General features: G+C 72.0%; 52 protein-coding genes and 1 pseudogene (2 of these 53 only partly in view). 33 read left to right on the forward strand and 20 right to left on the reverse strand.

Annotated features, from left to right (window positions below; translation table 11 throughout):
- A protein-coding gene (dcd, locus tag IE308_RS25145) for a dCTP deaminase (RefSeq protein WP_110629378.1) crosses the window boundary here: on the forward strand, nt 1-58 show its 3' end. It extends 518 nt beyond the left edge of the window; the window shows 58 of its 576 coding nt (coding positions 519-576); the start codon falls outside the window, past its left edge; it ends in the stop codon at nt 56-58.
- 8 nt (nt 59-66) lie between these two features.
- The gene (locus IE308_RS25150; protein ID WP_110636804.1) at nt 67-564 is read left to right on the forward strand and encodes a phosphoribosyltransferase; all 498 of its coding nucleotides are present in this window, start codon (nt 67-69) and stop codon (nt 562-564) included.
- A gap of 73 nt (nt 565-637) precedes the next feature.
- On the opposite strand, the gene IE308_RS25155 is transcribed toward IE308_RS25150, so the two are convergent.
- Nucleotides 638-1,648, reverse strand: a complete 1,011-nt coding sequence (locus tag IE308_RS25155) for a Yip1 family protein (protein ID WP_110629379.1) — start codon at nt 1,646-1,648, stop codon at nt 638-640.
- An 86-nt stretch (nt 1,649-1,734) separates the two neighbouring features.
- Nucleotides 1,735-2,169: an Lrp/AsnC family transcriptional regulator gene (locus IE308_RS25160; protein ID WP_190219655.1), complete on the reverse strand. Its 435-nt coding sequence runs from the start codon at nt 2,167-2,169 to the stop codon at nt 1,735-1,737.
- Between the two features lie 98 nt (nt 2,170-2,267).
- Between IE308_RS25160 and IE308_RS25165 the strand changes: the two genes are divergently transcribed.
- Together IE308_RS25165 and nadE are read left to right on the forward strand one after the other, a co-directional pair.
- A complete protein-coding gene (locus IE308_RS25165; RefSeq protein ID WP_190219847.1) occupies nt 2,268-3,209 on the forward strand; it encodes an SMP-30/gluconolactonase/LRE family protein in 942 nt (313 codons plus the stop codon).
- 153 nt (nt 3,210-3,362) lie between these two features.
- Complete coding sequence (nadE, locus tag IE308_RS25170) at nt 3,363-4,157, forward strand: NAD(+) synthase (RefSeq protein WP_229909134.1); 795 nt, start codon at nt 3,363-3,365, stop codon at nt 4,155-4,157.
- Between the two features lie 34 nt (nt 4,158-4,191).
- On the opposite strand, the gene IE308_RS25175 is transcribed toward nadE, so the two are convergent.
- Nucleotides 4,192-5,457 carry an FG-GAP repeat domain-containing protein gene (locus IE308_RS25175; RefSeq protein ID WP_190219848.1) on the reverse strand — a complete coding sequence of 422 codons (1,266 nt, stop codon included), beginning with the start codon at nt 5,455-5,457 and terminating at the stop codon, nt 4,192-4,194.
- A 149-nt stretch (nt 5,458-5,606) separates the two neighbouring features.
- Here IE308_RS25175 and IE308_RS25180 point away from each other — a divergent pair, with 149 nt between their 5' ends.
- Nucleotides 5,607-5,936, forward strand: coding sequence for an antibiotic biosynthesis monooxygenase family protein (locus tag IE308_RS25180; protein ID WP_110636809.1), 330 nt, complete (start codon nt 5,607-5,609; stop codon nt 5,934-5,936).
- A 70-nt stretch (nt 5,937-6,006) separates the two neighbouring features.
- On the opposite strand, the gene IE308_RS25185 is transcribed toward IE308_RS25180, so the two are convergent.
- Nucleotides 6,007-8,289: a (Fe-S)-binding protein gene (locus IE308_RS25185; RefSeq protein WP_110629383.1), complete on the reverse strand. Its 2,283-nt coding sequence runs from the start codon at nt 8,287-8,289 to the stop codon at nt 6,007-6,009.
- Between the two features lie 212 nt (nt 8,290-8,501).
- Here IE308_RS25185 and IE308_RS25190 point away from each other — a divergent pair, with 212 nt between their 5' ends.
- From IE308_RS25190 to IE308_RS25210, 5 genes are all read left to right on the forward strand, one after another.
- Nucleotides 8,502-9,545 (forward strand): MraY family glycosyltransferase, encoded by a 1,044-nt coding sequence (locus IE308_RS25190; RefSeq protein WP_190219657.1) that lies wholly within the window; start codon nt 8,502-8,504, stop codon nt 9,543-9,545.
- A gap of 94 nt (nt 9,546-9,639) precedes the next feature.
- The gene (gene dnaK, locus IE308_RS25195) at nt 9,640-11,487 is read left to right on the forward strand and encodes a molecular chaperone DnaK (RefSeq protein ID WP_110629385.1); all 1,848 of its coding nucleotides are present in this window, start codon (nt 9,640-9,642) and stop codon (nt 11,485-11,487) included.
- The gene (gene grpE / locus IE308_RS25200) at nt 11,484-12,146 is read left to right on the forward strand and encodes a nucleotide exchange factor GrpE (RefSeq protein ID WP_110629386.1); all 663 of its coding nucleotides are present in this window, start codon (nt 11,484-11,486) and stop codon (nt 12,144-12,146) included. Before dnaK ends, grpE begins: the two co-directional genes overlap by 4 nt.
- 33 nt (nt 12,147-12,179) lie before the next feature.
- Nucleotides 12,180-13,349, forward strand: a complete 1,170-nt coding sequence (gene dnaJ, locus IE308_RS25205) for a molecular chaperone DnaJ (RefSeq protein WP_110629387.1) — start codon at nt 12,180-12,182, stop codon at nt 13,347-13,349.
- 4 nt (nt 13,350-13,353) lie between these two features.
- Nucleotides 13,354-13,818: a heat shock protein transcriptional repressor HspR gene (locus IE308_RS25210; protein WP_110629388.1), complete on the forward strand. Its 465-nt coding sequence runs from the start codon at nt 13,354-13,356 to the stop codon at nt 13,816-13,818.
- Nucleotides 13,819-13,886: 68 nt separating this feature from the next.
- Here the strand turns inward: IE308_RS25210 and IE308_RS37045 are convergent, their stop codons facing one another.
- From IE308_RS37045 to IE308_RS25225, 3 genes are read right to left on the reverse strand one after another with little or no spacing between them, the layout of a single operon-like run.
- Entirely contained in the window at nt 13,887-16,211 is a 2,325-nt protein-coding gene (locus IE308_RS37045) for a PA14 domain-containing protein (protein ID WP_229909046.1), read from the reverse strand.
- Between the two features lie 54 nt (nt 16,212-16,265).
- The gene (locus IE308_RS25220; RefSeq protein WP_190219658.1) at nt 16,266-18,212 is read right to left on the reverse strand and encodes a PA14 domain-containing protein; all 1,947 of its coding nucleotides are present in this window, start codon (nt 18,210-18,212) and stop codon (nt 16,266-16,268) included.
- A complete protein-coding gene (locus tag IE308_RS25225; RefSeq protein ID WP_190219659.1) occupies nt 18,209-19,900 on the reverse strand; it encodes a fibronectin type III domain-containing protein in 1,692 nt (563 codons plus the stop codon). Before IE308_RS25225 ends, IE308_RS25220 begins: the two co-directional genes overlap by 4 nt.
- A 303-nt stretch (nt 19,901-20,203) precedes the next feature.
- On the opposite strand from IE308_RS25225, the gene IE308_RS25230 reads away from it, so the two are divergent.
- Nucleotides 20,204-21,310: a sugar ABC transporter substrate-binding protein gene (locus IE308_RS25230; RefSeq protein ID WP_190219660.1), complete on the forward strand. Its 1,107-nt coding sequence runs from the start codon at nt 20,204-20,206 to the stop codon at nt 21,308-21,310.
- A 327-nt stretch (nt 21,311-21,637) separates the two neighbouring features.
- On the forward strand, nt 21,638-22,663 hold the full coding sequence (locus IE308_RS25235; RefSeq protein ID WP_110629393.1) for a helix-turn-helix transcriptional regulator: 1,026 nt from the start codon (nt 21,638-21,640) through the stop codon (nt 22,661-22,663).
- Here IE308_RS25235 and IE308_RS25240 read toward each other — a convergent pair.
- The 3 genes from IE308_RS25240 to IE308_RS25250 all read right to left on the reverse strand — a co-directional run bounded on the left by IE308_RS25240 (nt 22,626) and on the right by IE308_RS25250 (nt 25,708).
- Nucleotides 22,626-23,615 (reverse strand): LuxR C-terminal-related transcriptional regulator, encoded by a 990-nt coding sequence (locus IE308_RS25240; RefSeq protein ID WP_190219661.1) that lies wholly within the window; start codon nt 23,613-23,615, stop codon nt 22,626-22,628. The genes IE308_RS25235 and IE308_RS25240 overlap by 38 nt on opposite strands.
- Nucleotides 23,612-24,616, reverse strand: coding sequence for a helix-turn-helix transcriptional regulator (locus tag IE308_RS25245; RefSeq protein ID WP_229909048.1), 1,005 nt, complete (start codon nt 24,614-24,616; stop codon nt 23,612-23,614). The genes IE308_RS25240 and IE308_RS25245 overlap by 4 nt, the downstream gene beginning before the upstream one ends.
- 141 nt (nt 24,617-24,757) lie before the next feature.
- Complete coding sequence (locus IE308_RS25250) at nt 24,758-25,708, reverse strand: helix-turn-helix domain-containing protein (RefSeq protein ID WP_162655563.1); 951 nt, start codon at nt 25,706-25,708, stop codon at nt 24,758-24,760.
- A gap of 377 nt (nt 25,709-26,085) precedes the next feature.
- On the opposite strand from IE308_RS25250, the gene IE308_RS25255 reads away from it, so the two are divergent.
- A complete protein-coding gene (locus IE308_RS25255; RefSeq protein ID WP_110629396.1) occupies nt 26,086-26,421 on the forward strand; it encodes a Rieske (2Fe-2S) protein in 336 nt (111 codons plus the stop codon).
- 179 nt (nt 26,422-26,600) lie between these two features.
- On the opposite strand, the gene IE308_RS25260 is transcribed toward IE308_RS25255, so the two are convergent.
- Nucleotides 26,601-27,014 (reverse strand): pyridoxamine 5'-phosphate oxidase family protein, encoded by a 414-nt coding sequence (locus tag IE308_RS25260; RefSeq protein WP_110629397.1) that lies wholly within the window; start codon nt 27,012-27,014, stop codon nt 26,601-26,603.
- 146 nt (nt 27,015-27,160) lie between these two features.
- Here IE308_RS25260 and clpB point away from each other — a divergent pair, with 146 nt between their 5' ends.
- Nucleotides 27,161-29,761, forward strand: coding sequence for an ATP-dependent chaperone ClpB (gene clpB, locus IE308_RS25265; RefSeq protein ID WP_190219663.1), 2,601 nt, complete (start codon nt 27,161-27,163; stop codon nt 29,759-29,761).
- Between the two features lie 4 nt (nt 29,762-29,765).
- On the opposite strand, the gene IE308_RS25270 is transcribed toward clpB, so the two are convergent.
- Nucleotides 29,766-30,251: a hypothetical protein gene (locus IE308_RS25270; protein WP_190219664.1), complete on the reverse strand. Its 486-nt coding sequence runs from the start codon at nt 30,249-30,251 to the stop codon at nt 29,766-29,768.
- A 150-nt stretch (nt 30,252-30,401) separates the two neighbouring features.
- Between IE308_RS25270 and IE308_RS25275 the strand changes: the two genes are divergently transcribed.
- On the forward strand, nt 30,402-30,932 hold the full coding sequence (locus tag IE308_RS25275; protein WP_110629400.1) for a YbjN domain-containing protein: 531 nt from the start codon (nt 30,402-30,404) through the stop codon (nt 30,930-30,932).
- Nucleotides 30,933-30,968: 36 nt separating this feature from the next.
- Here the strand turns inward: IE308_RS25275 and IE308_RS25280 are convergent, their stop codons facing one another.
- The 3 genes from IE308_RS25280 to IE308_RS25290 form a co-directional block, all read right to left on the reverse strand.
- A complete protein-coding gene (locus tag IE308_RS25280; RefSeq protein WP_373314586.1) occupies nt 30,969-32,177 on the reverse strand; it encodes a putative hexosyltransferase in 1,209 nt (402 codons plus the stop codon).
- Nucleotides 32,178-32,252: 75 nt separating this feature from the next.
- Nucleotides 32,253-32,828, reverse strand: a complete 576-nt coding sequence (locus IE308_RS25285) for a uridine kinase family protein (protein WP_190219665.1) — start codon at nt 32,826-32,828, stop codon at nt 32,253-32,255.
- A complete protein-coding gene (locus IE308_RS25290; protein WP_190219666.1) occupies nt 32,825-34,018 on the reverse strand; it encodes a pyridoxal phosphate-dependent aminotransferase in 1,194 nt (397 codons plus the stop codon). Before IE308_RS25290 ends, IE308_RS25285 begins: the two co-directional genes overlap by 4 nt.
- Nucleotides 34,019-34,761: 743 nt before the next feature.
- Here IE308_RS25290 and IE308_RS25295 point away from each other — a divergent pair.
- From IE308_RS25295 to IE308_RS25320, 6 genes and pseudogenes are all read left to right on the forward strand, one after another.
- Nucleotides 34,762-35,739 carry a M35 family metallo-endopeptidase gene (locus IE308_RS25295; RefSeq protein WP_190219667.1) on the forward strand — a complete coding sequence of 326 codons (978 nt, stop codon included), beginning with the start codon at nt 34,762-34,764 and terminating at the stop codon, nt 35,737-35,739.
- A gap of 7 nt (nt 35,740-35,746) precedes the next feature.
- Nucleotides 35,747-35,956 (forward strand): annotated as a pseudogene (locus IE308_RS25300) (tyrosine-type recombinase/integrase); the annotation flags it as partial.
- A gap of 192 nt (nt 35,957-36,148) precedes the next feature.
- The gene (locus IE308_RS25305) at nt 36,149-36,520 is read left to right on the forward strand and encodes a hypothetical protein (RefSeq protein ID WP_190219668.1); all 372 of its coding nucleotides are present in this window, start codon (nt 36,149-36,151) and stop codon (nt 36,518-36,520) included.
- Nucleotides 36,521-36,896: 376 nt separating this feature from the next.
- Nucleotides 36,897-37,415: a DUF2617 family protein gene (locus IE308_RS25310; RefSeq protein WP_110629404.1), complete on the forward strand. Its 519-nt coding sequence runs from the start codon at nt 36,897-36,899 to the stop codon at nt 37,413-37,415.
- Between the two features lie 121 nt (nt 37,416-37,536).
- Nucleotides 37,537-39,174, forward strand: a complete 1,638-nt coding sequence (locus IE308_RS25315) for a polyamine aminopropyltransferase (RefSeq protein ID WP_190219669.1) — start codon at nt 37,537-37,539, stop codon at nt 39,172-39,174.
- Nucleotides 39,175-39,225: 51 nt separating this feature from the next.
- On the forward strand, nt 39,226-40,164 hold the full coding sequence (locus tag IE308_RS25320) for an SRPBCC domain-containing protein (protein ID WP_190219670.1): 939 nt from the start codon (nt 39,226-39,228) through the stop codon (nt 40,162-40,164).
- A 33-nt stretch (nt 40,165-40,197) separates the two neighbouring features.
- Here the strand turns inward: IE308_RS25320 and IE308_RS25325 are convergent, their stop codons facing one another.
- Nucleotides 40,198-40,716 carry a hypothetical protein gene (locus IE308_RS25325; RefSeq protein ID WP_190219671.1) on the reverse strand — a complete coding sequence of 173 codons (519 nt, stop codon included), beginning with the start codon at nt 40,714-40,716 and terminating at the stop codon, nt 40,198-40,200.
- Nucleotides 40,717-40,797: 81 nt separating this feature from the next.
- Here IE308_RS25325 and IE308_RS25330 point away from each other — a divergent pair, with 81 nt between their 5' ends.
- From IE308_RS25330 to IE308_RS25385, 12 genes are all read left to right on the forward strand, one after another.
- Nucleotides 40,798-41,586, forward strand: a complete 789-nt coding sequence (locus IE308_RS25330; RefSeq protein WP_190219672.1) for an aldose epimerase family protein — start codon at nt 40,798-40,800, stop codon at nt 41,584-41,586.
- 10 nt (nt 41,587-41,596) lie between these two features.
- The gene (pyrE, locus tag IE308_RS25335; RefSeq protein WP_110629409.1) at nt 41,597-42,169 is read left to right on the forward strand and encodes an orotate phosphoribosyltransferase; all 573 of its coding nucleotides are present in this window, start codon (nt 41,597-41,599) and stop codon (nt 42,167-42,169) included.
- Between the two features lie 163 nt (nt 42,170-42,332).
- Nucleotides 42,333-43,355: a class II fructose-bisphosphate aldolase gene (fbaA, locus tag IE308_RS25340; RefSeq protein ID WP_190219673.1), complete on the forward strand. Its 1,023-nt coding sequence runs from the start codon at nt 42,333-42,335 to the stop codon at nt 43,353-43,355.
- Nucleotides 43,356-43,366: 11 nt separating this feature from the next.
- Nucleotides 43,367-44,875 carry an MFS transporter gene (locus tag IE308_RS25345; RefSeq protein ID WP_190219674.1) on the forward strand — a complete coding sequence of 503 codons (1,509 nt, stop codon included), beginning with the start codon at nt 43,367-43,369 and terminating at the stop codon, nt 44,873-44,875.
- 157 nt (nt 44,876-45,032) lie between these two features.
- A complete protein-coding gene (locus IE308_RS25350) occupies nt 45,033-45,446 on the forward strand; it encodes a DUF3151 domain-containing protein (RefSeq protein WP_110629412.1) in 414 nt (137 codons plus the stop codon).
- A gap of 159 nt (nt 45,447-45,605) precedes the next feature.
- Complete coding sequence (locus tag IE308_RS25355; RefSeq protein WP_190219675.1) at nt 45,606-46,445, forward strand: tryptophan 2,3-dioxygenase family protein; 840 nt, start codon at nt 45,606-45,608, stop codon at nt 46,443-46,445.
- Nucleotides 46,438-47,664 carry a kynureninase gene (gene kynU / locus IE308_RS25360; protein WP_190219676.1) on the forward strand — a complete coding sequence of 409 codons (1,227 nt, stop codon included), beginning with the start codon at nt 46,438-46,440 and terminating at the stop codon, nt 47,662-47,664. The genes IE308_RS25355 and kynU overlap by 8 nt, the downstream gene beginning before the upstream one ends.
- A 229-nt stretch (nt 47,665-47,893) precedes the next feature.
- The gene (locus tag IE308_RS25365; protein WP_110629415.1) at nt 47,894-48,763 is read left to right on the forward strand and encodes an alpha/beta hydrolase; all 870 of its coding nucleotides are present in this window, start codon (nt 47,894-47,896) and stop codon (nt 48,761-48,763) included.
- Nucleotides 48,764-49,049: 286 nt separating this feature from the next.
- Nucleotides 49,050-49,991: an alpha/beta hydrolase gene (locus IE308_RS25370; RefSeq protein ID WP_308440126.1), complete on the forward strand. Its 942-nt coding sequence runs from the start codon at nt 49,050-49,052 to the stop codon at nt 49,989-49,991.
- A gap of 13 nt (nt 49,992-50,004) precedes the next feature.
- Complete coding sequence (locus IE308_RS25375) at nt 50,005-51,258, forward strand: acyltransferase family protein (RefSeq protein ID WP_110636821.1); 1,254 nt, start codon at nt 50,005-50,007, stop codon at nt 51,256-51,258.
- Nucleotides 51,259-51,268: 10 nt separating this feature from the next.
- The gene (locus tag IE308_RS25380) at nt 51,269-52,684 is read left to right on the forward strand and encodes a sensor histidine kinase (RefSeq protein WP_190219678.1); all 1,416 of its coding nucleotides are present in this window, start codon (nt 51,269-51,271) and stop codon (nt 52,682-52,684) included.
- On the forward strand, nt 52,681-53,355 hold the full coding sequence (locus IE308_RS25385) for a response regulator (protein WP_110629417.1): 675 nt from the start codon (nt 52,681-52,683) through the stop codon (nt 53,353-53,355). Before IE308_RS25380 ends, IE308_RS25385 begins: the two co-directional genes overlap by 4 nt.
- A gap of 211 nt (nt 53,356-53,566) precedes the next feature.
- On the opposite strand, the gene IE308_RS25390 is transcribed toward IE308_RS25385, so the two are convergent.
- The 4 genes in view from IE308_RS25390 to IE308_RS25405 are tightly spaced (each overlapping or abutting the next) and all read right to left on the reverse strand, a layout consistent with a single transcriptional unit that may run on beyond the window.
- Nucleotides 53,567-53,953, reverse strand: coding sequence for a holo-ACP synthase (locus IE308_RS25390; protein ID WP_190219679.1), 387 nt, complete (start codon nt 53,951-53,953; stop codon nt 53,567-53,569).
- Nucleotides 53,950-54,618, reverse strand: coding sequence for an adenylate kinase (locus tag IE308_RS25395; RefSeq protein ID WP_110629419.1), 669 nt, complete (start codon nt 54,616-54,618; stop codon nt 53,950-53,952). The genes IE308_RS25390 and IE308_RS25395 overlap by 4 nt, the downstream gene beginning before the upstream one ends.
- Nucleotides 54,618-55,970 carry an MFS transporter gene (locus IE308_RS25400; RefSeq protein ID WP_229909050.1) on the reverse strand — a complete coding sequence of 451 codons (1,353 nt, stop codon included), beginning with the start codon at nt 55,968-55,970 and terminating at the stop codon, nt 54,618-54,620. Before IE308_RS25400 ends, IE308_RS25395 begins: the two co-directional genes overlap by 1 nt.
- On the reverse strand, nt 55,967-56,296 hold the 3' end of the coding sequence (locus tag IE308_RS25405; protein ID WP_110629420.1) for an L-threonylcarbamoyladenylate synthase. 348 nt of this gene lie beyond the right edge of the window; 330 of the gene's 678 nt are visible here — the last part of the coding sequence; the start codon falls outside the window, past its right edge; it ends in the stop codon at nt 55,967-55,969. Before IE308_RS25405 ends, IE308_RS25400 begins: the two co-directional genes overlap by 4 nt.

Genomic DNA, 56,296 nt, shown 5'->3' on the forward strand with positions numbered 1-56,296 from the left:
CCAGCGCGGGCCGACCGCCTCCCGTTCCTACCTCAACTTCCATCGAACCCAGGTGTGAGCGCCGACATGTCCGCCGTACGAGAGAACCTGACCTACGAGCAGTTCGGCACCGCCGTCCGCGAGCTCGCCCAGACCATCGCCGACGACGGCTACCAGCCGGACGTCGTGCTCAGCATCGCCCGCGGCGGCGTCTTCGTGGCCGGCGGGCTGGCCTACGCCCTCGACTGCAAGAACATCCACCTGGTGAACGTCGAGTTCTACACCGGCGTGGGCGAGACGCTGGAGATGCCGGTCATGCTGGCGCCCGTCCCCAACGCGATCGACTTCACCGACAAGAAGGTCCTGATCGCCGACGACGTCGCCGACACCGGCAAGACCCTCAAGCTGGTCCACGACTTCTGCCTCGACCACGTCGCCGAGGTCCGCTCCGCGGTCATCTACGAGAAGTCCCAGTCGCTGGTGAAGTGCGAGTACGTCTGGAAGCGCACGGACGACTGGATCAACTTCCCGTGGAGCGTCGAGCCGCCCGTGGTGAAGCGTGAGGGTCAGGTTCTCGACGCCTGATCAAGCGGACGCAGCAAGAAGGGGCTCCTCGCCGTCGGCGGGGAGCCCCTTCCGTGTCCTCGGTCGGCAGCGCTCAGAACGTGCCCAGCTTCACGATCGACAGCAGTGCGATCAGCTGGATCGACGACGCGCCCAGGGCCTTCGGCCACGGGAGGTCGTGGGAGCGGCTCACCATCAGGGTGAGGAGGGCGCCGCCGGCCACCCAGGTGGCCCAGCCGAGCGCCTGGACGAACGTCGCGTCGCCGCCCGCGAACATGGCGAAGATCAGGCGGGGCGCGTCCGAGAGGGACATGATCAGCATGGAGAGGCCGACCGTGGGCTGCCAGGCGCCGTCGCCGCCCAGCTGGCGGGCGAGGGTGTGGGTGACCACGCCGAGCACGAACGCCGACAGCACCATCGCCACCGCCGTCGTCAGGACGATCGGGATCGCGTTGGAGAGCGTGGCGTTGATCGCGTCCTCGCGGGCGCCGTCGAAGCCGAAGACCGCGAGCAGGCCGTAGAGGAAGGTCACGATCAGGGCCGGGGCCCACATCGTGTAGTCGCGCATGCGGAGGAACGTCTGGTTCGGGGAGAGGACGATCCCCTTCAGCAGGTCCTTCCAGGGCAGGCGGGGGCCGATCGGGCCGGACGGGGCCGCCGTCGAGCCCGCCTGGTAGGTGCCGCCCTGGGTGTATCCGGCGTCGTACCCGGCCTGCTCGTCGATCGAGAACGCCTGCGTGTGGCCCGGGTTGTTCGCCGCGTACGGGTCGGGCGCGTGCCCCGGGTCGCCGCCGAAGTACTCCGGTCCCTCCGGGCCGGGACCGTAACCCTGGCCGGGGCCGGGGCCGTAGCCGCCGTACTGCGGCGGGCGCTGCTGCCCCTGCGGGTACGGGTGCGGAGCCTGCGGGTAGCCGTATGCCGGCCCCTGTCCCTGCGGCGCCTGCTGTCCGTACGGGGGGTGTTGCGGTCGCGCTTGCGGGGCGCGGTCGTCCCGGCCGCCGCGTCCGATCCTGAATCCAGCCACGCCTTCGAACGTACCTGGTTCCGCAGAGTGACGTGCCCGCGGCCGGTGTTCGGGCGGGGCTTTGCTGCCGACCTGTGACATCCCCTAAGGGCGCTGGCGCCCGAGCATCCGGGGCGCCTCCGGGCGGTCCCGGGGAACCTCCCCGCCCAGGGCGGGCACCGGGAACCTCAAGGTGCCACCGGCCGTTCGAAGAACGTCTCCAGCACCACCGTCGCCTGCGTCCCGCTCACCCCGTCGATCGCGTACAGGCGCCGCAGCACGTCCTGGAGTTGTTCCGTCGTCGCCGTCCTGACCTTGACCAGGACCGACGCGCTGCCCGCGATCACATGCGCCTCCTGGATCTCGGGGATGGCGGCGAACCGGTCGCCCGAGTCGCCGACCCACCGGCTGGAGTCGACCATGACGAAGGCGAGGACACCCCGGCCGAGCGCCGCCGGGTCGACCTCGACCGTCGTCCGCCGGATCACGCCCCGCTCGCGCAGCTTGCGCACCCGGTCGTGGGTGGCGCCGGCGGAGAGGCCGACGGCCTGGCCCAGGGCGGCGTAGGGCGTCGTCGCGTCCTGCTGGAGCAGCGCGAGCAGGTGCCGGTCGACCTCGTCCATCCAGACCTCATTCGGTGAATTGCTTGATCTGCCGATTTACATTCTGCATAGTGGGCCTCCAGGAGATCAAGATCCGATACGACGGTGAGGTGGGCGGCATGCCCGGCGCGCGACCGGAGTTGTACGAGACCCTCGACGAGCGCTTCCGCACCGGCCGGTGCACCGCGGGCGACTCCCGGCTGGAGGTCCTGTACGAGGGCTGCCGCTGGGCCGAGGGACCCCTCTACGTGCCCGCCGGGCGGTACGTGGTGTGGAGCGACATCCCCAACGACCGTCTGCTGCGCTGGGACGAGACCACCGGCGCGGTCGGCGTCTTCCGCTCGCCCGCCGGTCATCCCAACGGCAACACGCTGGACACCGAGGGCCGGCTCGTCACCTGCGAGCAGGGCAACCGGCGCGTCACCCGCACCGAGCACGACGGCTCGGTCACCGTCCTCGCCGACCGCTACCGGGGCAAGCGGCTCAACAGCCCCAACGACGCCGCCGTGAAGTCCGACGGGGCCGTCTACTTCTCCGACCCCGACTTCGGCATCACCAGCGACTACGAGGGCTACCGCGCCGAGAGCGAGATCGGTGCCTGCAACGTCTACCGGATCGACCCCGGCAGCGGCGAGGTCCGGCTGGTCGCCGACGGGTTCCAGGGCCCCAACGGGCTGGTGTTCTCGCCCGACGAGAGCCGCCTGTACGTCTCCGACAGCCGCGCCAACCACATCCGCGTCTTCGACGTCCGCGACGACGGCACCCTCGGCGACGCGGGCGTCTTCGCCGAGTGCAGGACCGGCAGGTTCGACAACATCCGCTTCGACGACGAGGGCCGGCTGTGGGCCGCCGCCATGGACGGCGGCGTGCACTGCTACGACCCCGACGGCACCCTCCTCGGCCGGCTGCTGGTGCCCGACGTCGTCGCCAACATCCGCTTCGGCGGCGCCAAGCGCAACCGCCTGTTCATCGCCGCCGACACCACGCTGTACTCGCTGGTGACGGGCGTCACCGGGACCGGACCCCTGCCGGGCGTACAGCACGGACCGGGCCGCCCGTAGATTGACGCCGTCCGTAGATTTACGGAGAGCAGCACACACGTCAGCAAGCCCGTCCGAGGAGCCACCGTGACCGACCCGGCGTCCGCGTCCCCTTCCGCCCAGCAGGCCTCGCAGGCTCAGCAGGCCCCGCAGGCCCAGCAGGTCCAGCAGGAGATCGCCCGCGACCTCCAGGTCGCCCCGGCCTTCGACGCCGCCGAGGAGATCGAGCGCCGGGTGGCCTTCCTCGCCGGGCAGCTGACCTCCACCGGCCTGCGCTCCCTCGTCCTCGGCATCAGCGGCGGCGTGGACTCCTCCACCGCCGGGCGGCTGTGCCAGCTCGCGGTGGAGCGGGTGCGGGCGGCCGGCCAAGAGGCCACGTTCTACGCGATGCGGCTGCCGTACGGCGTCCAGGCCGACGAGGCCGACGCCCAGCGGGCGCTGGAGTTCATCCGTCCCGACCGGGTCCTGACCGTCGACGTGAAGCCCGCGAGCGACGCCGCGCTGGAGGCCGTGCTGGCCGGCGGCACCACGTTCCGCGACGCCCACCACCAGGACTTCGTGCACGGCAACATCAAGGCCCGGCAGCGCATGATCGCCCAGTACGCGGTGGCCGGCGCGCACGACGGTCTCGTCGTCGGCACCGACCACGCCGCCGAGGCGGTCTCCGGGTTCTTCACCAAGTTCGGCGACGGCGCCGCCGACGTCGTACCGCTGACCGGGCTGACCAAGCGCCGGGTGCGGGCCCTGGCGGAGGCGCTGGGGGCGCCGGCCGCGCTGGTGTGGAAGACGCCGACCGCCGACCTGGAGACCCTCGACCCGGGCAAGCCGGACGAGGACGCGCTCGGGGTGACGTACGACGACATCGACGACTTCCTGGAGGGCAAGCCGGTGGACGCGGCCGCGTACGAGGCGATCGTGCGCCGTTACCGGCTCACCGAGCACAAGCGGCAGCTGCCCCTCGCGCCCTGAGCGCCGCGCCCCTTCGCGCCCTGACCTGCGGGGCTCACAGCCCCAGGAACTCCGACGACGAGAAGGTGACCGCCGGGCGCGGGCCCAGCAGCCCGGCGGCCGCCCCCGCGTACACGGCCACCGTGTCCCGCGTCTCGCCCCGGTACGTCCGTACGACCAGGTCGTCGCGCCGGTCGCCGTCGAAGTCGCCGACGGCCACCACGCGGGAGGTGCCGGTGGCCGGGGGCGGGACCGTCACCAGGTCCTTGGCGCCCAGGCCCGCCGTGCCGCCCCGGAACACCTTCAGCCGGGAGCCGGACGACACCAGGTCGCTGCGGCCGTCCCCGTCGAAGTCGCCCGCGTCCAGCATGGAGCCGGGGGAGGCGAGGACGGCCCGCTCGGGGGTGGGCAGGTCGTAGCGCAGGGACGTTTCGCCCATGGCGCCGACCGCCGCGTCCAGTGCCCTGCCCCGGCCGAAGTCGCCGAGCGCCACGTCGATGCCGGCCGGCAGGGCCGTGCCCGTACGGGTCGGCCCCTGCGGGCCGCCCAGGACCACCCAGGCGGCGGCGGTGCCCTCGGCGGCGCGGACGAGGAGGTCGTCGTAGCCGTCGCGGTTCACGTCGGCCGAGGGGCCGGTCGGCACATTGGCCGGTGAGGGGATCGGCGGCGCCACGGCACGGGGGTGGCCCTGCCGGGTGAACGGGCCGCGCAGGAAGCTCAGCCGGCCCTCCGAGGCGTGCACCACCAGGTCCCGGGCGCCGTCGCCGTCGAAGTCGCCGCAGACCGGCTGGTCCGGCCAGTCGTTGCCGAAGCGGGCCCGGTCGGGCACGTCGAGGACGACGGCGGTGCCGGTCAGCCCGGCCGGCGAGCCGAACAGCACCTGCAGCGGCACCGGCGGCCGCCCCTGGCCGTCGTACGGCGGGTCCGTCGAGACGATCAGGTCGGTGAAGCCGTCGCGGTCCAGGTCGCAGGACTCCTCGGCGTCGAACACCGCCGGGAGCTGCCCGCCGACCCGGGCGCCCTGCCGCTGCGGCGCGACCAGCTGCCGCGCGCCCGGCGTGAGGCCGTGGGCACCGCCGTAGACCACGCCGATGCCCGCGTCGTCCGTGTGGGCCTGCGCCTTCACCAGGTCGTCGAGGACGAGGTCGCGGTGGCCGTCGCCGTTGAAGTCGTCGGGGACCTTGCTGCCGGTGCCGTGGGGGACGGGGAGGACGGCCGGGGCCTTCATCACGTGCGCCGGCGTCCCCTCGGGGGCCGCGGTGTCCGCGCCAGGGCCGCACGCGGCCAGCAGGCCCGCGCAGACCGTCGCCGCCACGGACATGCCTGCTCTGCGCACGCGCACCGCCCACCTCGTCAGCCCCGTCGACAACACCTGGGCAATCATGCACCTGTTCGAGGGGCGGGGACAGGACGGTGCGTGGACTGGGCCGGGGCGGTCCGCGCGGGGTGCGCGTGGGCCAGGATGGGGTCATGAGCGTAGTGAAGATCAACGTCCTGACCGTTCCCGCCGAGCAGCGGGAGATCCTGGAGAAGCGGTTCGCCTCGCGGGCGCACGCCGTGGAGAACTCCGACGGCTTCGAGTGGTTCGAGCTGCTGCGCCCCGTCGAGGGCACCGACCAGTACCTGGTGTACACGCGCTGGCGGGACGAGGAGTCCTTCCAGGCGTGGATGGAGGGGCCGATGAAGGCGGCGCACCAGGGCGGCGGCGCGGAGGGCGCCGAGCGTCCCAAGCCGGCCGCCTCCGGCTCCACCCTGTGGTCCTTCGAGGTGGTCCAGCAGGCCGCGCCCAAGAACGCCTGAGCCCGGAGATACGACGGCGCCCCCTGCCTGTGCGGGTCAGGGGGCGCCGTCGGGTATCCGGGCGGTGCTGTTACTTCACCGGCTCGGGCTCCGGCGCGCTCTCGCTCTCGGCCTCGCCCGCCGGGTCGACCGGCGTCTTGACGGAGTCCAGGAGCAGCTGGGCGACGTCGACCACCTGGATCGACTCCTTCGCCTTGCCGTCGTTCTTCTTGCCGTTGACCGAGTCGGTCAGCATGACGAGGCAGAACGGGCAGGCGGTGGAGACGATGTCGGGGTTGACCGACAGGGCCTCGTCGACGCGCTCGTTGTTGATGCGCTTGCCGATGCGCTCTTCCATCCACATCCGGGCGCCGCCGGCGCCGCAGCAGAAGCCGCGCTCCTTGTGGCGGTGCATCTCCTCGTTGCGCAGGCCCGGGACCTTGCCGATGATCTCGCGCGGCGGCGTGTAGATCTTGTTGTGGCGGCCCAGGTAGCAGGGGTCGTGGTAGGTGATGATGCCCTCGACCGGGGTGACCGGGATCAGCTTGCCCTCGTCGACCAGGTGCTGGAGCAGCTGGGTGTGGTGGATGACCTCGTAGTCGCCGCCGAGCTGCGGGTACTCGTTGCCGATCGTGTTGAGGCAGTGCGGGCAGGTGGCGACGATCTTCTTCGCCGACTTCGGCTTGCGGGACTCCTCGGTCACCTTGCCGTCGTCGTCCAGCTCCTCGCCGAACGCCATGTTCAGCGCCATCACGTTCTCCATGCCGAGCTGCTGGAACAGCGGCTCGTTGCCCAGGCGGCGGGCGGAGTCACCGGTGCACTTCTCGTCGCCGCCCATGATCGCGAACTTGACGCCCGCGATGTGCAGCAGCTCGGCGAAGGCCTTGGTGGTCTTCTTGGCGCGGTCCTCCAGGGCCCCGGCGCAGCCGACCCAGTACAGGTACTCGACCTCGGACAGGTCCTCGATGTCCTGGCCGACGACCGGCACCTCGAAGTCGACCTCCTTGGTCCACTCCAGGCGCTGCTTCTTGGCCAGGCCCCAGGGGTTGCCCTTCTTCTCCAGGTTCTTGAGCATCGTGCCCGCCTCGGACGGGAACGCGGACTCGATCATGACCTGGTAGCGGCGCATGTCGACGATGTGGTCGACGTGCTCGATGTCCACCGGGCACTGCTCGACGCAGGCGCCGCAGGTGGTGCAGGACCACAGGACGTCCGGGTCGATGACGCCGTTCTCCTCGGCGGTGCCGATCAGCGGGCGCTCGGCCTCGGCCAGGGCGGCCGCGGGGACGTCCTTCAGCTGCTCCTCGGAGGCCTTCTCCTCGCCCTCCATGGTCTTGCCGCCGCCCGCGAGCAGGTACGGCGCCTTGGCGTGCGCGTGGTCGCGCAGCGACATGATCAGCAGCTTGGGGGAGAGCGGCTTGCCGGTGTTCCAGGCGGGGCACTGCGACTGGCAGCGGCCGCACTCGGTGCAGGTGGAGAAGTCGAGCAGGCCCTTCCAGGAGAACTGCTCGACCTGGGAGACGCCGAAGACGTCGTCCTCGCCCGGGTCCTCGAAGTCGATCGGCTTGCCGCCGGAGGTCATCGGCAGCAGGGCGCCGAGGGAGGTCTCACCGGTGGCGTTGCGCTTGAAGTAGATGTTCGGGAAGGCCAGGAAGCGGTGCCAGGCCACGCCCATGTCGGTCTTCAGACCCACGACGATCATCCAGATGAAGGAGGTCGCGATCTTCAGGCCGGCGAAGAAGTACGTGAGGTTCTGCAGGGTGGAGACGTCCAGGCCCGCCAGCGCCTTCACCACCGGGTAGGAGATGAAGAAGGAGGCCTCGTAGCTGTCCACGTGGTGCTGGGCGCCCTCCAGCGCGTGCAGCATGAAGATGCAGACGCCGACGACGAGGATGACGGTCTCGACGAAGTAGGCCTGGCCGAAGTTGGAGCCGGCGAAGCGGGACTTGCGGCCCGGCTTGCGCGGGTGGCTCAGCTGGCGCACGACGATCAGGGTCAGGATGCCGACGACCGTCATGGTGCCGATGAACTCGACGTAGACGTTGTACGGCGCCCACTCGCCGAGGACCGGCAGCAGCCAGTCGGCCTTGAACAGCTGGCCGATCGCGTTGACGATCGTCAGCAGCAGGGTGAAGAAGCCCACCGCCACGAACCAGTGCGCCACACCGATGAGGCCCCAGCGGTTCATCCGGGTGTGCCCCAGGAACTCCCTGACCACGGTCAGGGTGCGCTGTACGGGGTTGTCGGTGCGGGTCCCGGCCGGCACGGGCTGGCCGAGCCGCATGAAGTTCCAGATCTGGAGGAGGGCGCGGCCGAACAGTGCCACGCCGACCACGATCAGGACCAGCGACACGATGATCGCGGCGAGTTGCATTGGGGCTCCTGAGGCGGCCTCGAGTCGAGCACATTACTAAGCGGTAACTTATGCAGTCCGTACGAGACTACCCTCATCCTCCGCTGCAATGTAGCCGGGCGTGCGGTGATCTGTGTCGCTGAGGGTCACCTGATGAGCGGGGCTTCAAGGTGACAGGCGATCGGATCGTGTTATTCGCACTAAATCGGTACATTCGCCACTAATTTATATCCGTGTTCTACGGGATCCTCGCCGCCATCGCCGCACTCTTCCTCTCCGCCGCCCTCGCCGCCCTGCTGCGCGGGCCCGCCCTCCGTCTGGGCATCACCCTGCGCCGCCGGGGTCCGCGCCCGGTGCCCCTGCTCGGCGGGGTCGCGGTCACCCTCGCCACCTGCGCCGTCGCCGCCGCCGGCCACGCGGTCGGCGTCACCCCGCTCGGCGGCCGCACCGGCGCGCTGCTCGCCGCTGGCGCCTCGGTCGCCGCGCTCGGCCTCGTCGCCGACGTGTGGGGGCTGAAGTCCCGGTTCCTGCTCGCCGGTACGGCGGTGGCGGCGGCCTGCGTGGTGCCGTACGAGGAGACCGGCGCCGTCGGCGGGGCGCTGGCCGTCGGGTTCGTCGCCTGCGCCGCGCTCGCCTTCCGCTCCCTCGACCACGCGGACGCGCTGGCCGGGACGGTCGGCGCGGTCACCGCCTTCGGGGTGGGCGCCTGCGCGGCGGCCGAGGCGCTCGACGGGCTCGCGGTGCTGCTGAGCGTGGTCGCGGCGGCGCTGACCGGGTTCCTCACCCACAACTGGCATCCCGGGCGGATCGCGCTCGGCGCCTCCGGCTCGCTGTTCACCGGGTTCGTGCTCGCCGCGGCCGCCGTGCTCACCCGCGGCGGGCACGGCCCGCTCTCCACCGCGGGCGTGCTGTTCTCGCTCACCGCGCTCGCCGCCGTGGACGCCGTCCTCGTCGCCGTCTCCCGGCGGCTGGCCGGACGGCCGCTGCTGAGGAGCGGCCCCGACCATCTCGCCCACCGGCTGCGGCGGCTCGGGCTCACCCCGCAGGGGGTGACCGTGCTGCTCGGTACGGCCGCGTTCGGCGCCGTGGCGGCCGGGGTGCTGGTGCACACCGGGCGGGCCGGCGCGAGCGCCGTGCTGTGGGTGGCCGGGTCGGCGCTGGTGGTCGTGTGCCTGCTGCTGCGCGTCAGGCCGTACGGGCAGAAAAGACCGACATGTACGACCGCCTCCATGACGTCTTCGCAGGTCAGCGCGTCGTTGCGTGTAAGGAACGGATAAGAGTTGAGTCTGGATGACTCAGGTCTGTTGACCCGGCGCGGAGCCTCATGCACACTTGAGCCTGTTCCACTCAAGTCAGCTGGAGGAATCAACCATGGCACGTGCGGTCGGCATCGACCTGGGCACGACTAACTCCGTCGTCAGCGTTCTGGAGGGCGGCGAGCCCACCGTCATCACCAACGCCGAGGGCGCCAGGACCACGCCGTCCGTCGTCGCCTTCGCCAAGAACGGCGAGGTGCTGGTCGGTGAGGTCGCCAAGCGCCAGGCGGTGACCAACGTGGACCGGACCATCCGTTCCGTGAAGCGTCACATGGGCACCGACTGGAAGATCCAGCTCGACGGCAAGGACTTCAACCCGCAGCAGATCTCCGCGTTCATCCTGCAGAAGCTGAAGCGGGACGCCGAGGCCTACCTGGGCGAGAAGGTGACCGACGCGGTCATCACCGTCCCGGCCTACTTCAACGACTCCGAGCGCCAGGCGACCAAGGAAGCCGGCGAGATCGCCGGCCTCAACGTCCTGCGCATCGTCAACGAGCCGACCGCCGCCGCACTGGCGTACGGCCTCGACAAGGACGACCAGACGATCCTCGTCTTCGACCTTGGTGGCGGTACCTTCGACGTCTCCCTGCTGGAGATCGGCGACGGTGTCGTCGAGGTGAAGGCCACCAACGGTGACAACCACCTCGGTGGTGACGACTGGGACCAGCGCATCGTCGACTACCTGGTCAAGCAGTTCCAGTCCGGCCACGGCGTGGACCTGTCCAAGGACAAGATGGCCCTCCAGCGCCTCCGTGAGGCCGCCGAGAAGGCCAAGATCGAGCTGTCCTCGTCCACCGAGACCTCGATCAACCTGCCCTACATCACCGCGTCCGCCGAGGGCCCGCTGCACCTGGACGAGAAGCTCACCCGGGCCCAGTTCCAGCAGCTGACGGCCGACCTGCTGGAGCGCTGCAAGACGCCGTTCCACAACGTCATCAAGGACGCCGGCATCTCCATCAACGAGATCGACCACGTCGTCCTCGTCGGTGGCTCCACCCGTATGCCCGCCGTCGCCGAGCTCGTCAAGGAGCTGACCGGCGGCAAGGAGGCCAACAAGGGCGTCAACCCGGACGAGGTCGTCGCCATCGGCGCCTCGCTCCAGGCCGGTGTCCTCAAGGGCGAGGTCAAGGACGTCCTGCTGCTCGACGTCACCCCGCTGTCCCTCGGTATCGAGACCAAGGGCGGCATCATGACCAAGCTGATCGAGCGCAACACCACGATCCCGACCAAGCGCTCGGAGATCTTCACCACGGCCGAGGACAACCAGCCGTCGGTGCAGATCCAGGTCTACCAGGGCGAACGCGAGATCGCGGCGTACAACAAGAAGCTCGGGATGTTCGAGCTGACCGGTCTGCCCCCGGCCCCGCGCGGCGTCCCGCAGATCGAGGTCTCCTTCGACATCGACGCCAACGGCATCATGCACGTGACCGCGAAGGACCTGGGCACGGGCAAGGAGCAGAAGATGACCGTCACCGGCGGCTCCTCGCTGCCGAAGGACGAGGTCGACCGCATGCGCGAGGAGGCCGAGCGCTACGCGGAGGAGGACCACAAGCGCCGCGAGGCCGCCGAGGCCCGCAACCAGGGCGAGCAGCTGGTCTACCAGACGGAGAAGTTCCTCAAGGACAACGAGGACAAGGTCCCCGGCGAGATCAAGACCGAGGTCGAGGCCGCTGTCGCCGAGCTGAAGGAGAAGCTCAAGGGCGAGGACACCGCCGAGATCCGCTCCGCCACCGAGAAGGTCGCCGCCGTCTCGCAGAAGCTGGGCCAGGCCATGTACGCCGACGCCCAGGGCGCGCAGGCCGCCGGCGGCGCCGAGGGTGCCGGTGCCGGTGAGGCCAAGGCCGACGACGACGTCGTGGACGCCGAGATCGTGGACGACGAGCGCAAGGACGGTGCCGCGTGACGGAGGAGACCCCGGGCTTCGAGGAGAAGCCCGACGTCCCCTCCGGCGCCGCCGGCAACGACGACGCCGAGCCGAAGGCCGCCGCCACGCCTCCCGCGGAGGAGGCGGCGGCCCCGGCCGGGGACGCCAGCGAGACAGTGGGTCTGGTGGCCCAGCTGGACCAGGCCCGCAAGGCGCTCGACGAGCGCACCGCGGACCTCCAGCGCCTCCAGGCCGAGTTCCAGAACTACCGCCGCCGGGTCGAGCGGGACCGCGTCGCGGTCAAGGAGATCGCCGTCGCGAACCTCCTGACCGAACTGCTGCCCGTGCTCGACGACATCGGCCGCGCCCGGGAGCACGGCGAACTCGTCGGCGGGTTCAAGTCCGTCGCGGAGTCGCTGGAGACCGTCGCGGCGAAGATGGGACTCCAGCAGTTCGGCAAGGAGGGCGAGCCCTTCGACCCGACGATCCACGAGGCCCTGATGCACAGCTACGCGCCGGACGTCACCGAGACGACCTGCGTGGCGATCCTGCAGCCGGGGTACCGCATCGGCGAGCGCACCATCCGCCCCGCGCGGGTGGCCGTCGCCGAGCCGCAGCCCGGCGCGCAGACCGTCAAGGCCGAGGAGTCCGACACCGCGGCCGAGGACAAGGAGAACGGTGGCCCGGAGGAGGGCTGACCTGATCACTGAGCGGAAGGAGGGACGTCGAGGGTGAGTACCAAGGACTTCATCGAGAAGGACTACTACAAGGTCCTCGGCGTCCCCAAGGACGCCACCGAGGCCGAGATCAAGAAGGCGTACCGGAAGCTCGCCCGCGAGTACCACCCGGACGCCAACAAGGGCAACGCCCAGGCCGAGGAGCGCTTCAAGGAGATCTCCGAGGCGAACGACATCCTCGGCGACCCCAAGAAGCGCAAGGAGTACGACGAGGCCCGCGCGCTGTTCGGCAACGGCGGCTTCCGCCCGGGCCCGGGCGCCGGCGGCGGCTCCTTCAACTTCGACCTGGGCGACCTCTTCGGCGGTGCCGCCCAGGGCGGGGGCGGCTTCGGCGGCGGCCTCGGCGACGTCTTCGGGGGCCTGTTCAACCGCGGCGGTACGGGCACCACCCGCACCCAGCCGCGGCGCGGCCAGGACATCGAGTCCGAGGTCACGCTCTCCTTCACGGAGGCCATCGAGGGCGCCACGGTCCCGCTGCGGATGTCCTCGCAGGCCCCCTGCAAGGCCTGCTCCGGCACCGGCGACAAGAACGGCACACCGCGCGTGTGCCCGACCTGCGTCGGCACCGGGCAGGTGGCGCGGGGCTCCGGCGGCGGCTTCTCCCTCACGGACCCGTGCCCGGACTGCAAGGGCCGGGGCCTGATCGCGGAGAACCCGTGCGACGTCTGCAAGGGCAGCGGCCGCGCCAAGTCCTCCCGGACCATGCAGGTGCGCATCCCCGCCGGCGTCAGCGACGGCCAGCGGATCCGGCTGCGGGGCAAGGGCACACCGGGCGAGCGGGGCGGCCCGGCGGGCGACCTGTATGTGGTCGTGCACGTCGACAAGCACCCCGTCTTCGGCCGCAAGGACGACAACCTCACGGTGACGGTCCCCGTCACCTTCGCCGAGGCCGCCCTCGGCGGCGAGGTGCGGGTGCCCACCCTCGGCGGTCCGCCCGTCACCCTGAAACTGCCGCCCGGCACGCCCAACGGCCGTACCATGCGCGCCCGGGGCAAGGGCGCGGTCCGCAAGGACGGCACCCGCGGGGACCTGCTGGTCACCGTCGAGGTGAGTGTCCCGAAGGACCTGTCGGGGAAGGCTCGTGACGCGCTGGAGGCGTATCGCGAGGCGACCGCGGGCGAGGATCCGCGGGCGGAGCTGTTCGAGGCCGCGAAGGGAGCTTAGAGAGATGGATGGCCGTCGTCCCCGCCAGCGCGGGGGTTTTCCTCCGTATGAACTGACCGAGGACACCCCGGTCTACGTCATCTCGGTGGCGGCCCAGCTCTCCGGTCTCCACCCGCAGACGCTGCGCCAGTACGACCGGCTCGGCCTGGTCTCCCCGGACCGCACCGCGGGCCGGGGCCGGCGCTACTCGGCCCGCGACATCGAACTGCTCCGCCAGGTGCAGCAGTTGTCGCAGGACGAGGGCATCAACCTCGCCGGCATCAAGCGGATCATCGAGCTGGAGAACCAGGTCGCCGCGCTGCAGAACCGTGTCGCCGAACTCCAGGCGGCGCTGGACGGCGCGGCGGCGGCGATGCAGCAGCGGGAGGCCGCGGTGCACGCCTCCTACCGGCGCGACCTGGTCCCGTACCAGGAGGTCCAGCAGACCAGCGCGCTGGTGGTGTGGCGCCCGAAGAAGGCCAAGGACTAGCCGCTACGGCGCAGGCGCACGACGCGAGAAGGGGCCCGCGGGAGAACCGCGGGCCCCTTCGCATGGGATCAGCTGCCGCTCGGCGGGCTGACCGAGTAGTCGATGTCGGCGACGAACTCCGTGCCGTCCTCCGCGACGAACGCGACCGCGTAGTACAGGGTCGTACCCGTCGGGGCGGTGGTGTCGGTCCAGTGCCCCTGCTTGAGGGACACGGGCGCATCGGTCAGCCGGCCCCACTGGCCCGCCATGCGGTCCCAGCGGTAGACGTGATAGCCGGTCACACCCGTGGGGCGCCCGTACGGGCACCATGGCTCCACGTTCACCCCGCCGTCGCCGGGCGACGCAAGGGTGTAGCAGTCCGCCGAGAGGCCGAGGGACTTCGTCGGCCGCAGGTCGAGCTGCGTGACGGGCACGGAGGCGACGGGCACGCTCCAGTCGTCGACGTCCGGCTCGTCCTTGTACGTCAGGGAGTTGCCGTACAGGTCGGTGGCGACGACGAAGTAGGTCAGCTCCCCGCCCTCGGCCGGCTGGATGAAGGTGACCTGCGTCTTCGACGCGTCGACCTTCGCGGCGTACTGCGGCTGGCTGTCGTCCCCCTCCCGCACGTAGACCTCGTAGTACGCCAGGTCCGCGGCCGTGCTGGGCTGCCAGCCGAGCCGGACGCCGTACTCCAGCGCCTCCGCGGTCAGCCCGGCCACGGCCGGCGGCGGGGTCTCGTCGCCGGGTCGGGTGGCGGTGACCTCCTGGGAGGGCAGGGACAGACGGCCGGAGGTGTCCCGCCGCTGGATCGTGTAGTGGTACGTGCTGCCGTGCCGCCCGGAGGCGTCGGTGCAGCTGTACACGGTGTTGCCGGCGGCGTCGGCCGTGGTCGTCCGGTTGCCGCAGGTGATGGTCTCCCAGCTGCGGGAGCCGTCGGCGGAGGCCGCCGAACGGCGCACGACGTAGTCGGCCGTGTCACCGCCCGCGGGCTCGCTCCAGGACAGCACGACGTCCGTGGCGGTGGTGCCCGCCGTGACGTGCTGCGGCGGGGTGATGGAGCGGGTGCTGCTCACGACGGCGGACTCGGAGGCGTTGCCGAGCGCGTCGAGGGCGCTGACCTTGTAGTCGTAGGCCTTGTAGTAGGCCGCGGAGGTGTCCGTGTAGGTCGTGCCGGTGATCTCGGCGAGCTGCGTGAAGGTGCTGCCGCCGCTCTCCCGCCGGTACACCCGGTACTTGACCGCGTCGGCGGAGGCCGTCCACGACAGGTTGTTGGAGTCCGTGACACCGGTCGCGGTGAGCGTCGGCGCGGCGGGCGGCGTGTAGTCCTTCGTGGGGACGGGACCCTGCTCGGCGCTGCCCCAGGACTCGTTGCCGTTCTTGTCGTAGGCGCGCACCTGGTAGTAGTACGTCTGCCCCGTCATCGGGGTCTTGTCGTCGTACTGCAGGGCGGACGTGGTGGCCACCCGGGTCCAGGCGGTGGAGCCCTCGACCCGGCGGTAGACGCGGTACCCGGCGAGGTCGGTGTCCTTGTTGGCCGCCCACTTCAGCGTGCTGGTCCACTGGGTGAGTTCCCCGGCCCAGTAGTCGAAGTAGGTCACGACCGGCGTGCCCGGCCGGGTGCGGTCGACGGTGGTCACGGGTACGTCGGCGGTGCCGTAGGACTCGTTGCCGGCCTTGTCGAGCGCGCGGATCTCGTAGTAGTAGGCGGAGCCGGTCTGGGGCAGGGTGGTGTCGGTGTACGACGTGCCGGTGGTCGTCGTCATCCGCACCCAGGTGCTGGTGCCGGCCTGGCGCCGGTAGACCCGGTAGCCGGCGAGGTCCATCTCCTTGTTCTTCGCCCAGGTGGCCTGCGCCTTGTTCGCGACCTTGTCGTAGCTGACCGCGAGCCCGGTCGGCGCGAGCGGCTTGACCTTGTCGTAGGTCGCCGAGGTGATGGGCGTGTAGGTGAACTTGACGGCGGCGACGCCGGTCCAGTTGGCGTAGTCGACGCGGAGGGTGTGCTTCCCGGCGGGGAGGTTGAGGTTGACCGTCTTGGAGACGGTCGTGTTCGTGCCCTTCCACAGGTCGATCTTGCGGTAGCCGTCGAGGTAGACGCGCATGCCGTCCTGGCCGCGGACGGTCAACGAGAAGGGTCCGCCGGAGCCGAAGTCGCGGGTCACCGTCCAGCGGACGCTGAAGTTGTCGGCGGGGACGCCGGTGGCGGGGGAGCCGGACCAGTACTCGTCGACACCCGCGTCGCAGTCCGAGCGCTTCGGTGTGCCGGAGAGCGTGGTGTTCGCGAAGAACTGCCGGCTGTACGTGGGGGAGGCGCAGGTCGCCGCGGAGGCGGGGGTGACGGCGACCGTGGTGATCAGGCCGCCGGCGGTGGCGAGCACGACCGATGCGGCGGTGGCCGTGCGTCTGGCTCGGTTCATGAAGTCCTTCGATGAGATGCGTCGGGATGTTCCAGTGAGGCCGGGGCGGGCGGGTCAGCGCTGGACCATGAAGTCCAGGGACGTGCCCTGTTCGCCCACGCGCCCGTACGCGTCCACGGCGTGCACGGTGACCATGCACGGACCGGTGTACTGCGGGGTCCACTCGATGACGTCGGTCGTCGTCAGCCGCGTTCCGCTGCTGCCGCACGCGCCGTCGATGGTCCAGGAGTAGCCCTTGAGCAGGCGTCCCGCGTCCTCCACGGCGGGCGCGAGCCCGACCTGGACGGGGTAGCGGGTGCCGCCCGAGGACACCAGCTTGGCGCGCGGCGCGGCGGGACCGGTCGCGGTGGCGGGCGTGAGCCGGTCCACCGTGAGCGGGCCGGAGGGCACGGACTCGGCGCCCGTACCGTCCACGGCGACCACGTAGTAGTACGCCGTGCCCTTGGGGGCGGAGGTGTCCTGGTACGACGTCGCGGACGCGTCGGCGCTGCCGGCCGGCGTCCAGGCGCCGTTGGGGTCGGTACGGCGGTAGACGCGGAAGCCGGTGACGCCGGTGCCGTCGGGCACGGTCCAGGCGAGCGTCGTGTACGCGTCGGCGGGGGTGCCCTGGAGGCCGGCCGGGGCGGGCACGGCGGAGGGCACGGGCCGGGTCACCGCGACGGTGGGGGCGGCCGGGGAGGCGTTGCCGAACCCGTCGACGGCCACCACGGTGTACGTGTACGGCACGCCCGCGTCCGCGACCGGATCCGTGTACGACGTGCCGAAGACGGGCTGCGGCCCGTCCGGGTCCTGCTGTCCGGTCGGCGCGCCCCACACCTCGTAGTGGTGGACGTCCGTGGACGACGAGGCCTGCCAGGAGAGAGCGTTGCCCGCGGTCGTCCCGAGGGCCGTGAGGCCGGTCACCGCGACGGGACCGGTCAGGTCGGGCTCACCGGCGTCGGCGACCGCGGACGGCGCGGACGTGTTGCCCGCCGCGTCACGGGCGAGGACGCGGTAGTACCAGCGCTGCCTGCCCGCGTCCGAGGACCGGTCGTCGTACGACGGACCGGTGAGACCGGACGCCAGCACGCTGAACGGCCCGGCCGCCGCCGCGGCCCGCTCGACGCGGTAGGACGCCGCTCCCGCCACGGCCTGCCAGCGCACCTGCACGGCGCCGGGCGCGCGCAGCGCGCTGACGCCGGCCGGGGCGGCCGGTGCCGTCCGGTCGGCGGTCGTGACGTACTGGTCGGCGCTGCCCGCCGACTCGTTGCCCGCCTTGTCGACCGCGCGGACCTCGTAGGCGTACCCGGTGCCGGTCGGCGCCAGGTAGTGCGTGAACGTGGTGGTGGTCAGCAGCGGACTGACCAGGCGCCAGGTGCTCGTCCCCTGCACCCGCACGTACACCCGGTACCCGGCGAGGTCCATCTCCTTGTTCCGCGCCCAGGTCAGCTTGGCCTTGCTGGTGGCCGTGTCGTAGGCGACGGCGGCACCGGTGGGGGCCAGCGGCTTGACCTTGTCATAGGTCGCCGAGGTGATGGGGGCGTAGCCGAACTTGACGGCCGCGACGCCGGACCAGTTCACGTAGTCGACGCGGAGGGTGTGCTTCCCGGCGGGGAGGTTGAGGTTGACCGTCTTGGAGACGGTGGTGCTCGTGCCCTTCCACAGGTCGATCTTGCGGTAGCCGTCGAGGTAGACGCGCATGCCGTCCTGGCCGCGGACGGTGAGGGAGAAGGGTCCGCCGGAGCCGAAGTCGCGGGTCACGGTCCAGCGGACGCTGAAGTTGTCGGCGGGGACGCCGGTGGCGGGGGAGCCGGACCAGTACTCGTCGACACCCGCGTCGCAGTCGGTGCGCTTCGGGGTGCCGGAGAAGGTGGTGTTCGCGAAGAACTGACGGGTGTAGGTCGGGGAGGTGCACCCCGCGGCCGACGCGGGGGTGGCGGCGGTCGTCAGCAGGCCGCCTGCCGTGGCGAGGACCACGGTCGTCGCTGTGGCTATGGGCGTACGGCCGGGACGGCGGGTCATGCCGGATTCTCCACTTCTGTGACGGTGACGTAGGAAAACTCCTCGCCGCTCGTGAAGCGGGAGTTGCCGGCTCCGTCGACGGCGATGACGGCCCAGCGGGCGGTCTCACCCTGCGGCTCGTACAGGTCGCGGACGAACGACAGCGTCGGCTCGTCCACCCAGGTCTGTCGGACCCAGCCCCATTTGTCGTACTGCCAAGTGCCGTCGACCAGCACGCCTCTGTAGACGTCGTAGTGGTCGACGTCCTCCTCGGCGTTGCGCTGCCAGATCAGCTCGATGTCCGTGCCGTTCATCCGGCCGCGCAGCCCGGCCACGGGCTCGGGCGCGAGCCCGGTCGCCGGGGCGGTCGCGGTGGCGGGAGCAGACGGGGCGGATTCCTGGTTCATCACGTCCACAGCGGTCACCGTGTAGCGATACGAGGTGCCGCCGTGCACGCCGGTGTCCAGGTAGGAGGTCTGCCGGGCGGGGACCTCGTGCAGGAAACGACCGTCGCAGTAGATGCGGTAGCTCGTGAGGTCCTGAGCCACGGGCACGCTGGGCGCGGACCAGGACAGGACAATGCCCTCGCCCGTGCGCGGTGCGGCGGTGAGCGCGGTCGGGGCGGACGGGGCGAAGTCTCCTCGCTCGACGTAGGCGGAGGGTGACAGCGCCGACCTGTTGCCCGCAGCATCCACGGCGGCGACCCAGTAGCTGTAGTACAGGTTCTCCTTGGCGGTGGAGTCGATCCAGGAGGTGGCCGCCACCTTTCCCACCTGTTCGACGGGATCACTCATGCCGTCGTTTTCCCAGCGGCGGTAGAGGAGGTAGTGCGCGGCGCCGGATACGGCGTTCCACGTCACGGCGACCCCCGGCTGGCCGTCACGGACCGCGACTCCCGAAGGGACGGCCGGCGCGGTGCGGTCGACGGTGGTGACGGGCACGTCGGCGGTGCCGTAGGACTCGTTGCCGGCCTTGTCGAGCGCGCGGATCTCGTAGTAGTAGGCGGAGCCGGTCCGCGGCAAGGTGGTGTCGGTGTACGACGTGCCGGTGGTCGTCGTCATCCGCACCCAGGTGCTGGTGCCGGCCTGGCGCCGGTAGACCCGGTAGCCGGCGAGGTCCATCTCCTTGTTCCGCGCCCAGGTGGCCTGCGCCTTGTTCGCGGCCTTGTCGTAGCTGACCGCGAGCCCGGTCGGCGCGAGCGGCTTGACCTTGTCGTAGGTCGCCGAGGTGATGGGCGTGTAGGCGAACTTGACGGCGGCGACGCCGGTCCAGTTGGCGTAGTCGACGCGGAGGGTGTGCTTGCCGGCGGGGAGGTTGAGGTTGGCCGTCTTGGAGACGGTCGTGTTCGTGCCCTTCCACAGGTCGATCTTGCGGTAGCCGTCGAGGTAGACGCGCATGCCGTCCTGGCCGCGGACGGTGAGGGAGAAGGGTCCGCCGGAGCCGAAGTCGCGGGTCACGGTCCAGCGGACGCTGAAGTTGTCGGCGGGGACGCCGGTGGCGGGGGAGCCGGACCAGTACTCGTCGACACCCGCGTCGCAGTCGGTGCGCTTGGGGGTGCCGGAGAGCGTGGTGTTCGCGAAGAACTGACGGGTGTAGGTCGGGGAGGTGCACCCCGCGGCCGACGCGGGGGTGGCGGCGGTCGTCAGCAGGCCGCCTGCCGTGGCGAGCACGACCGTCGCAGCGGTGGCCGTGCGTCTGGCTGGGATCATTCGGTCCTCTGGTCGAATCGGGACGGCCCCGTGGCAGCCGTCGTGATCACGACTCGTGACGTATGCAATTGGTTGTACGGATCTTTGCCTCCGCCTGAACTTCCGTTGGGTGAAGGGTCCGTAACGGGCGTTTGGAGGCGGTTTCGCGTTCTCTTCACGAACGCATCCGAGCGAAGCGGAGCGTGATGTTGTTATCTCGTTAAGTGGTGGGGCTTGACGGCGGACGGGCCCGAAGCGTTGGCTTTTCAGTCACGTGGGCGCATCACGCGCCCCGCCCGTCACGTACCTGAAGTGAGCCCCCGAATGCGCCGTACCGTCCTTTCCCTGGCCGCATCCGCCATGACCCTCGCGCTCGCCGGCTGCGGCGTGCTGAACGCGACGAGCGACGGTGCCGATGCGAGCCCGACCAAGGGCGACGACCTCACGGTCGGACTGCTGCTGCCGGAGAAGGTCAACACCCGGTACGACAAGTTCGACCACCCCATCATCAAGGCCAAGGTCGCCGAGCTCACCAACAACAAGGGCAAGGTGGAGTACGCCAACGCCGAGCAGGACGCCGACAAGCAGGCGAGCCAGCTGCAGAAGATGATCGACGACAAGGTCGACGTCATCCTGCTCGACGCGGTCGACTCGCACGCCATCGCCGACATGGTGAAGAAGGCCAAGGACGCGGGCATCCCGGTCATCGCCTACGACCGCCTCGCCGAGGGCCCCATCGACGGCTACGTCTCCTTCGACAACGAACTGGTCGGCGAGGTGCAGGCGCGCACCCTGCTCGACGGGATGGGCCCCGGCACCGGCCTCTCCTCCAAGATCGTGATGATGAACGGCTCGCCCACCGACCCCAACGCCAAGCAGTTCAAGCAGGGCGCGGAGTCCGAGCTGAGCGGCAAGGTCACCATCGCCAAGTCCTACGACACCAAGGACTGGGACCCGAAGAACGCGCAGGCCAACATGGCCGAGGCGATCGCCGAGATCGGCGCCTCGAAGATCAAGGGCGTCTACTCCGCCAACGACGCCATGGCCGGCGGCATCATCAAGGCGCTGGAGGCGGCCGGGGTCACCGAACTGCCGCCCATCACCGGGCAGGACGCCGAGCTGGCCGCCGTGCAGCGGATCATCTCCGGCGAGCAGTACATGAGCGTGTACAAGTCCTACCCCGCCGAGGCCGAGGCCGCCGCCGAGATGGCCGTCGCCAAGGTCCAGGGCCACGACATCCAGTTCGACGCCCTCGCCTCCGACAAGGTCGACAGCCCGACGGCGAAGGACATCCCGGCCCAGTTGGTGACCGTGGTCGCGCTGACGAAGACCAACATCAAGGACACCGTGCTCGCGGACGGCATCTACAAGGTGTCGGAGATCTGCACCGACGAGTACAAGGCGGAGTGCGCGGCGCTGAAGCTGAAGTAGAAGCAGCCGCAGCGGGGTTGACACCGGCGTCCGCGCCAGGCCGTCGGACCCCGGCCGGGCGGGGGGTTGCCCGGCCGGGGCGTGCCGGGTGTCCGGTACCCAAGGGGGGCGGGCGTCGGCACCCGGGGGGAAGCGGTCAACACGATGCACCAGCCGTGCGCCCCGCGCCACCATCAGCTTGTTGCAACGGGACGCCCGGAGGCCGGGACATACCCGGGCGAACCGGTGGTTTCCCACGGTCACAGCCCGGGGAGGCGTGTTGCGGACCCCGCTCCGTCCGCGCATAGTTGCGCTGCGGAACCAGCGGACGCGGGGGTGGGATGGGCGATGGCCGGGCACGGGACGGACGAGCATCCACACGGTGCTGACCGACTGTGCGAGGCCGGGGATCGCGTGTATTCCCGGGCCGTACGGCGGGGCCGCGTGCCGCGCCGGGACGCCGAGCCGGTGCCGTGCCTGCTGGAGCTGGCGCTGCTGCACCCCGACCCCGACGACATGGACTTCCTGGTGCCCACCGCACCCCAGGAGGTCATGACACGGCTGCTGCGCGGCGTCTACGACGAGGTGAGCGCGAGCCAGCGGCGGGTGGGCACGGCGGTGGCCGCCGTCGAGTGGTACGCGGGGCTGGGCCGGCAGCTGTCGGTGGCCCCGGCGGAGGGCGCGGCGATCCGCGTCCTGGACGGCCTGTCCCGGATCCAGGCGGCCATGGACGAGGCGACGCAGGCCTGCACGACGGAGGTCCTCACCGTCCAGCCGGGCGGCATCCGCCGCGAGGACGAGCTGACCGAGGGCCTGCACCGGGCGCTGGCGCTGCGCGGCCGGGGCGTCAGGATGCGGGACCTGTACAACCACGTGGCCCGGCACGGCCAGGGCCTGCTCACCTACCTGGAGCTGATGGGCGACGCGGTGGAGGCCCGCACGCTGGACGAGGTGATCGACCGGCTGATCCTCTTCGACCGCACCGTGGCCTTCATCCCCGCCAACACCGACCGCACGATGGCGCTGGAGCTACGGCACCCGGCGCTGATCTCCTACCTGGTGACCGTCTTCGAACGCCTGTGGCGCCAGGCGATCCCGCTGTCCGCGCCCATCCCGGACAGCGGCATCGAGGGCATCTCCCACCGCGAGCAGTCGATCGCCGCGCTCCTCGCCGAGGGCCACCAGGACGCGGTGATCGCCGAGCGCCTCGGCATCAGCGTGCGCACCTGCCGCGCCCATATCGCCCGCCTGTCGGAGACGCTGGGCGCGGCCAGCCGTACCCAGCTCGGGGTGCGGATCGCGCAGGCGGGCCTGGACGTTCCGACGCCGTCCCGGATCAGGATTCCGGATCAAGGATCCCCGACCGCGCGATGAGGTAGCCGAGTTGGGCTCTGCTGTCGCTGCCGAGGGTGGCGGCGAGTTTGGCGATGTGGACGCGGGCGGTGCGGATGTTCATGCCGAGGCGGTCGGCGATGACGGCGTCGGTGTGGCCTTCGACGAGGAGGCGGGCGATGGCCTGCTGGCGGGGCGTGATGCCGTTGAGGGACGGGGGTTGGGCGGCCTCGGGGTACATCGGGGTGGCCAGGCGCCACAGACGGTCGAAGGTCGTGACGAAGTAGGAGAGCAGGGCCGGGTGGCGGACCTCCAGGGCGAGGGTGCGGTCGGCGTTGGCGGGGACGAAGGCGACCGTGCGGTCGACGATGATGAGCCGCTCGGTGACCTCGTCGAGGGTGCGCGCCTGCACATCGCCCCGCAGACGGTCGTAGCGTCCGATGACCGTGGGGGCGTGCCGCAGGGTGTGCTGGTACAGGGCGCGGATGCGGCCGCCGCGGTCGAGCAGCGCCTGATCGCGCTCCATCGCCTCTTCGTGGTGGACGCGGGCGGCACCGACGTGCGCGGTGTGGGGCTGAATGGTGAGCAGCTCCTCGCCGGCCTCGGCCATGACCTCGGTGATGGTGTGGCTGATGCGCGTCTTGTCGCTGAGGAGGCGGAGGGCGGGCGTGTCGGCCGCCGGGACGGGCTGCCCGTCGGCACGCATCAGCCGCTCGAACGTCTCGGCCAGTTGCGCCTCCCGCCGCCGCTCGTGCGCGATACGCGCCTCGGAGGCGCGCAGGAGGCGGTGCAGGGCGACGACGGGGGAGACCGGTTCGAGCCGGTCCGGGTCGTCGACGCACGGGTGCAGCAGGCCGAAGTCGAGGAGGCAGGGCGCTTCCTGGGCCCTGCCGGCGGGGATACGGCCGTCCCGCAGCGCCTGTTCGTACAGCGCGGTCCCTTCGGCGCACAGGTTCTCGGCACCGTGCTCCTGGTGCCGCCGGGCCGTGCTCACGGGCCGTCTCCTCCGTCCTGTTCGAGGATGCCGGACTCGGCGATGAGGTAGCCGAGTTGGGCTCTGCTGTCGCTGCCGAGGGTGGCGGCGAGTTTGGCTATGTGGACGCGGGCGGTGCGGATGTTCATGCCGAGGCGGTCGGCGATGACGGCGTCGGTGTGGCCTTCGACGAGGAGGCGGGCGATGGCCTGCTGGCGGGGCGTGATGCCGTTGAGGGAGGGCGGCTGTGCGGCCTCGGGGTACATGGGGGTGGCCAGGCGCCACAGGCGGTCGAAGGTCGTGACGAAGTAGGAGACCAGAGCGGGGTGGCGGACCTCCAGGGCGAGGAGGCCGTCCCGGCCGGCGGGGATGAAGGCGACCGTGCGGTCGACGACGATGAGCCGGTCGGTGACCTCGTCGAGCGTGCGGGCCTCGGCGTCGCCGCGCAGCTGCTCGTAGCGGGCGAGGACGAGGGGCACATGGCGCTGGGTGTGCTGGTACAGCGTGCGGATGCGGCCGCCGCGGTCGAGCAGCGCCTGGTCGCGTTCCATGGCGACGAGATGCGCCTTCTCGCCCCGCTCGCCGCTGTAGTGCGTGTTGGGCTGCACGCACAGCAGCTCCTGCCGCGCGTCCTCCACGGCCTCGGTGATGGCCTCGTTGATCCGCGTGGTGCCGCTGAGCAGCTGGAGCGCGGGCGTCTCGGCGGGCGCGGTGCGCTGCCCGTCCACCCGCATCAGCCGCTCGAACGTCTCGGCGAGCCGGGTCTCGCGCATGCGCTCCTCGGCGATCCGCGCCGCGGAGTTCCGCAGCAGGCGGTGCAGGGCGACGACGGGCGGTACGGGCTCCAGCAGGCCGATGTCCTCCACGGACGGCTGCAGCAGCCCGAAGTCGAGCAGACAGGGCGCCTCCTGGGCGCCGGCGGCGGGGATACGGCCGTCCCGCAGGGCCTGCTCGTACAGGCGGGTGCCGGTGGCGCACAGGTTCTCGGCGCTGTGCTCCGGGTGCCGCTGGGCCGTGCTCACGGGCCGTCTCCTCCGTCCTGCTTGAGAATTCCCGACTCGGCGACCAGATGGCCGAGTTGGGCTCTGCTGTCGCTGCCGAGCGTGGCGGCGGGTCATGGGTGTGCGCACCGGATGACACGTTCCGCTCTCTCCGGTCGGCGTTCAGTGGGGATGGTCCTGGTTCAGGATTCCGGACTGGGCGATGAGATAGCCGAGTTGGGCGCGGCTGCCGCTGCCGAGGACCTGGGCGAGCTTGGCTATGTGGGCGCGGCACGTGCGGACGTTCATGCCGAGGCGGCGGGCGATGGCCTCGTCGACGTGGCCCTCCACCAGGAGCTTGGCTATGGAGTGCTGGATGTCGGTGATGCCGTCGGGGGCGGTTTCGTAGGGGGCGCCGGCGGAGAGCGGGACGGCGCGGCTCCACATGAACTCGAAGACCTTGATCAGGTAGCGCACCAGGCCGGGGTGGCGCAGTTCCAGAGCGACCTGCCGGTCTTCGCGAACGGGAATGAAGGCAACCGTCTCGTCGCAGATGATGAGCCGCTCCACCAACTCGTCGATGGTGCGGTATTCCACCTTGCCCTCGGAGAACTGGGACACGTAGCCGAGGGTCTCCGGACTGTACCGGGCCGTGTGCTGGTACAGGGTCCTGATGCGCACCCCGCGTTCGATCAGTGGCCTGTCTCGTTCCAGACCCTGCAGAAGGGTATGTTCGAGGCGCCGGCTGCTCGGTTGGACGGTGAGCACTTCCGACTGGCACTCGGCCGTGGCCACGTCCAGCGCGGCGTTGATCCGGTCGAGGCCTTCCAGCACCGAGATGGAATGGGTCGGTGTCGAGGCCTGGGCGCTGAGGGTCAGGAACGGCTCGAACGTTTCGGCCAGTTCTATGGACAGCCGCCTGCGCTCCATGATTTCGCGCTCGATCGGATTGAGCCGCTGGGCCAGCGCGACCGAAGGCGGGGTGGGGCGCAGCCAGTTCGGGTCATCCGGATCGGGGTGGAGCAGGGCGAACTCCATCAGGCACGGCGCACCGTCCGCGTCGGCACGGGCGATACGACCTGTGCGCAGGGCGTTCGCGTAAAGACGGCTTCCCTCCTCACACCACTCGGTCATTGCATGGGGATGTGACGCTTTAGTCTGATTCGTTGGCAAATCTCCACCCCCCAGGGTCCTGAACATGCAGGAACATGATGCATCGTTTGTGTGGCCATGACGTGCCCGAATGAGCCATCGTCTTGTTCGACGGGGGAAGAGGGGACCATCAAGTGAGGACGAAGCCGACTATGCGCAAGAGAATGCTTCGCTCGATGCTTGCTGCCACCTTCTCCGCCGTTGTGGCCTTCGGTGCGCTGAGTGGCCTCTTCGGTGAGAAGGGTGACGCTCGGGCAGACACCACCTGGGGAGTGGCTGTTCCCGTGGCCGCTGCGACTGGCAGCAGCAACGGGTCGGGTTCTCTCCAAGGTGCAGAAGACACCACCTGGGGCTGACTGATGACGACTCCACCCGACGACCGTAGCTTCCGCAGGGAAATGGCCACCGCCTACCGCTCCGGCTGGCACTTCATCGACCTGGTCACCGCCATCCCCCACAGCGGTGACTCGCTGATGGTGACCGTGTTCGGTGAGCCGGTCGTCGTCACGCGGGACGACGACGGCGACGTACGGGCGTACCGGTGTCTGCGGCGGCCTCGGGGGGCGCCACAGCCCGTCCGGTGTGCCATCCGGTACGGCATGATCTTCGTGAACCTCGACCAGAGGGACCAGCAGCTGGTGGAGGCCACGCCGGCCGCCCCCCGGACCATTTCAGCCACCCCCCGCAGTGCCTGACGCGATTCCCCCGTCGTAAAAGATCGCTCAGGCGCTTCCCCCCCGCAGCGGGGTCACCGTGACCTGAACACGGTGACGCCGCTGCAGTTTTCGGCGGTGTGTGCGGGTATCCCCGCTTACGGCATCCCGTCCGGCGTGGCCGGAAACGGCCCTTGCCCCACGCCCGGGACCGCGGTTCCTCAGCCGCGCCCCATCGCCCGCTCCAGCTCGATCTCGATGACCACCCGCGCCGGGTTCGGCGACGGCACCCGCTCGTAGCGCTCCGCATAGCGCCGCTCCGCCTCCGCGACCCGCTCCGGGTCCGTGCGGACCCGTGCGCGGCCCTCCAGCGTGGCCCAGCGGCGGCCGTCCACCTGGCAGACGGCGACCCGGGCGCCCTCGGGGCCCGCGGCCAGCACATGCGCCACCTTCGCGCTGGACTTGTTGGTGATCACCCGGGCCAGCCGCGCCCCGGGGTCGTACGTGACGCCCACCGGCACGACGTGCGGGGAGCCGTCGGGACGCAGCGTCGTCAGCGTGCACAGGTGTCTCTCCCGCCAGAAGGCGAGGAACGGCGCGTCCGGCGCGCCCGGATCCTGGGGGTATGCGGCCATGCCCGCAACCTAGCCCACTTCCGCCGCCCTCTGTGCGCAAGGGCTCCCGTCGCTGCCTTGAGTGGAATAGACTCAACTTTGTGTACGTTGGCTGAGTCAGACGTGGGAGAGACGAAGGCCGACCGCTCAAGGAGGAGAACGCGAACGTGGACGCCGAGCTGACCAACCGGAGCCGGGACGCGATCAACGCGGCCAGCAACCGGGCCGTGACCGAGGGACATCCCGACCTCACCCCTGCCCATCTGCTGCTCGCCCTGCTCCAGGGGCAGGACAACGAGAACATCGTCGATCTGCTCGCCGCCGTCGACGCCGACCAGGCCGCCGTCCGCGCCGGGGCCGAGAAGGTGCTCGCCTCGCTGCCGAGCGTGACCGGGTCCACCGTCGCGCCCCCGCAGCCCAACCGCGAGCTGCTCGCCGTCATCGCCGACGCCCAGGCCCGGGCCAAGGACCTCGGCGACGAGTACCTCTCCACCGAGCACCTGCTCATCGGCATCGCCGCCAAGGGCGGGGCCGCCGCCGACGTGCTCACCCAGCAGGGCGCCGCCGCGCAGAAGCTGCTCGACGCCTTCCAGAAGGCGCGCGGCGGGCGCCGGGTGACCAACGCCGACCCGGAGGGGTCGTACAAGGCGCTGGAGAAGTTCGGCACCGACTTCACCGCCGCCGCCCGCGAGGGCAAGCTCGACCCCGTCATCGGGCGGGACCAGGAGATCCGGCGCGTGGTGCAGGTGCTCAGCCGCCGCACCAAGAACAACCCCGTCCTCATCGGCGAGCCCGGCGTCGGCAAGACCGCCGTCGTCGAGGGGCTCGCCCAGCGGATCGTCAAGGGCGACGTGCCCGAGTCGCTCAGGAACAAGCGGCTCGTCGCGCTCGACCTGGGCGCGATGGTCGCGGGCGCCAAGTACCGCGGCGAGTTCGAGGAGCGGCTGAAGACCGTCCTCGCCGAGATCAAGGCCTCCGACGGGCAGATCATCACCTTCATCGACGAGCTGCACACCGTCGTCGGCGCCGGCGCGGGCGGGGACTCCGCCATGGACGCCGGCAACATGCTCAAGCCCATGCTCGCCCGTGGCGAGCTGCGCATGGTCGGCGCGACGACCCTCGACGAGTACCGGGAGCGCATCGAGAAGGACCCCGCCCTGGAGCGGCGGTTCCAGCAGGTGCTGGTCGCCGAGCCGACCGTCGAGGACACCATCGCCATCCTGCGCGGGCTCAAGGGGCGGTACGAGGCCCACCACAAGGTGCAGATCGCGGACAGCGCGCTGGTCGCCGCCGCGACCCTGTCCGACCGGTACATCACCTCCCGTTTCCTGCCCGACAAGGCCATCGACCTGGTCGACGAGGCCGCCTCCCGGCTGCGCATGGAGATCGACTCCTCGCCCGTCGAGATCGACGAGCTGCAGCGTGCCGTGGACCGGCTGAAGATGGAGGAGCTGGCGCTCGTCAAGGAGACCGACGCCGCCTCCCGCGAGCGCCTGGAGCGGTTGCGCCGCGACCTCGCCGACAAGGAGGAGGAGCTGCGCGGCCTGGGTGCCCGCTGGGAGAAGGAGAAGCAGTCCCTCAACCGGGTCGGCGAGCTGAAGGAGAAGCTGGACGAGCTGCGCGGGCAGGCCGAACGCGCCCAGCGCGACGGCGACTTCGACACCGCCTCCAAGCTCCTCTACGGCGAGATCCCGGCCCTGGAGAAGGAGCTGGAGGCCGCCTCGGAGGCCGAGGAAGAGGTCTCCAAGGACACCATGGTCAAGGAGGAGGTCGGCTCCGACGACATCGCCGACGTCGTCGCCTCCTGGACCGGCATCCCCGCCGGCCGCCTGCTGGAGGGCGAGACGCAGAAGCTGCTGCGGATGGAGGACGAGATCGGCAAGCGGCTCATCGGGCAGGGCGAGGCCGTGCGGGCCGTGTCCGACGCCGTACGGCGCTCGCGGGCCGGGATCTCCGACCCCGACCGGCCCACCGGGTCGTTCCTCTTCCTCGGCCCGACCGGCGTCGGCAAGACCGAACTCGCCAAGGCGCTCGCCGACTTCCTCTTCGACGACGAGCGGGCCATGGTCCGCATCGACATGAGCGAGTACAGCGAGAAGCACAGCGTCTCCCGCCTCGTCGGCGCGCCCCCCGGGTACGTCGGCTACGAGGAGGGCGGCCAGCTCACCGAGGCGGTGCGCCGGCGGCCGTACTCCGTCGTGCTGCTCGACGAGGTGGAGAAGGCCCACCCGGAGGTCTTCGACATCCTGCTCCAGGTCCTCGACGACGGGCGGCTGACGGACGGTCAGGGCCGCACGGTCGACTTCCGCAACACCATCCTCGTCCTCACCTCCAACCTGGGCAGCCAGTTCCTGGTCGACCCGCTCTCCACGGAGGCGGAGAAGAAGGAGCAGGTGCTGGAGGTCGTCCGGGCGTCCTTCAAGCCGGAGTTCCTCAACCGGCTCGACGACCTGGTCGTCTTCTCCGCGCTCACCAAGGAGGAGCTGAGCCGGATCGCCAAGCTGCAGATCGACCGGCTCGCGCGGCGGCTCGCCGAGCGGCGGCTGACGCTGGAGGTCACCGACGAGGCGCTGGCCTGGCTGGCGACCGAGGGCATGGACCCGGCGTACGGCGCCCGCCCGCTGCGCCGGCTCGTGCAGAGCGCCATCGGCGACCGGCTGGCCAAGGAGATCCTGGCCGGCGAGGTCAAGGACGGCGACACGGTCCGCGTCGACGCCTTCGGCGACGGCCTGATCGTCGGACCGGCCACCACCGGCAAGACCCTCTGACCCCTCACAACGTGAACGCCGACCACCGCACCCGCGCGGTGGTCGCGTTCTCGTACGTCACGTTCACCGTCACCGCGGCCGCCGCGGCGCCCGGCGGGAGCACGCTGTCGGCCGCGTCCAGATTCAGATACAGATCCGCGCCGTGGTCGCAGCCGGTGGCACCCGGCTGCGGGCCCTGCGGGGACAGCGTCGCCAGCCAGTCCCGCACCCCGGCCCGCGGCATGCGGAACGTGCCGCCGTAGTACGTGTCCATCCAGGACTGCGTCTCGCAGTCGGTGTCGTACGCCCCCGCCGGCAGCTGCGCCCCGCCGAAGTGCAGCGCCTCCTCGCACGACACGTCCTCCTTGCCGCCGCCCAGCGGGAAGTCGGAGGTCGCGAAGGCCCACACGAACCACGCGAACGGCACGAGCACCAGCAGCGCGGGTACGGCCAGCAGCGCCGCCACCAGCCCCCACCTGGTCCGTCCCCGCCCGTCCCGGCGTACCGCCATACCGCACCGCCCCCGTGTCCCTGGCCGGCCCGTGCCCGCCGGCGACCGGCCAGATCATGTCAGCCGACGGCTGACAGGGCACGTCGGGGCTTGCCTCCCCCCTCCCCCGGTGAGGGAGGATGGCGGGATCCGTACGAAGGGAAAAACACGGTGACCATCGACCCGTCCTCGATTCCGAACTTCGGGGGCCAGCCCCAGCCGCAGCCCCAAGGACCGGCGGGCCCCGTCGTCCCGGATCAGGATCTCGTGAAGCAGCTCCTCGACCAGATGGAGCTCAAGTACGTCGTCGACGAGGAAGGCGACCTCGCGGCCCCGTGGGAGCAGTTCCGTACGTACTTCATGTTCCGTGGCGAGGGTGACCAGCAGGTCTTCTCGGTGCGGACGTTCTACGACCGCCCCCACAAGATCGACGAGAAGCCGCAGCTGCTGGAGTCCGTCGACGACTGGAACCGCCGCACCCTGTGGCCCAAGGTCTACACGCACACCCACGACGACGGCACCGTCCGCCTCATCGGCGAGGCGCAGATGCTGATCGGCGCGGGCGTCAATCTGGAGTTCTTCGTCTCCTCCACGGTGAGCTGGGTACGGGCCGCGATCGAGTTCGACCGCTGGCTCGTGGAGCAGCTCGGTCTGGAGCAGGAGGTCAACGAGGCCGACACGCCCGAGGAGGGCGACGAGTAGATCCCCCTCCCCCTGCCCGGCACCGGCTGCCGGCCGTCACAGCGGCGTGTCCGCGAGGACGACGAGATAGGCGCCGTAGCCGAACGAGAGCCCGGCCAGGGCACCGACCACCACGGTCGCGTGCCAGGGCCGGGCTCTGGCCGTTCGCACCAGGGCCCGGGCCAGCGGCAGCAGCAGCGGGAAGGCGGGCAGCAGGAAGCGCGGCTTGGACTCGAAGAAGCCGGAGCCGCCGAGCGCGATCAGCAGCAGGGCGCCGCTGTGGACGAGCAGCGGCAGCGGGGCGCGGTCCAGCAGGAGCAGGGCGTACAGCACGACCGCCGCGGCGACGATCACCAGCACCATCGGGAAGACCAGGCGGTCGCCGCGCAGCAGCAGGTGCCGTACGAAGTGCAGCGAGCCGCGGCCGAAGTCGAAGGTGGAGCCCCAGCGGCGCTGGACCTCGAAGTAGCCGCCGAGCAGGTCGCCCTTGCGGTGACCGACCCACAGCACGTACGACGCCCAGCCGAGCGGGGCGAGCGCGGCGCCCGTCCACAGCCTGTGGGAAACGTTTCGCCCGCGGCGCCGCCACACCTCCCAGGCCGCCGCGGCGACCACGGCCGCGGCCACCGCGAAGCCGTTGGGCCGGGACAGGCCCGCCAGCGCCGCCAGAGCGCCCGCCCGCACCCAGTGGCCGCGCAGCACGGCGTACAGCGACCACGCGGCCAGCGCGGTCAGCAGCGGCTCGGTGTAGCCCATCGACAGCACGACCGAGTGCGGCAGCAGGCCCCACAGCAGCACCAGCGCGGTGCCCACGGCACGGCCGTACAGCAGCTCACCGCACCGGTAGATCCCGCAGGCGGCGACGCCGGCCGCGAGCCAGGCCACGGCCAGGCCGGCCGGGGCGCCCTCCAGCGGGGTCAGCGTGGACACGGCCCGCACGAGGGCCGGGTACAGCGGGAAGAACGCCAGGTCGCTGTAGAGCAGGTCGGGCGGGAAGCGCAGGGTGCGGCCGTAGCCGTGGGCGGCGATCCCGAGGTACCACAGCGAGTCCCAGGACCGGCCCAGCAGCCCCAGCGGCTGCTTGCCGACCGCCCAGGCGGCCCCGGCGAGGACGGCGGCCCCCGCGAGCCGCGCGAGGACGAACAGACCGACCGCGAACCCGAGCGCGGCGAGAGGGGACGCCCCGGATACGCGTGCCGTCCTTTCTCCGGCGGGCCGGCGGGTGCGGGCAGGGGTGGGTACGAGCGTGCTGCTGGCGTGACTCACACCGAGCACCTTGCAGCCCGCACCGCCGGGCCGCGACCAGAGGACGTCCAGGCGGGTGGGGTCTGGACGGGCGTTCTAGTACGCGGCCGCCGCGAAGGCGGCGGCGGTCGCGGCGACGAGGCCCGGCACCGGCTCCAGGCCGTCCAGGACGAGGTCCGCGTGCCGGCGCGTGGGCGCGATGTGCGTGGCGTGCCGGGGCCGGCTGAAGTGCAGGTGGTTGCGGAGCATGAGCACGGCGTCCGGTTCCCCCGCCTGCAGCTTGCGCAGCATCTTGCGGGCCAGCCGCACGTCGTCCGGGGTGTCGACGTACACGGACAGGGCCGCCCGCTCCCGCAGCTCGGGGAAGCACAGGGCGAAGACGCCCTCCACGACGACGGCCCGCGCCGCCCGCGCCCCGTCGACCGCCGCCAGCGCCCGCACGAGGTCCAGCGACCCGGGGTGCGCCCGGTCCAGCACCAGGCCCGTGCCGTCCAGCTTCTCCACGGTCACCCCGGCGTCCGGGTCGGAGTGGTAGAAGTCGTCCAGGTGGACGACGGCGAGACCCGGGTCGGCCGCCGCCAGCCCCCTCGCCAGCTCGCTCTTGCCGGACCCGGCACCCCCGCCGATCAGCAGGACGGGCGCCCCGGTGGCCCCGGTCGCCGGGCCCGTCACCGCGCCCGCAGCTTCGCCAGCCGTCGGGTCGCCTCCTCCAGCACCTCAAGGCGCTTGCAGAACGCGAAGCGGACGAAGGGCGCGCCGGCCTCCCGGTGGTCGTAGAACACGGCGTTCGGGATCGCGACGACGCCCGCGCGCTCGGGCAGCGCCCGGCAGAAGGCGATGCCGTCGCTCTCGCCGAGCGGCCTGATGTCGGTGGTGATGAAGTACGTGCCGGCCGTGCGGAACACCCCGAAGCCCGCCTCCGCCAGCCCCGCCGCCAGCAGGTCCCGCTTGGCCCGCATGTCCTCGCGGAAGGCGGTGAAGTACGACTCGGGCAGGGCGAGCGCCTCGGCGACGGCGTACTGGAAGGGCCCGGACGACACGTACGTCAGGAACTGCTTCGCCGACCGCACCGCCGCCACCAGCCCCGGCGCGGCGGTCACCCAGCCGACCTTCCAGCCGGTGAAGGAGAACGTCTTGCCCGCCGACCCGATCGTCACCGTCCGCTCCCGCATCCCCGGCAGGCTCGCCAGCGGCACGTGCTCGACGTCGTCGAACACCAGGTGCTCGTACACCTCGTCGGTCACCACCAGCAGGTCCCGCTCCACCGCCAGCGCGGCGATCGCGGTCAGCTCCTCACGGGTGAGGACCGTGCCGGTCGGATTGTGCGGGGTGTTGATCAGCAGCAGCCGGGTGCGGTCGGTGACGGCGGCCCGCAGCTCGTCCAGGTCCAGCCGGAACGCTCCGTCGCGCGGCCGCAGCGTGACCGGCACGCGCCGCCCGCCCGCCATCGCGATGCACGCCGCGTAGGAGTCGTAGTACGGCTCCAGCGCCACCACCTCGTCGCCCGGCTCCAGTAGCCCCAGCAGCGCGGCGGCGATGGCCTCCGTCGCGCCCGCGGTCACCAGGACCTCGGTGTCGGGGTCGTAGGCGAGGCCGTAGCGGCGCTGCTGATGGGCGGCGATCGCGGTACGCAGCTCGGGGATGCCGGGACCCGGCGGGTACTGGTTGCCACGCCCGTCGCGCAACGCCCGCACGGCCGCCTCGCGGACCTCCTCGGGCCCGTCGGTGTCGGGGAATCCCTGACCGAGGTTGATCGAGCCGGTGCTCAGGGCCAGGGCCGACATCTCGGCGAAGATCGTCGTCCCGAACTCGGCGAGCCGGCGGTTGAGGAGGGGGCGCGGCATGGAGGTCATGCGGGCCATCGTGCGCCGAAGCTCTGGAGTTCCTCAACTAGCCTTCCGTGATCCTCACCTGGGGGAGCGCCCAACGCGCCATCTCTGACCAGGGATGGAGCCGTCGTCGGCCGTCATGGTCTGTCGTCGTTGAGCACCCCCGCACGGCCCAGAGCCGGCCCGGGCGGGGGTGTCGCGGTGTGCCCCTGGATGCGAACTATGGGGGGCGCTGAGGTCTGTCGGTCTGGTCGTCCAGGTGCCTGCGGTCGGTTACGACTGGGTGCGGTCGCGGTGTCGCTGTACTTCGCTGCTGTATAGCAGGGCAGTTTCTCCTGATGTCACTTCGCGAAGGGCCGACGCGCTGCCAGTCGCCGCAGCCTACGGTGACGCTGTCCCGCTGCGCGCTGCTGAACTCTGATGACGGAAACGTACGGCCGGTCCTGTACACCGAGCCCCATCCGGCCATGCTGAGCGTCCTCAAGGCCGCACCGGACCGGCCGCCAAGTCGACGCGGCGTCACGCGGATCACTATGGCTTCAGGGGCAGACTGGCGTGCACACCGCAATCTGTCCTACCCGCCCCCTTATTCCCCAAGTGGCGTAACAGCATTTCAAGAGAAACACTAGAAGCTGCTTGAAACAGCGGATCAAGACTCTGCAGTTCCGCCGTCAACTGTTGAACCGCACACTTTCCGGGACTCCAAGATGGATGCTTCAACATTCGAATGCACTCTCCGTGCCCGTTCAAACTATCGACAGGGCGAGCCGATCACGGTGACGTTCGAGATCCGTAACGCGGGGCAGGAGACCTACCGTCTGCTGACCTGGGATCTGCCACTCGAAGATGAACCGCTCAACTTTCTCACAGTAACGCGAGATGGAAACGACATCGCATACGATGGGAAGCTGCTCCGTCGAGGCAGCCCTCTGGCGAAGGAGTACATAAACCTAGCTCCCGGAGCCTCCAAATCGGTCGAGGTTGATATCTCACGCATCTACCCCGTGCAGGCGCCAGGAGAATACACCGTAACACTTAACGCAACAGTGCACGATGTATACGCGATCGCCGAAGACGCCGCCCCCACACACGCTCTTGACGAGTTCGAGCCCCTGCCTCTCGCAGAGACCAGCGTGTCATTCACGCTCTCGCGTGGCGACCCTCCGCGCATGACGATTGGTCAGGCGATCAGGCTCGAAGAGCCACCGCTGTCCGCAGAGCGCGCCGCTACACCATTTCTCGAGGGCGGCACACCCACCCAACGAAACGACACAATTAGCGCGCACAACCGGGCGGCGTCTCTGGCTAGGAGAGCAGGAGACAGGCTACGAGGCAATAATCCCGATAGCCTGTACTACAGATGGTTTGGTGCAAATGGACAAGCGGTCCCACCGTACCCTCCTACACTCCGCGACCTCGTCGATGGAAACTACTACACCATCGCGAACAGGCTGGACGGTTTCCCTCCGGTGGTGTATAACCTGCAAATGATCGACTGCACGCCTAACGTGCACGCGTGGACCGTGGTGAATTCAGGAAAGGTGTTCCTGTGTAAGCCATTCTTGGACGCACCGGTCTATCCTGGATTTTTCTGCAAGTCCATGACCTTAGTCCATGAATGGGTTCACGCAGCATGCGGTATTGCTGGCGACCCTGCATCCGGAGAAAGTGCCTGCTTGAATCTAGCCCGCACCAATCCTCGGAAGGCAATCTTCAACCCTGACAATTACGCCGGCTTCGTCAACGAACTATGATCGGAAGACCCTCCGGCACTTCTACGCCTCCGCGCTGCTGGACGCGGGCGAGAACATCAAGGCGGTCAGTGAAAACATGGGGCATGCCGATCCGGGTATGACCTTGCGCGTGTACGCCCACCTGATGCCCGACAGCCGCGAGCGGGCCCGGCGTGCCATCGACAGCCTGTTTCAGCGTCGCTCGCAGGAAGATCACGGCCCCCAGACGGCCCAGTGAAGTGCGCACGGCCCCTGAACTGCGCTTCTGTGCAGGTCAGGGGTCGTCGTCGTCCGAGAACCCTCTGAAGTTCCTCAACTCTGCTTTGGGTCGCGCGGGGCTTGGGCATCTCCCGGGCACGCACCGAGCGAGGCACCCACGGGGGGCTGCTTCGGGGGAATCTTCCGGGTCTTCGGAAAGGAGGGTGACGCCATGGTCATCGGCATCATCCTGGCAGTGATCGCGGTCGTCGTCGTGGCGATCGTCGTCTCGGCGGTACGCGCCGGCCGGAACGCCCGCAAGTACGCGGGCGCCCGGCGCGGATCCGGCCGCACGGGCGGCCGGTCGTACAGCGGCGGCAGCAGCACCGACTCCTACGCCGCCGGCAGTGCCGGCTGGTGGGTCGGTGACAGCGGCTCGTCCTCGGGCGGCCACCACGGCGGACACGGGCACCACCACTCGGGGCACTCCTGCGGCGGTGGCTCGTCGTCCTGCGGCGGTGGTTCCTCGTCCTGCGGCAGCGGCTCGTCCTGCGGAGGCGGGTCGTCCTGCGGCGGCGGGGGCGGATGCGGGGGAGGCAGCTGACACGGGGCAGCTGAGCTCCAGCAAGGGGGAACCGCATCCGAGAACGACCGCGGGGTCCGGGCCTGGGCCGGGCCCCGCGGTTGTGTGTCCTGTGTGCGTCTTACGGCATGCGCGGGCGTGCGCTCGTGACGTCGGGGCGTGCGCCGAGGTTGAACAGTTGAGCTGTGGAGCCCTCTAGGGGATGGAAACCCTACGAAGTTGGGTAAAAACGCTGTGGCGGCGCCACAGTTCATGATTCCCTCTAAATCACCACCCCAGCCCCTCGGACGTCTTGCGCGGACGCCTGCCCGACTGGGCTGACCGGGCCGATCTCCCGGTGTCGACCGGGGTGCGCCGAACCAACGCCCTCTCCTTTGCGTGCTAGCGGAGCTGATCCATGCTCACGACCCTGAACACCTCCTACACCGACACGCGCGCGGCCGACCTCGCCTGGGCCCTGGGACGCGAACCGCTCCCCGCGCTCGCCACGCTCGACCTCGAACTAGCCGGAGCGCAGCTTCAGTTGCGGCTGCTCGGCGCTTCCCACCAGGTGCTCCTGGAGGAGGAGCGGGGCACCTGCTCCGAGACGGTGGCCTGCATCCCCGGCAGCAGAACCCCGCTGCCGCTCGGCGTGGCCAAGCGCGTGGGCGACTGGGAGTACGAGTTCGCGGCGCGGGTCGAGGTGCTCTCGCCCGGCTCCTTCGCGGGCCGCGCCCAGGAACTCCTCGCCCTGGTCACCGACCACCCGCACGGCCTCGCCGGCGTCTTCCCCGGCAGCCCGCACGCCTTCACGGCGATGCTGGCCCACCGCCGCGACGGCTTCGTGCACTGGCGTACGTGGCACGCGTATCCGCAGGACGGCCAACTGGTCGCGACGCGGACCCGGGTGGGCGTACGGGTGCCGGCGGCGCTGTGACACCGGCGCGCCGGAGGCGGTACGCGTCGATCGGAGCGCAAACCTCCGTGGACCGGACAACGCCCGGTTCCACACGTGTGGGTGACGAAGCGTGCCGTAGGCGTGACGTAACGTCGCTTCCGTGATCGAACCGCACGCGCCCGCCCCGCCCGGCACCCCGCCGCCCTGGGGCGGTCCCGCGCGGCTGCCCGTCCGGCCGGCGACGGGACGGTTCCTCGTGCTGGCGTGCGTGTTCGTGTGCGCCGCCTGCGGACTGGTGTACGAGCTGGAACTGGTCGCGCTCGCCTCCTACTTGGTCGGCGACTCGGTCACCCAGGCCTCCGTCGTGCTGTCGGTCATGGTGTTCGCGATGGGCGTCGGCTCGCTCGCCGCCAAACGGCTGCGCCGGCAGGCGGCCACCGGGTTCGCCGCCCTGGAGGTGCTGCTCGCCCTGGTCGGCGGGTGCAGCGCGCTCGCGCTGTACGCCGTCTTCGCGTTCACCGGCGACTGGGGCGGCATCTGGGCGAACGGCCCGCGCGTGCTGCTGGTCGCGTTCTCCCTCGCCATCGGGCTGCTGATCGGCGCCGAGGTGCCGCTGCTGATGGAGCTGATCCAGCGGGTCCGCCGGCAGGACCCGGGCGGCGCGGTCGCCGACCTGTTCGCCGCGGACTACGTCGGCGCGCTCGTCGGCGGCCTCGCCTTCCCCTTCCTGCTGCTGCCGTTCCTGGGCCAGCTGACCAGCTCCCTGCTGACCGGCGCCGTCAACGTCGTCGCCGGCGGTTCGCTCGTCCTGGGGCTCTTCCGCCGCGACCTCGGCCGCCGCGCCCGCTGGGTGCTGCTCACCGCCAACGTCACGGTGCTCGGCGTCCTCGCCTCCGCCGCCGTCCTCGTCGACGACTTCGAACAGGCCGCGCGGCACGCCGTCTACGGCGACGACATCCGCGTCGCGCTGCAGACCGGCGTGCAGGAGGTGGTCCTCACCGGCGGCACGGCCGGCCGGCCCCTCGACCTGTACCTGGACGGGCGGCTCAGGGTCGGCGGACGCGACGAGCGCCGCTACCACGAGGCGCTGGTCCACCCCGCGCTGAACGGGCGGCACGCGCGCGTGCTGATCCTCGGCGGGGGCGACGGGCTCGCGCTGCGGGAGGTGCTGCGGCACGCGGACGTCCGCCGCGTCGACGTCGTGGAGATCGACGCCGGGCTGGTCCGGCTGGCCCGCACCGACCCCGCGCTCTCCCGCCTCAATGGCCACGCCTACGGCGATGCGCGCGTCCACGTCGCCACGGCCGACGCGTTCGGCTGGCTGCGGGGGGCGCCGGCGGGGTCGTACGACGTGGTCGTCTCGGATCTGCCCGACCCGGGCATCACGGCGAGCACGAAGCTGTACTCGCAGGAGTTCTACGGCCTGGCCCGGCGCGTGCTCGCCCCCGGCGGGAGGCTCGTCGTGCACGCCGGGCCGCTGACCTCCCGGCCGCGGGTGTTCTGGACGGTGGAGACGACGATGCGGGCGGCCGGGCTGTACACCGTGCCCTACCGGGTCGCGGGCCGTGACACCGGCTTCACCGCCGGGCCGGACCGCTCCGCGGGCACCTTCCGGGTGCCGCACGACTGGGGTTTCGTCCTCGCCTCGGCCGACCGGCGGCCGGTGCTCGGGCTGCCGCCGGGCGGGCCGCCGCCGTGGACGCTGACGACGGCCGGGCTGGCGGCGGACGCGGCTGCGGCCGAGGGCACGCGGCTCGGCGGGACGCGGGTGTCGACGTTGGTGCATCCGCGCTACTGAGGTTCGTCCGGGGGAGGGTCGTTCCGGCCGGCGCTGGGTAGAGTCCGCGCCATGGAGCATGAGGTGTTCGTTCCGGTACCCGGCGAGCGGCTGCGGGCGGTGCTCGGCGACCCCGCGCGGGTGGCCCGGGCGGTGCCCGGGCTCCAGCAGGACGACGAGCCGCTGTCCGGCCGGCTCAGGCTCCGGGTGGGCGGGCACACCATCACCTACCGGGGCACGCTGCGGATCACCGCGGGCGACGACGGCTCGTACGCCGTGGAGGCCGACGCGACCGAGGCCCGCGGCAGCGGCTCGGTGAAACCGTCGCTCACCCTGCGCCTGACCGCCGCCGAGGGCGGCACCCGCCTCTCCTTCGCCGGTACGGCGACGGCGGACGGCCGGATCGCCGAGCTGCCGGCGGAGGAGGTGACCGCGGCGGTGACCCGCCTGCTGAACCGTTTCGGAGAAGGACTGGCCGAGCAAGCGACTCCGGAGTCACCGGAACTCCTGTCCGCGGGCCAGTTCGAGACGGCGGCCACGACCGACTTCGAGACAACTCCCGACGCGGACGACGAGCCCCCGCCGCTCGCGGAACGCCCCCCGGCGGCCGACGAGGACCCCGCGCCGTCGGCGTCCGGCGAGGACCCCGCGCCGTCGGCGTCCGGCGAGCAGCCCGCCCCGTCGGTGTTCGACACGGAGGTCCCCCCGCCGTCCCTGGACCCCCTGGCCGACGAGGACGACTACCCGGCCGGCCTCGACGACGACCTCGACGATCCCGCCGCCGGCCTCGACGGCCGCCCCGTGGCCGAGGCCGCCCACGCCCGCCGCACGATGATCGGCCGCAGCGCGGAGGAGGTCGACCACGCCCCGCCGCGCGGCCGCTACGCCCCCGTCCCCGTCCCCCAGACGGTCTCCCCGGCCTCGGCGGCCCTGCGCTGGGCCGTCCCGGCGGCAGCGGTGGTGGTGGCGTCGGCGGTGGTGGCGGGACGGGTGCTGCGCAGGCGGCACTGACCGTGCCCTGTCCGTGAGTCCGGTCGGTCCCGGTCACGCCCCGTCAGCCAGGCGGCGTACCGTCCGCAGGGGCGGGGCCCCGTCGTCGGGGACGTCCGGGGACGCGAAGTGGAACGGCACCCCGAGGTGCCCGGCGAGAGCCCGGCCGGCCTCGCCGGCGACGACGGCCGGGGACACGTCCCCGTGACGGTGCACGGTCGCGAGGTGGCCCTCCCCTTCCGGGTCGTCCAGCAGGGCGACCAGCAGCACGAACCAGCCGTGCACGGTGTCCCCGTCCCACAGCGCCTCGATCGCGGCCACCCGCCCGGGGAGGGCGGCGGCGCGCGCAGCGAGCGACGGGACGTCGAGCGGATCCGGCGGCCGGCGCGGCACTCGGTCACCGAGTGCCTCGTAGCGCCCGCGGACGACCAGTTCCGCGTCGTGCAGTCCGGCGCCCAGCGGCCGCAGCACCTCCCACACCGCCCGGACCGCCGGCAGCGGGCGGTCGTCCAGCACGGCGGCGTCCACCTCCCGGCGCGTCCGCTCCTCCAGGCGGTCCCACCAGCCGGTCACGGGGCCACCAGGGGCCGCGGCTCGTATGTCATGGCTCGAACATACGTCGGCCGTCGCACCGCTCCCGAGTAGGGTCGTCCCGTGAGTAACGAAGACATCACGTTGACCGCGGGTGACGCGGAAGTCGTCGTGGCGCCGGGGAACGGCGGGCGGATCGCCGGGCTGCGGGTGGGCGGCGTCGAGTTGCTGCGGCAGGGGGAGCGGTACGGGTGCTTCCCGATGGTGCCGTGGTGCGGGCGGATCCGGCAGGGGCGGTTCCGGGACGGGGCCGTCGAGCACTCCATGCCGCTCAACGCGCCGCCGCACGCCATTCACGGCACCGCCCGCGACGGCGCCTGGCGGGTCGCACGCCGGGGCGAGGACGAGGCCGTCATCACGTACGACCTGGTCGAGCCCTGGCCGTACCCGGGGCGGGTCACCCAGCACGTCGTCCTCGGCCCGGACTCGCTGACGCTGACCATGGGGGTGGAGACCATCGGGTCCTCCTTCCCGGCGCAGGTGGGGTGGCATCCCTGGTTCCACCGCAACCTCGGCGGTGAGGACGTGCGGATCGACTTCTCGCCCGCCTGGCAGGAGGAGCGGGGGGACGACCATCTGCCGACCGGCAAGCGGATCGACCCGCGGCCCGGTCCCTGGGACGACTGCTTCGGGATGCCCGGCGGCGTCGACGTCACGCTCACCTGGCCGGGGCAGCTGGAGCTGAAGGTCGCCAGCCGGGAGGAGTGGGTCGTCGTCTACGACGAGCAGGCCGAGGCCGTGTGCGTGGAGCCGCAGACCGGCCCGCCGGATGGGCTGAACACCCTGCCCCGGCTGGTCACGCCGCTGGAGCCGCTGGAGGCCACCACGACCTGGAGCTGGAGGCGGCTCTAAGCTGTTCGGCATGACGGACGTCAACGAAGTAACGCCGCCAGGCGCACGTGCGGCGCTGCTGCAGCAGATCAAGGACAAGGCCGTGGTGCACGGCAAGGTGACCCTGTCGTCGGGTCTCGAGGCCGACTACTACGTCGACCTGCGGCGCATCACCCTCGACGGAGAGGCCGCGCCGCTGGTCGGGCAGGTGCTGCTCGACCTGACCGCCGAGCTGGAGTTCGACGCCGTCGGCGGGCTGACCATGGGCGCCGACCCGGTCGCCGCCGCCATGCTGCACGCGGCCGCCGCCCGCGGGAAGAGGCTCGACGCGTTCGTCGTGCGGAAGGCCGCCAAGGCGCACGGACTCCAGCGGCGCGTGGAGGGTCCGGACATCAAGGGCCGCCGGGTGCTCGTCGTCGAGGACACCTCCACCACCGGCGGCTCCCCGCTGACCGCCGTCGAGGCCGTACGGGAGGCCGGTGCCGAGGTCGTCGCCGTCGCGACCATCGTCGACCGGGCCACCGGCGCCGCGGAGAAGATCCAGGACGGCGCGGGGGTGCCGTACCTGTTCGCCTACTCCAAGGACGAGCTGGGCCTCGACTGACCCCGCCACCGGCCTACCCGCCGGTAGCGACCGCCCTGCGGACCACACCTGGACGTTCCGGCCGGGTCTGGAAAGATGGGGCCGACGATGACGTCGCCCCCATGGTCTAGGTCAGGGCCGTAAGCACCAAGAACGCCCACCCGCACATACAAGGAGCGGACAGATGCCCATCGCAACCCCCGAGGTCTACAACGAGATGCTCGACCGGGCGAAGGCAGGCAAGTTCGCCTACCCGGCCATCAACGTCACCTCGTCGCAGACCCTGCACGCGGCTCTGCGCGGCTTCGCCGAGGCCGAGAGCGACGGCATCATCCAGATCTCGACCGGCGGCGCCGAGTTCCTGGGCGGCCAGCACAACAAGGACATGGTGACCGGCGCGGTCGCCCTGGCCGAGTTCGCGCACATCGTCGCGCAGAAGTACGACATCACCGTCGCCCTGCACACCGACCACTGCCCGAAGGACAAGCTCGACGGGTACGTCCGCCCGCTGCTCGCCGTCTCCGAGGAGCGCGTCGCCCGCGGCGAGAACCCGCTCTTCCAGTCCCACATGTGGGACGGCTCGGCCGAGACCCTGGCCGACAACCTTCAGATCGCGCAGGAGCTGCTGGCCCGCGCCGCCGCCGCGAAGATCATCCTGGAGGTCGAGATCACCCCGACCGGCGGTGAGGAGGACGGCGTCTCGCACGAGATCAACGACTCCCTGTACACCACGGTCGACGACGCGATCCGCACCGCCGAGGCGCTCGGCCTGGGCGAGAAGGGCCGCTACCTGCTCGCCGCGTCCTTCGGCAACGTGCACGGCGTGTACAAGCCGGGCAACGTGGTCCTCCGTCCCGAGCTGCTGAAGGAGCTGAACGACGGCGTCGCCGCCAAGTACGGCAAGGCCTCGCCGTTCGACTTCGTCTTCCACGGCGGTTCCGGCTCCACGGTCGAGGAGATCCACACCGCGCTGGAGAACGGCGTGGTCAAGATGAACATCGACACGGACACGCAGTACGCCTTCACGCGTCCGGTCGTCGACCACATGTTCAAGAACTACGACGGCGTCCTGAAGGTCGACGGCGAGGTCGGCTCCAAGAAGACCTACGACCCGCGCACCTGGGGCAAGCTCGCCGAGGCGGGCATGGCCCAGCGCGTCGTCGAGGCCTGTCAGAGCCTCCGCTCCGCCGGTACGAAGATCAAGTAAGGCAGGCGGTCATGGCGGGCCGGGGCGAGGGGGCCGGAGGGTTCCCCGCCCCGGCCTCCGTGCGTCTGGCCTCGCCCACCGGGCGGTGGCTCGTCCTCACCACCGTCCTCGGCTCCAGCATGGCCCTGCTGGACTCGACCGTCGTCAACGTCGCGCTGCCCCGCATCGGCCGCGACCTCGGCGCGGACCTCGCCGCCCTGCAGTGGACGGTCAACGCCTACCTCGTCACGCTGGCCGGGCTGATCCTGCTCGGCGGGGCGCTGGGCGACCGGTACGGCCGCCGGAAGGTCTTCGTCGTCGGCGTCGTCTGGTTCGCCGCGGCCTCGCTGCTGTGCGGGCTCGCCCCGAACGCCGGGGTGCTGATCGCGGCCCGTGCCCTCCAGGGCGTCGGCGGCGCCCTGCTCACCCCGGGCTCGCTCGCCCTCATCCAGGCCTCCTTCCACCCCGACGACCGGGGCCGGGCCGTCGGCCTGTGGTCGGGGTTCGGCGGCATCGGCGCGGCCGTCGGACCGTTCCTCGGCGGCTGGCTGGTGGACGGGCCCGGCTGGCGCTGGGTGTTCCTGCTGAACGTGCCGCTGGCCGCGGTGTGCGTGCCGGTGGCGCTGCGGCACGTCCCCGAGTCCTCCGACGGACGCGCCGACCACGGCCGGTTCGACGCGCTCGGCGCCGGGCTCGGCGCGCTGGCGCTCGCGCTGCTGACGTACGCCCTGATCGAGGCCCGCGAGGGGTCCCTGGTGGTGGCGGTGACGGGGGTCGCGGGTGTGGCGGCGGCCGTCGCGTTCGTCGTCGTCGAGCGGCGGCGGCCCGACCCGATGATGCCGCTCGACGTCTTCCGCTCCCGCCAGTTCACCGCCGTCAACCTGGTCACGCTGTGCGTGTACGCGGCCTTCGGCGGCTTCTTCTTCCTCGCCGCGCTCCAGCTGCAGGTCGTGGCCGGCTGGTCCGCGCTCGGCGCCGGTACGGCGCTGCTGCCGACGACCGTTTTGATGCTGCTGTTCTCGGCGCGCTCCGGCGCCCTGGCCGACCGGATCGGCCCGCGCATCCCGCTCACCGTCGGGCCGCTGCTGTGCGCGGCGGCGATGCTGCTGATGCTGCGGGTCGGCGCGGACGCGGACTACCTGACCGACGTGCTGCCCGCGCTGCTGGTGATGGGCACCGGCATGGTCACCCTGGTGGCCCCGCTGACCGCGACCGTGCTGGCCTCGGTCGACAGCGCGCGGGCCGGCCTGGCCAGCGGCATCAACAACGCGGCGGCGCGGGCGGCCGGCCTGGTCGCCGTGGCGGCGCTGCCGCTGCTCGCCGGGATGGGGCCGGAGGCGTACCGCTCCGCCACCGAGTTCGACCGCGCGTTCGACAAGGCGATGGTGTGGTGCGCCGGGGTGCTGGTGCTCGGCGCGGTGGTGGCCGTCGCGACGGTACGCCGCCCGGTGCCCGGGTGCGCGCGCCCGGAGTGCCGCCGGCACGGCAGCGTGCTGGCACCTCCGCTGGAGGGACGTAAGCCCTCGGAATCGAACCGGTGACTGAGGGCGCGTGGGCCCGCGGAGTCGGACCGGTGAGGGAGGGCGCGCAGAACCGCGCAGTCGGACCGGTGAGGGAGGGCGCGCAGGCCCGCGCGATCGAACCGGTGACAGAGGGGACGCCGGCCCTCGGAATCGGACCGGTGACAGACTGGAACCCATGACCATCCACGAGAACCTCCTCGGGGGCCCGCCCCCGACCCGACTGCCCGACGACCCCGAGCCGCGTGAGCTGCTGGCCGCCGGCACCCCGGCCGCCGACGTCGCCGCGAAGTACCCGACGTCCTCGCTGGCCTGGGCCCGGCTGGCCGACGAGGCGTTCGAGCGGGGCTCGGTCGTCGAGTCGTACGCCTACGCGCGTACCGGCTACCACCGCGGCCTGGACGCGCTGCGCCGCAACGGCTGGAAGGGCCACGGTCCGATCCCCTGGGAGCACGAGCCGAACCGCGGCTTCCTGCGCGCCCTGCACGGCCTCGCCCGCGCCGCGCAGGCGATCGGCGAGCAGGAGGAGTACGAGCGCTGCGCGCAGTTCCTGAAGGACTCCTCGGAGACCGCGGCCCAGACCCTCGGCTGAGCGCCCGGCCGGGCCGGGTGCGACCGTACGGCCCGTCTGTGACCAGGCGGGCCTTGCGGTGACCGGGCCCATTGCGGAGGATGCGGGTGGGGACCGGGGCCCCCGTGCCGGTAACGGCAGGGGCGGACCGCTACCCGGAGTACACAGCAGGAGACAGCGATGTCCCAAGAGGCTCAGGACATTCAGGAGCCCGAGACTCCGCATCTCGATTTCGAAGGCACGACGCCGTACGAGGACTACGTCAAGGCGGACGTGCTCACCCATCTCCAGCACACCCTCTCCGACGATCCCGGAGAGATGGTCTTCCTGGTCACGACCCAGGTGATGGAGCTGTGGTTCACCGTCATCGTCCACGAGTGGGAGACGGCCGCGCGTGCCCTGCGCTCGGACGACGTGCCGACCGCGATCGCCGCACTGAAACGATCCGTCCGTGAGCTGGAGGCGCTGAACGCCTCCTGGAAGCCGCTAGGCCAGCTCACCCCGCAGCAGTTCAACTCCTACCGGTCCGCCCTCGGCGAGGGCTCCGGCTTCCAGTCGGCGATGTACCGCCGTATGGAGTTCCTGCTCGGCGACAAGTCCGCCTCCATGCTCGTCCCGCACCGCGGCGCGCCCCGCGTCCACGCCGAGCTGGAGAAGGCGCTGCACGAACCGAGCCTGTACGACGAGGTCCTGCGGCTCCTCGCGCGGCGCGGCCACGCGATCCCGGACGAGCTGCTCACGCGTGACGTCTCCCGCCGCTACGAACCGTCGGAGGCGGTCGAGGCGGCCTGGACGGCCGTCTACGCGGGCGACCCCGGCGACGACGTGGCCCGCCTCGGCGAGGCGCTGACCAATGTCGCCGAACTGGTGTGGCGCTGGCGCAACGACCACCTCGTCGCCACCCGCCGCGCCATGGGCGCCAAGCCCGGCACCGGCGGCTCGGCCGGAGTGGCGTGGCTGGAGAAGCGCGCGCAGAAGAACGTGTTCCCGGAGCTGTGGACGGCGCGGTCCCATGTCTGAACCGACGAGTGAACTCGCCCTGAGGGCGGAGAAGTCCGACGCCGCCGACGAACTGGCGGGCCTGCGCGAGCGGTTCGTCCTCGACGACACCGTCTACCTCGACGGCAACTCGCTCGGCGCGCTGCCCGCGCACGTGCCGGACCGGGTGGCGGACGTCGTCCGCCGCCAGTGGGGCGAGCTGCGCATCCGCTCCTGGGAGGAGAGCGGCTGGTGGACGGCGCCGGAGCGGATCGGTGACCGGATCGCCCCGCTGGTGGGCGCGGCACCCGGCCAGATCGTGGTCGGCGACTCGACCAGCGTCAACGTCTTCAAGGCGCTCGTGGCCGCCGTCCGGATGGCCGGTGAGGGCCGGGACGAGATCGTCGTCGACGCGTCGACCTTCCCCACGGACGGGTACATCGCCGAGTCGGCGGCCCGGCTGACCGGGTGCGCCCTGCGCCCGGTCCTCCCGGCCGAGGTGCCCGGTGTCCTGGGTGAGCGCACCGCCGCCGTCCTGCTCAACCACGTCGACTACCGCACCGGCCGCCTGCACGACCTGCCGTCCCTGACGGCGGCGGTCCACGCGGCCGGCGCGCTCGCCGTGTGGGACCTGTGCCACAGCGCGGGCGCCCTGCCGGTCGGGCTCGACGAGCACGGCGTGGACCTCGCCGTCGGTTGCACGTACAAGTACCTCAACGGCGGCCCGGGCGCCCCGGCGTACCTGTACGTACGACGGGAACTCCAGCCCCGCTTCGACTCGCCGCTGCCCGGCTGGAACTCCCACGCGGAGCCCTTCGGGATGCGCCCGGAGTACGCGCCGGCCGAGGGCGCCCCGCGCGGCCGGGTCGGCACGCCGGACATCCTCTCCATGCTCGCGCTGGAGGCCGCCCTGGACGTGTGGGACGGGGTGTCGGTCGAGGCGGTGCGCGCCAAGTCGCTCGCGCTGACGGACTTCTTCCTGGAGTGCGTCGGGCGGTACGTCCCCGAGGGCCGCGTCGAGTGCGTGACGCCCCTCGCCCACGCGGAGCGCGGCAGCCAGGTCGCGCTGCGCTGCCCGGACGCCGGGGACGTGATGCGGCGGCTGATCGAACGGGGCGTCGTCGGCGACTACCGCGCCCCCGACGTCCTGCGCTTCGGCTTCACCCCGCTGTACGTCGGTTTCGCCGACGTGGAGCGGGCGGCGCGGGTGCTGGCGGAGACGCTGGCGGAGACGGTGGAGGGCACCTCGCCCGGCTTCTGACCAGCCGTATGCGACGTCGGCGAGGCCCTGCCCCCTACCCGGTGGGACAGGGCCTCGCCGTGCTTTCCGGTCACCTGGCCGTGGCGAACCGTTTACCCCTCACCCTGAGTGACGTCCAGGCTGTCCGTGCACGTCACCGGCCTGATAACGTCCCGGCCAACGGCCTGATTCTCTCCTGGTCCGTCCCCGCCGGTTCATCAAGTACGTTTTGCCGCTGAGAGGTTGGAGCATGCCGGACGACGTCGCAGCAGCCCGGGCCGCCGCCGAGGAGGAGTCGGCCTTCTCGCACCCGCCCGTCGCTCCCGACACCAGCGCCGCCTACGGCGACCACCCCGACCAGGTGATCGACTTCTACGCCCCGCGCGCCGAGCGGGGCCCCGGTGGACCGGCCCCGCTGGTCGTCGTCCTGCACGGCGGCGCCTGGCGCGCCCCTTACGACCGGCGGCACGTCAGCCCGTTCGCCGCCTTCCTGGCCGGGCGCGGCTTCGGCGTGGCCCTGGTGGAGTACCGGCGGGGCACGGAGGGCGACGCGACGCTGGCCGGGCGCTGGCCCGACACCTTCGACGACGTCGCCGCCGCGCTGGACGCGCTGCCCGCCCTGGCCCGGCAGGCGCTGCCGCAGACAGACCCGCGCCGCACGGTCGTCACCGGCCACTCGGCCGGCGGCCACCTCGCCCTGTGGGCGGCGGCCCGGCACGTCCTGCCCGCCGGCGCCCCCTGGCGCCTGGACGGCCCGCCGCAGCTGCGGGGCGTGGTCGCGCTCGCCCCGATCGCCGACTTCACGGTCGCGGAGAAGCTCGACGTGTGCGGGAACGCGGCGCTCCAACTCCTGGGCGGAAACGAGCTGTTCGCCGAACGGCAGCCGTACGCCGACCCCGCCCTGCTCCTCCCGACCGGCATCGCGACGACCCTCGTCCAGGGCCGCGCCGACCTCGACGTCCCCCAGGCGGTCGCCGAGGCCTACGCGGACGCGGCGGCCAAGGCGGGCGAGGTGGTCGGCCTGACCCTGCTGGAGGACGTCGGGCACTTCCCGCTGATCGACCCGGTGGCGGACGCGTGCGCGGTGGTGGCGGAGGAGATCGCACAGTTGGCGTGGTGACGCCGTGGCTCTCGGAGGGCTCCGACCGCCCCGCTTGCGGGCGGGCCCCGTCGTACCCGTAATACCTGAGAGCTACGCGGCGGATGAGCTCCCCGGCGGGACGCGGACGAGGCGTCGCGCTCCGTAACTTCCTTGTCGGACGGGCCCGATGGGCGGGCCGGACGGCGGGGAGACGACGATGGGTGCGGGGGAGCGCGGCGGGGGCCGGTGGCCTGTACGGCAGCGGGCGGTGCGGGGGCGGACGGCGTCGCCGGTGCGGCCGGGGTCTGCGCGAGGACGCGGGCTTGTGCGGGCGTTGCCGGCGGCGGTCGTCGTCACCGCGATCGTGCTGCCCCTGTCCGCCGCGGCGCGGCCCGTCGTGCCCGCCCCGCCGCCGGCGCGGCTCGCACCGGCGACCGCGGCCACGCTCGCCGGGACGTACGCGGCCCACCGGGGCAACGCCGAGAAGGCGTCCCGGATGGCCGCGGCGCACGGCGACGACCGGAGGGCCGCCGCGGACCGTGCCCTCGCCGCGCCGGGCAGACAGCTGCTGGCGTTCGACGGGCGCGGGTCCGGGCGGGCCGTCGAGGTGCTCGGCGACCTGGCCCGCGCCGACCGGGTCGCCGTGCTCGTGCCGGGCTCGGACACCTCCCTGGACACCTACGGCCGGTTCCGCGCGACGGCCACGGCCCTGTACGACCGGCTGGTCCACGAGGCCCCGCCCGGCACCGGCGTCGCGGTCGTCGCCTGGCTCGGGTACGAGACTCCGGGCACGGTCGGCACGGCCGTCCTGACACCGGACCGGGCCGACGAGGCCGCGCCGGAACTGCGCGAGCTGATACGGCAGTTGCCGCTCATCACAGGACCGGGCAGCCACGTGGCGCTGCTGTGCCACTCCTACGGTTCCGTGGTGTGCGCCCGCGCCGCCTCCGGACCGGCCGTGGACGACATCGTCCTGATCGGCAGCCCCGGCACCGGCGCGAAGGACGTGACCGCGCTGCGCACGACCGCGCGTGTGTGGGCGGCCCGGGGCGCGGACGACTGGATCGCCGACGTTCCGCACGCCCGTGCCGAACTGCTCGGCGTGACCGTCGGGTTCGGCACCGACCCGGTGTCGCCGCAGTTCGGCGCCCGCGTCTTCGCGGCCGGCGACGGCGGCCACGGCGACTACTTCCGGCCGGGTTCGGTGTCCCTGGCGAACCTGGCCCGGATCGTGCTCGGTGAGCAGGCGGAGGTGTCCCGTGCGTGACGGCATCCGGCACATGGCCGCCCGGATCGACTCCGCCACCCCGGCGGACCGGGACCGGGCCGTGGACGCGCTGCGGGCGTGCGCCATCCTCGGCGTGGTGCTCGGCCACTGGCTGGTGACCGCCCTGGTCTCCGAGGGCGGCACCCTGCGCACGGACAGCCCCCTGCGCGCCCTGCCCTGGCTGGCCCCGGTCTCCTGGGTCTTCCAGACGCTCGCCGTGTTCTTCCTGGTCGGCGGGCACACCGCGACCGCCGGTCTGGCCTCGGCCCGGGCCCGCGGGGTGCCGTACCGGAGATGGCTGGCGGCCCGGCTGGCGCGGCTGTGGCGGCCGGCCGCGGCGATGCTCGCGCTGTGGACGGTGGTGGCGGCGCTGCTGCTCGCGACGGGCGCGGAGTTCACGACCGTCCGCACACTGGTGAAGCTGGCGCTGTCCCCGCTGTGGTTCCTGCTGGTCTTCGCCGGGCTGACCGCGGCGACCCCGCTGCTGACCCGGCTCAGCCCGCTGTGGCCGCTCGCCGTCGTCCTCCACGTGGACCTGGTGCGCTTCGGCCTCGGTGGCCCGTCCTGGCTCGGCTGGGTGAACGTGGCGGCGGGCTGGCTGGTGCCCTACACCCTCGGCGCGGCCTGGACCCGGGGCGAGCTGGAGGGCCGCCGCGCCGGGTGGGCGCTGCTGGCCGGCGGGGCGGCGGCGACGGCGGCACTCGTCGCGGGGGCCGGGTATCCGGCGTCGATGGTCGGGGTGCCGGGCGCGGAGGTGTCCAACCTGAACCCGCCCACGCTGGCCGCGGTCGCCTTCGGCCTGGCCCAGTGCGGCGGCGCCCTGCTGCTGCGCGGGCCGCTGCGGCGGGCGATGCGGCGGCGGCCGGTGGCCTGGGCGGGGGTGGCCGTGGCCAACCTGTCGGCGATGACGGTGTTCCTGTGGCACCAGACGGCGCTGATGGCGGCGACGGCCGCCGCGCTGCCCGCCGGCCCGCTGCCCGGCCTGCACACCCGCCCCGACGACCTGCGCTGGGTCGCCGCCCGCCTCGTCTGGCTGCCGCTGTTCGCGCTGGGGCTCGTGGTGTGCCGGTCGGCGTTCCACGGCTTCGAGAGCCGACGGGGCCGTACGGAGCGGCGGGGGTCCACGGGCAGCGACTCCCGGGTGGTGCGGGCACGGCGGCCGGCGGGGGCGGCGGCGGGCGGCAGGCCGGAGCCGGCGGGCGACGGACCCGAACCGGTGGGCAAGGGGCCGGCGACGGCCGGTGAGGAGGTGGGGCGGCGTGCGTAGGGTGGTGCCGATGAACGGGGTGGGGGAGCGGCTGGCCCGCGAAGCGCGGGTGCTGTGGGGCGAGCTGTGGGCGGCCGGGCGGGCGCCGTTGCCGCCGTCGGTGTGGCTGCGCTGGCTGCCGCACGGGCTGGTGTGCCTGGTGGCGTTCGGTGTCGTGATCGCCAACGGGGACCAGGTGGGGCAGGGCTACCGGCAGGGCACGGAGTACGCGCTGCTGTGCTCGCTGGCGCTCGGCGCGGGCGTGGTGCTGGCGCTGTGGTGGCCGGTGCAGGGCTGGTGGCTGTCGACGGCGGTGAACGTGGTGACCGCGGTGGGCGCGCGGTCGCAGCTGATCTCGGGTCAGGCCGAGCCCGATTCGCCGTGGCCGTGGACCCCGCCGGGCATCGTGGCGGAGGCCATGGTGCTGCTGCTGCTGGCACTGCGGATGCCCACCCGGGTCTCCGTCAAGATCCTGGGGCTGACCGCGCTGGTGACGGCCGTCGTGCAGGGCTGGCTCGGCGGGTCGAACTACGCGCCCACCGGCACCTTCGCCGTCGCCCTGTTCGCCGGTGTCGTCCTGCTCGGCACCGCCCTGCGCGGCCGGCGCGAGGCCCGCCACCAGCTCGTCGAGCAGGCCGGCATCACCGCCGAGGAGCGGGCCAGGCGGGCGCTGCTGGAGGAGCGCAGCAGGATCGCCCGGGAGCTGCACGACGTGGTCGCGCACCACATGTCGGTGATCTCCATCCAGGCGCAGGTCGCCCCGCACCTGGTGGAGAACCCGTCGCAGGAGCTGAAGGAGAACCTCGCCGGCATCCGCAACAACGCGCTGGAAGCCCTCACGGAACTGCGCCGGGTGCTCGGCGTCCTGCGCTCCGAACACCCGGAGGACGCGTCCGGTGTGGCCGCCCCCGGCACCGGGCCCGCGCCGGACGCCCCGCAGCCGACGCTCGACCGGCTCGACGCCCTCCTGGACAACGCGCGCTCGGCGGGGCTCACCATCGCCACCGGCATCCAGGGCGAACGGCGGCCGTATCCACAGGCCGTGGAGCTGTCGGCGTACCGGATCGTGCAGGAGGCGCTGAGCAACGCGATACGCCACGCGCCGGGCTCCGCCGTAAAGGTGGAGATCGCGCACCTTCCCGACGGACTGTTCCTCGGGGTGACCAACTCCCGCCCCACGCGGCCCGCGGCGCCGTCCCCGGGCGTGGGGCACGGCCTGCTCGGCATGCGGGAGCGCGCCGCGATGCTCGGCGGCCATGTGACGGCGGTGCCCAGTCTGCACGGCGGGTTCATGGTCACGGCGTTCCTGCCACGCGACGGCCGCCGCCGCGCACCGGCCACGCCACCGGCACCGGACACCCGCCTGCCCGCGGCAGACCTGATGTTCCCGACCTCCCCGACCTCCCCGACCTCCCCCGACTCCCCGACCGGAGAAGAGACCCCATGACCAGCGGCACCATCCGGGTACTGATCGCCGACGACCAGCAGATGGTCCGCCAGGGCTTCACCGTGCTGCTCAACACCCAGCCGGACATCGAGGTGATCGGGCAGGCGGTGGACGGCCTGGACGCCGTGGCGCGGGTCGCGGACCTCGCGCCGGACGTCGTCCTGATGGACATCCGCATGCCGGAGCTGGGCGGCATCGAGGCGACCCGGCGCATCAAGGGCGCCACCCCCGAGATCAAGGTGCTGGTGCTGACGACCTTCGACCTCGACGAGTACGTGTACGACGCGCTGCGCGCCGGAGCGTCCGGCTTCCTGCTCAAGGACGCCTCTGCCGAGCAACTGGCCGACGCGGTACGAGTGGTGGCGGCCGGGGACGCGCTGCTCGCGCCCGGCGTCACACGGCGGCTGATCGCGGAGTTCGCCCGCCTGGACGGCACCCCGCGTCCCCCGCTGAAGGAGCGCGTCGGTGATCTGACCGAGCGGGAGACGGAGGTGCTCACGCTGATCGCGCAGGGCCTGTCCAACGCGGAGATCGCCCAGCGGCTGGTCGTCGCCGAGCAGACGGTGAAGACCCACGTCGGCCGCATCCTGGTCAAGCTGGGCCTGCGGGACCGGACCCAGGCGGCGGTGTTCGCGTACGAGTCGGGGCTGGTGAGACCGGCGGGATACTGAGCGAGCCGGGCTGCGGCGGGCGGCCGGACCAGCGCAGGGCAGGCCGGCGCAGGCCAGGCCAGGCCAGGCCAGGCCAGCGCAGGGCAGGCCGGCGCAGGCCAGGGCTGGTCAGGCCAGGGCGGGCCAGGCCAGGGTGGGGCAGGCCAAGGCAGCCAGGGCAGGGCCGCGCCCGCCGGACGGGTTCCCCGAGGGGTGTCCGGCGGGCGCGGGGTCAGTGCTGCCGGGTGTCCGCGCCCTCCGCCACCACCACCGCCGTCGCGATGCCCGCGTCGTGGCTGAGGGAGACATGCCAGGTGGTGATGCCCAGGCGGGTGGCGTGGGCGCTGGCCGGGCCGTGGGTGTGGACGGCCGGGCGGCCCGAGGCGCACTGGGTGACCTCGATGTCCCGCCAGCCCACCCCGAGCGGGCCGCCGAGCGCCTTCAGGACCGCCTCCTTGGTGGCGAAGCGGGCCGCGAGGGAGGCGGGGGCCCGGTCCGTGCCGGCGGGGGAGCGGCGTTCGGCGGGGGTGAAGAGGCGGTCGGCCAGGGCCGGGGTGCGGCCCAGGCTGCGGGAGAGGCGGGCCACGTCGACCACGTCGGCGCCGACCCCGCGGATCACCGCCTGCCCCCGACGCCCGCGAGGCCCAGGGTGTCCAGCACCCGGCGGGTCACCTCGTCCGCCGTGCCCTCGGCGTCGACCGTGCGCAGCAGGCCGGCGTCGGCGTAGAACCGGGCGACGGGCGCGGTCTGTTCGGCGTGGACCGCGAGCCGGTCCCGTACGGTGGCGGGCCGGTCGTCGCTGCGCTGGTACAGCTCGCCGCCGCACTGGTCGCACAGGCCGCGCACGATCGGCGGCGCGGTGCGCAGGTGGAAGATGTGGCCGCTGTCGCGCAGGCACACCTGCCGGCCGCCGATCCGCCGGATCACCTCCTCCTCGTCCACGACGAGGTCGAGCGCCGCGGTCAGGGCCGTACCGGTCTCGGCGAGGATCGTCTCCAGTGCCTTCGCCTGGACGGCGCTGCGCGGGTAGCCGTCGAGGACGTACCCGTCGGCGGCCCGGCCGGAGTGCAGGCGGCCGCGGACGATCGCCGTGATGAGGGCGTCCGGGACGAGGCGGCCGGAGTCGATGAAGTCCGCCGCGCGGCGGCCCAGGACCGTGCCGGCCGCCACCTGTTCGCGCAGCAGGTCACCCGTCGACAGATGCGGTACGCCGAAGCGTTCCGCCAGCCGTCCGGCCTGGGTGCCCTTGCCCGCGCCCGGCGGGCCCAGCAGGACGAGGCGCATCAGACGACCTCCTCCGCCGGCCGGGGCGCCCCGCGCCGCAGCGCCGTCACGATCAGCGCCGAGCAGATCAGCAGTCCGCCGGTCAGCCACAGGCCGGGCCGTACCGAACCCGTCCAGTCCTTCAGCCAGCCGGTGAAGTAGGGGGCCGCGAAGCCGCCGAGGCTGCCGATGGTGTTGACCAGCGCGATACCGGCCGCGGCGCCCTCCTTGCCGAGCATCGCCGTGGGCAGCGCCCAGAACACCGGGATCGCCGACAGCACACCGATCGCGCAGACGCTGATCACGACCATCGTGGCGAGCGGGCCGTGCATGTAGAGGGCGACGGGGACGGTCACGCCGGCCAGTACGGCGGGCAGTGCCACCGTCCAGGCCGCGCCCGGGGTGCGTTGCGCCCGCCGGCCCCACACCAGCATGGCCACCGCGCCCAGCGCGTACGGCACGGCGTTGATCAGGCCGCGCTCGACGATGGAGAACTCGCGGCCGTTGTCGCCCTGGAACCCGGCGATGATCGTCGGGAGGAAGAAGCTGAGCGCGTACAGGCCGTAGACGATGCCGAAGTAGGCGAAGCCGAGGGCGAAGGTGCGCGGGGTGAACCAGCCGGCGCCGCGTCGCTTGACCGACGGCTCCGGCTCGTCCTCCGCAACCCGGGCCAGCAGCCAGTCCCGTTCGGCCTCGGTCAGCCAGCGCGCCTCGCGCGGGCCGTCGGGCAGCGCCCGCCACACCACGACCGCCAGCAGCAGCGCCGGGACGCCCTCCAGCAGGAACATCGCCCGCCAGCCGGGCAGTCCGGCCAGCCCGTCGGCGTACTGGACGATCAGGCCGGACAGCGGGGCGCCCAGCGCGGTCGACAGGGGCAGCGCCACGAAGAAGACCGCCATCAGGCGGGTGCGGACGTTCTTCGGCAGCCACAGCGTCAGGTAGAAGACGATGCCGGGCAGGCAGCCCGCCTCCGCGACGCCGAGCAGCAGCCGGGCCGTCTGGAGCTGGCCCGCGCTCGTCACGAACGCGGTGAGCGTGGCCACCACGCCCCAGGAGACGAGGATGCGCACCAGCCAGGCGCGGGCGCCGAAGCGGCGCAGCGCCATGTTGCTGGGGACCTCCACCACCGAGTAGCCGAGGAAGAAGATCCCGGAGGCGAGGCCGAACGCGGACGACGACAGGTTCAGGGCCTCGTTCATGCCGTTCGGCGCGGCGAAGGCGATGTTGCTGCGGTCCAGGTAGCTGACCAGGTACAGCAGGCCGAGCAGGGGCAGCAGACGGCGGGCGACCTTGGCGTAGAGCCGGTCGGCGGCGATCGTCTGGCCCGCCCGGGCCGCCTCGGCGGCCCGGGTCGAGGTCAGGGGAGTGGTCACGAGGCGTCCTCCAGGAGGTGTGCCAGATCGCCCAGGGCGTCCTTGATCTGCGCGTGCGTGATGTCGCCCAGGCGCAGCACCTTGAACGGCAGTTCGGCCGCGGTGACGATGGTGGAGGAGGCGGTGGTGCCCTGCTTCTCGCCGCGGATCACCATGTCCACGGAGGCGCCTATCTGCTGGACGGCCAGGTCCAGGTCGACCAGCACGCCGTCGGCCTGACCGGACAGGTTGGCCGAGGTCATCGCGACCGGGTGGCCGGTGAACTCGATCAGGCGCTGGATGGTCGGGTTGGACAGGCAGCCCAGGGCGACGGTCGGGCCGCCGCA

It is taken from the genome of Streptomyces griseosporeus, from assembly GCF_014656055.1.
GTDB classification, from domain to species: Bacteria; Actinomycetota; Actinomycetes; order Streptomycetales; family Streptomycetaceae; genus Streptomyces; species Streptomyces griseosporeus.

Bases quoted from the DNA above. Each gene is read 5' to 3' on its own strand.
- IE308_RS25385 (WP_110629417.1), top strand. From the start codon at position 52,681: ATGACCAGCGGCACCATCCGGGTACTGATCGCCGACGACCAGCAGATG.
- IE308_RS25175 (WP_190219848.1), bottom strand. From the start codon at position 5,457: ATGTCCGTGGCGGCGACGGTCTGCGCGGGCCTGCTGGCCGCGTGCGGC.
- IE308_RS25230 (WP_190219660.1), top strand. From the start codon at position 20,204: ATGCGCCGTACCGTCCTTTCCCTGGCCGCATCCGCCATGACCCTCGCG.
- IE308_RS25270 (WP_190219664.1), bottom strand. From the start codon at position 30,251: ATGGCGGTACGCCGGGACGGGCGGGGACGGACCAGGTGGGGGCTGGTG.
- IE308_RS25255 (WP_110629396.1), top strand. From the start codon at position 26,086: ATGACGACTCCACCCGACGACCGTAGCTTCCGCAGGGAAATGGCCACC.
- fbaA (WP_190219673.1), top strand. From the start codon at position 42,333: ATGCCCATCGCAACCCCCGAGGTCTACAACGAGATGCTCGACCGGGCG.
- IE308_RS25380 (WP_190219678.1), top strand. From the start codon at position 51,269: ATGAACGGGGTGGGGGAGCGGCTGGCCCGCGAAGCGCGGGTGCTGTGG.
- IE308_RS25160 (WP_190219655.1), bottom strand. From the start codon at position 2,169: ATGGACGAGGTCGACCGGCACCTGCTCGCGCTGCTCCAGCAGGACGCG.
- IE308_RS25210 (WP_110629388.1), top strand. From the start codon at position 13,354: ATGGATGGCCGTCGTCCCCGCCAGCGCGGGGGTTTTCCTCCGTATGAA.
- IE308_RS25225 (WP_190219659.1), bottom strand. From the start codon at position 19,900: ATGATCCCAGCCAGACGCACGGCCACCGCTGCGACGGTCGTGCTCGCC.
- IE308_RS25235 (WP_110629393.1), top strand. From the start codon at position 21,638: ATGGCCGGGCACGGGACGGACGAGCATCCACACGGTGCTGACCGACTG.
- IE308_RS25260 (WP_110629397.1), bottom strand. From the start codon at position 27,014: ATGGCCGCATACCCCCAGGATCCGGGCGCGCCGGACGCGCCGTTCCTC.
- IE308_RS25180 (WP_110636809.1), top strand. From the start codon at position 5,607: ATGAGCGTAGTGAAGATCAACGTCCTGACCGTTCCCGCCGAGCAGCGG.
- IE308_RS25185 (WP_110629383.1), bottom strand. From the start codon at position 8,289: ATGCAACTCGCCGCGATCATCGTGTCGCTGGTCCTGATCGTGGTCGGC.
- IE308_RS25155 (WP_110629379.1), bottom strand. From the start codon at position 1,648: ATGTCACAGGTCGGCAGCAAAGCCCCGCCCGAACACCGGCCGCGGGCA.
- IE308_RS25355 (WP_190219675.1), top strand. From the start codon at position 45,606: ATGTCCCAAGAGGCTCAGGACATTCAGGAGCCCGAGACTCCGCATCTC.
- IE308_RS25350 (WP_110629412.1), top strand. From the start codon at position 45,033: ATGACCATCCACGAGAACCTCCTCGGGGGCCCGCCCCCGACCCGACTG.
- IE308_RS25250 (WP_162655563.1), bottom strand. From the start codon at position 25,708: ATGACCGAGTGGTGTGAGGAGGGAAGCCGTCTTTACGCGAACGCCCTG.
- IE308_RS25290 (WP_190219666.1), bottom strand. From the start codon at position 34,018: ATGGCCCGCATGACCTCCATGCCGCGCCCCCTCCTCAACCGCCGGCTC.
- pyrE (WP_110629409.1), top strand. From the start codon at position 41,597: ATGACGGACGTCAACGAAGTAACGCCGCCAGGCGCACGTGCGGCGCTG.
- IE308_RS25395 (WP_110629419.1), bottom strand. From the start codon at position 54,618: ATGCGCCTCGTCCTGCTGGGCCCGCCGGGCGCGGGCAAGGGCACCCAG.
- IE308_RS25310 (WP_110629404.1), top strand. From the start codon at position 36,897: ATGCTCACGACCCTGAACACCTCCTACACCGACACGCGCGCGGCCGAC.
- IE308_RS25305 (WP_190219668.1), top strand. From the start codon at position 36,149: ATGGTCATCGGCATCATCCTGGCAGTGATCGCGGTCGTCGTCGTGGCG.
- IE308_RS37045 (WP_229909046.1), bottom strand. From the start codon at position 16,211: ATGAACCGAGCCAGACGCACGGCCACCGCCGCATCGGTCGTGCTCGCC.
- IE308_RS25375 (WP_110636821.1), top strand. From the start codon at position 50,005: ATGGCCGCCCGGATCGACTCCGCCACCCCGGCGGACCGGGACCGGGCC.
- IE308_RS25345 (WP_190219674.1), top strand. From the start codon at position 43,367: ATGGCGGGCCGGGGCGAGGGGGCCGGAGGGTTCCCCGCCCCGGCCTCC.
- dnaK (WP_110629385.1), top strand. From the start codon at position 9,640: ATGGCACGTGCGGTCGGCATCGACCTGGGCACGACTAACTCCGTCGTC.
- IE308_RS25150 (WP_110636804.1), top strand. From the start codon at position 67: ATGTCCGCCGTACGAGAGAACCTGACCTACGAGCAGTTCGGCACCGCC.
- IE308_RS25365 (WP_110629415.1), top strand. From the start codon at position 47,894: ATGCCGGACGACGTCGCAGCAGCCCGGGCCGCCGCCGAGGAGGAGTCG.
- IE308_RS25320 (WP_190219670.1), top strand. From the start codon at position 39,226: ATGGAGCATGAGGTGTTCGTTCCGGTACCCGGCGAGCGGCTGCGGGCG.
- IE308_RS25165 (WP_190219847.1), top strand. From the start codon at position 2,268: ATGCCCGGCGCGCGACCGGAGTTGTACGAGACCCTCGACGAGCGCTTC.
- IE308_RS25220 (WP_190219658.1), bottom strand. From the start codon at position 18,212: ATGACCCGCCGTCCCGGCCGTACGCCCATAGCCACAGCGACGACCGTG.
- kynU (WP_190219676.1), top strand. From the start codon at position 46,438: ATGTCTGAACCGACGAGTGAACTCGCCCTGAGGGCGGAGAAGTCCGAC.